A 53,982-nucleotide genomic window follows, 5' to 3' on the forward strand; every position below is an offset into this window, starting at 1 on the left:
CGATGAGGATCGTCACCAGTGCCACCGTGGTGTAGATGCCGAAGTACTGGCCGATGATGCTGTCGACCTCGGCGAGGGGGAGCGCGACGAACTGCACGTACAGGGTGCCGTCGTTGCCCGGTACGACCGCGACAGCACCGCGGAACTCCTGTCCGTCGGCGCTGCGCAGCGGAATCATCTCGCCGTCGAGGGCGTGCGCCTGCTCGAGCGCCAGTGACGAGTAGAACGCCGGCGCCGACTCGTCCGTCGCTCCGCCCGCCCTGGCGAGGAACGAGCCGTCGGCGGCGTAGACCGTGAAGGTGTAGTCGGCGGCGCGCGGCGCGTTCTCCGAGGGGACGAGCTTCTGCTCGCCGTCGACCGTCTCGACGTCGAACCAGCGGCTGACGAGGTCGCTGGCCGCCAGCGACGGCAGCTGAGCCTCGATGTTGGTGATGAGGGAGTTGCGCAGCAGCGGCACGGTGCCGATACCGGCGACGACGAGGCCGAGGGCGAGGACGGCCACGGTGACACCGGTGACCTTGGCACGCAGACTGATGCGTCGCCACCAGCCGGTGACCGCGTCAGGCTTGTGCGCCATGCGCGCTCCCTTCGCGGACTACTTGCCCACCTTGAGCATGTAGCCGAAGCCGCGCTTGGTCTGGATGACGGACTCCTCGGTGTGCGGATCGATCTTGCGACGCAGGTACGAGATGTAGCTCTCCACGATGCCGGCATCGCCGTTGAAGTCGTACTCCCAGACGTGGTCGAGGATCTGCGCCTTGGACAGCACCCTGTTCGGGTTGAGCATGAGGTATCGCAGCAGCTTGAACTCCGTGGGGCTGAGCTCGATCGGCTCCTTGCCGACGAAGACATCATGGGTGTCCTGGTCCATCGACAGCTCGCCGGCGCGGATGATCGACTCTTCGTCGGCCTGCATGGTCCGCCGCAGGATCGCCTGCACGCGCGCGACGATCTCATCGAGCGCGAACGGCTTGGTGACGTAGTCGTCGCCCCCGGCGTTGAGGCCTTCGATCTTGTCCTGGGTGTCGTCCTTCGCCGTGAGGAAGAGGATGGGGGCGGTGAACCCGGCGCCGCGCAGGCGCTTGGTGACGCTGAATCCGTTCATGTCGGGCAGCATGACGTCGAGGATGATGAGGTCTGGTTCCTCCTCGAGCACCGCCGAGATCGTGGCGGCGCCGTTGGCCACCGTCTTGACCTGATAGCCGGCGAAGCTCAGGCCGGTGGACAGCAGATCACGGATGTTCGGCTCGTCGTCGACGACCAGGATGCGCGCATCAGTCATGACCCCATTATGGTGACTTCAACCATGCGACGGCTGATTGTCTTGCGGAGCGCCCTGTTTGCCGCCCAGCGCCGCATCGACGGCCAGGCCGACGGACGCCACCAGCTCCGCGTCGCGGTCGACCGTCAGTCGGTGCAGGAGAAGCCCGTCGCAGGCGGCCATGAGAAACGTGGTGCGGGCCGCCGCCGCTTCGCCGCCGAGCGCGAACAGGATGCCGTTCGTCCACCGTTCGAATACCTCGCGCTGAATCGTCAAGGGGGCGACTGCGTCGGAGTCGGCCTCGAGGAACAGGGCGTACCGCGCCCGGGTGCGGGACGCGAATGGCCCGGACTGCGCCTCCATCATCCCGGTGAGGGCCGTGATGAGATCGTTCGCACTGCGGATCTCGGGGATCCGTGCGTCGGCGCGCTCGAGCTCCGCGATATGGGCGATGACTCCGGCCACAAGAGCCGCGCGTGTGCGGAAATGGTTGGACGTCGAGCCGCGGGGGAGGCCGGCCGCGGCATCCACTCGAGCGTGCGTCAGTGCGCGCACGCCGTCCGCGCCGACGACATCGACGGCTGCATCCAGGGCGCGCAGGCGGGTGCTCATCCAGCGATTCTAACGCGATCACTATGTTCCTAGTGACATGACACTATGAACGTAGTATTCTCGGTGCATGAACGGGAATCCACCACTGCCGGAGGCGCCCGGATTCGAGCACTCGGTCATCGAGACCCCCGGCCTGCGCACCCACATCGCGACCATCGGCCAAGGCGATCCGGTCGTGATGCTCCATGGCTTTCCGCAGCACTGGTGGGAGTGGCGGCACGTCGCTCCCACCGTCGCGGCGGCCGGCTATCGCGTCATCTGCCCTGACCTGCGCGGTTCGGGGTGGACCGAGGCCATCGACCCGCGCTTCGAACCCGAATCGCAGTTGAACGACGTCGTCGCGCTGCTCGATGCGCTCGGCATAGAGCGGGCGCACCTGCTGTGTCACGACATGGGCGCCATCTCCGGCATGCAGCTCGCGTACCGGCATCCCGAGCGGGTGCGCACCATCGTGCAGCTGTCGGTGCCGCCCGGGTTCATGGAGTTCACGCCGAGGGTGATGCCGGCGTTCGCGCACATGCCCAAGCTGCTCATGCACCGGGCCGGGGGCCCACTGGACTACCTGTTCGGGCCTCGCTACGCGGCGCGACCGCTGAGCGTCGAGACTCGGGACGGCTACTTGCGCGTGCAGGAGCGGCCCGGGGTCACCAGGGCCGTCGCCGCGATGTATCGCGGGATGGTCGTCCCCTTCTCGATGCGCCTCATGCGCGGGGTGTACAAGCGGATGCGGCTGCACCCCGCGACGCTCGTCGTGTTCGGCCGCGAGGACGGGCCGTTCGCCGAGCCGACGGCTCGGCGCATCTGCCGAGACCACGCCCGTCGCGCCGACCGTTTCGAGCTCGCCTTCGTCGATGACGCCGCGCACTTCATCGTCGACGACGCGCCGGATGCCGTGGCCGCGCTCGCTCTGGTCTGGTTCGCGCGAGAAGGCGATCAGGCCGCAGCGAGAGCGTCGGCGTCCAAGATCGTGTAGCTGTAGCCCTGCTCGGCCAGGAAGCGCTGGCGGTTCTGCGCGTAGTCCTGATCGACCGTGTCGCGCGCGATCAGCGTGTAGAAGCTGGCCGTGTGGCCCGACTCCTTGGGCCGCAGCAGGCGTCCGAGTCGCTGCGCCTCCTCCTGGCGCGAGCCGAACGAGCCCGACACCTGGATCGCCACCGACGCCTCGGGAAGGTCGATGGAGAAGTTGGCGACCTTCGACACGACGAGCAGCTCGATCTCGCCCTCGCGGAACTGGCGATACAGCTCTTCGCGCTCGTCGATCGGCGTCGCGCCGGTGATCTGCGGCGCATTCAGCGCCTCGGAGAGCGTTTCGAGCTGGTCGAGATACTGTCCGATCACCAGAATGCGCTCGCCGGGGTGCTTGGCGATCAGGTCGCGCACGGCGTCGACCTTCGCCGGAGCGGATGCCGCGAGGCGATACCGTTCGTCGTCGGTCGCCGCCGCGTACTCCAGTCGGTCGTCCGCCGGCAGGTCGACGCGCACCTCGTAGCAGGCGGCGGGGGAGATGAAGCCCTGCGCCTCGATCTGCTTCCACGGTGCATCGAAGCGTTTGGGGCCGATGAGGCTGAACACGTCGCCCTCCCGGCCGTCCTCTCGCACGAGGGTGGCGGTGAGGCCGATGCGACGACGTGCCTGCAGGTCGGCGGTGAGCTTGAACACGGGTGCGGGCAGCAGGTGCACCTCGTCGTAGACGATCAGACCCCAGTCCATCTCGTCCAGAAGGGACAGATGCGCGTACTGACCCTTCCGCTTGGCCGTGAGGATCTGGTACGTCGCGATCGTGACCGGCTTGACCTCCTTGGCCTGGCCGGAGTACTCGCCGATCTCCTCGGGCGTCAGCGACGTGCGCTTGAGCAGCTCGTCCCGCCACTGACGGGCGGAGACCGTGTTGGTCACGAGGATGAGTGTGGTCGTCTTGGTCGCAGCCATGGCGCCGGCCCCCACGATCGTCTTCCCCGCGCCACAGGGGAGGACGACGACTCCGGAGCCGTCCTTGGAGAACGCGTCGACGGCATCCTGCTGATACGGCCGGATCTTCCAGCCGTCCTCCGCGAGTTCGATCTCGTGCGGGGTCCCCGGTGTGTAGCCGGCGAGGTCCTCCGCAGGCCAGCCGATCTTCAGCAGTTCCTGCTTGATCTGTCCTCGGGCCCACGCGTCGATGACGAATGTCTCGGCGGAGGGATGCCCGATCAGCAGCGGCTGGATGCGCTTGTTGTTCGCCACCTGGGTGAGAACCGCCGGGTCGGTGGAACGCAGGATCAGCGTGCCTTCGTCGTCGCGCTCGATGACCAGGCGGCCGTAGCGGTTGACCGTCTCCCGCAGATCGACCGAGACCGACGGCGGAACGGGGAAGCGCGACCAGCGGTCGAGCACCTCGAGCATGTCCTCGGCGGTGTGCCCGGCTGCGCGGGCGTTCCACAGGCCGAGCCGCGTGATGCGGTAGGTGTGGATGTGCTCTGGCGCGCGTTCGAGCTCGGCGAAGATCGCCAATTCGTGGCGGGCTGCTTCAGCATCCGCGTGCGCGACTTCGAGGAGCACCGTGCGGTCGCTCTGGACGATCAGGGGGCCATCAGACATAGCTTTTCAGTCTACCGTCCGTCGGCGGCGTCTGTCCCTGAGCCCTTCGACGAGGAACCGCCTGTCGAAGGGTCGATGACGCGTGCTGAGCGGATGCTCCTGACCGGCAGGGTGCGCTCCACGTCGGCGGCACGATCGCGTCCGCGCAGTCGTCCGCCGCCGAGGCCGCTCGCCTCCAGCTGCAGTTCGCGCGTTGTGCCGTCCGGCATCACGATCTCCACCAGGAGGACGGCCCGAGCCCGAACGGCCGCGTCGAGTTCGCGATCGAGCCAGGCGGCGTCCGCGTCCGGGCCCTGCTGAGCGCGCAGGCGGGCGATCAGCGGCTGATGGTCAGGCGCTGACGTCGTCGGAGCCTCCGGGGCCGGGTTGCGTTCGACGACCATCGGCTCTCCGTCGGCGCCGACGATCATCGCGGGGTAGCGCGCGTCGGTCAGCGTCCAGTACACCGTGTCCCGGCCGACGCGAGAGGTCAGCCCCTCGGCATCCCGTGCCAGCGCGAGCGGTCGCAGCACCTGGTCGACGCCGATCGCGTCGAGCAGCGTGGAATCCACGCTCGACACGCGTGTCCGCCCCGACCAGTCGGTGAAGACGCGCACGAGCCCGTGGCGCTGCGCCGTCTGCATCACGAGGTACTCGAGCGGTTGGGGGATGCCGGTGAGCGAGATGACGGTCAGGAAGTCGAGGATCGACGCTGCGGTCTCACCAGAGGTGAGGGCGTGCGCGATCGAATCCGCCGTGAATCGATACGAGGATGCCTGCGCTGCGGACTCGCGTTCCGCGATGTGCCGCAGTCGCACGTCCAGCGCGGGCTCGAGGGGGCCGGGCGCGATCGCGGTCAGGTCGTTCTGCAGGAAGATGCGGTCGACTTCAGAGGGCAGCATCTGCTGCAACGCCGTCGGGTCCGCCCTTTCGCCGAGTCTCAGGGGGCGGGCCCATTCCGGTTCCGAGCCATCCGCCGTGGTCAACCCGAGCAGCTCGGCGCGAGCCGCGATCCCCGCAACGCGGTCGCTCCACGTCGCGTCCCACGGATACTGGCGGTCCCACGCGTCGGTGGGCAGCCAGCCTCCGTCCGTGGTCCGCAGGCCGCGGGGAAGGGCGGAGCGGAGCGATTCGGCCAGCTCGATCCATCGATCGGATGCCGGCAGCCGCAACCACGACTCGCCGGTGGCTGTGGCATGCAGTCGGCGATCCGCGGCGATGAGGATGCCGGCGTCGAGAGCGATGGCGACGAGGTCGTCGAGCGTTTCTGCGGGCGTGCCGTTCTCGGCTATACGGCGCTTCTCACCCGCGGCCAGGCCGCCTCCGGTGAGCAGGGCGAGCGGCGTCTCGGCTGCGAGCAGCACCAGATCGGCGACCGCTGCGACGGTCGTGAAGGCCCGTTCGGCCGCCCGTGCCGCGGCGACGGAATCCGCGGGCTCAGGGTCGGCGATGTCGATGTGAGGCGGCAGCTCTCGTGCTGCGACGGCTTCCGCGACCGGCGGATACGGTGTGCCATCGGGCCGCAGCAGCGCCAGTGCGATCAGGCCATCGACGTCAGCGCCTGGGGCGTCGCCATCGGTCGCGTGGCGGAGCGCCCTCGCCTCGTCGACGGTCAGACGCGGCAGCATCCGGTCGATCGACGATTGGTCGAGCAGCGCTTCGGCCGCGTCGAAGAAGTCGGCCCATGCGGCATCCGCGCGCACGCCGCGCGCCGCGAACAGCGCCGCCAGCTGCGCGTCGGGCGCAGCGGCCAGCCACACAGCGAGCGGGCGGGCATGCGTGCTCATCTCAGGAGCGCTTGGCGGCGCGTCCCTTCCGCACGAAGGTGATGATCAGAAGCGCGATGATCATCACGAACGCGAGGGGAAGACCCCACAGCGGAATCGCGCCGACGATCGGCCAGATGCCTTCGCCGAACGCATGCTGATCCATTCCGACCCAGCTGCCGATGATGATGGCGAAGAAGCAGATCACCGAGAGCGCCGCCAGCGTCAGGGCCGTGAACGCGAGGATGCGATCGAGTCGACTGACGGGGACCTCTGGCCCGGAATTCTGCGTGCTCATCCGTCTCAGCCTAGTCCCTGGAACACCGGTAGGCTGGGGGTGGCCGCGTACGCGCGTGCCTTCATATCGGCACCATCACACAGCGAGGTTTCCCCATGCCCACCGGCAAGGTCAGGTTCTACGACGACGAGAAGGGCTTCGGCTTCATCGCCACAGATGACGGCCAGGACGTCTTCCTGCACGCCTCTGCCCTGCCCGCCGGCGCCACGGTCAAGTCCGGCGCCCGCGTGGAGTTCGGCGTGGCCGACGGCAAGCGCGGACTCCAGGCGCTCTCCGTGCGCGTGCTGGAGGCCCCGGTCAGCCTGTCGAAGGCCAAGCGCAAGCCCGCTGACGACATGGCGATCATCATCGAGGACCTCGTGAAGCTCCTCGACGGCATCGGCGGCGACCTGCGTCGCGGTCGATACCCCTCCAGCAGTCACGGTCGCAAGATCGCGGCCATGCTCCGCAAGGTCGCCGATGACCTCGACGCCTGAGCCCTCTGCCGAGGCGGACGACCGCCTGATCGGCGCGCACGATCTCGCGCTCGCCGCTCTGCAGGAGATCACGCCGGCTTCGACGATCGGCCCGGCGGCCGGGTACATCGTCGAGGAGGACGGCTCCGTCTCGTTGCGGTTCGAGAACCGGCTTCCCGGTTACCCCGGGTGGTACTGGACGGTCACGGTCGCGCGCGTCGAGGATGCCGAGCCCACCGTGCTCGAGGTCGAACTGCTGCCCAACGAGGGCGCGCTGCTCGCGCCCGAGTGGGTGCCGTGGGCGGAGCGGCTCGCCGAGTACCGCGCACACCAGGCGGAGCTCGCGGAGCAGGCGGCCGCGGCGGCTGCCGAGTCCGGCGAGGACGAAGGGGACGACGCGTCGAGCAGTTCGGACGATGACGACGTGGACGACGACCTCGACGAGGACGACGAGCCCGACATCCTGCACGCCGGTGACCTGGACGGCGTCGACATCGACGAGCTCGATGACTCGACCGACGACGACGAGTCCGACGAGGACGACTCCGACGAGTCCGATGAGGACGACGAGTCCGACTCGGACGACTCCGACGAAGAGGAGTAGTTCGCGCGGCTGATCCCCGGTTCGCGCGGGCAGTCCTGCCCTCAGGCGCCGCTGTTCTCCAGCACGTAGTCGATCGAGCGGATGAGCTGACGAACGTCGTCGGGCTCGATCGAGACGAACGTCGCGATGCGCAGCTGGTTGCGGCCCAGCTTGCGGTACGGCTCGGTGTCCACGATGCCGTTCGCACGCAGCGTCTTGGCGATGCCCGCGGCGTCGATCGACTCGTCGAAGTCGATCGTGACGACGACGGGGGAGCGGTGCGCCGGATCCGTCACGAAGGGCGTCGCGACGGCGGATGCCTCGGCCCAGTCGTACAGCGCCTGTGACGCCTCCGCGGTGCGGGCGCCGGCCCAGGCCAGACCGCCGTTGTCGTTGATCCACTGCAGCTGCGAATCGAGCAGGTGCAGTGTGGTGAGCGCCGGCGTGTTCAGCGTCTGGTTCAGGCGGGAGTTGTCGACGGCGTTCTTGAGGCTGAGGAACTCCGGGATGTAGCGGTCGCCGGCCGCGATCCGCTCGATCCGCTCGATCGCAGCCGGCGACATGGCTGCGAACCACAGACCGCCGTCGGATCCCAGGTTCTTCTGCGGGGCGAAGTAGTACACGTCCGTCTGCGTGACATCGAAGTCGATGCCGCCTGCGGCGCTTGTCGCATCGATCACCGTCAGAGCGCCGTCCGCAGTGACGCGCTCGATCGTCGCGGCGACGCCGGTCGAGGTCTCATTGTGCGGCCACGCGTAGACGTCGACCCCGTCGACGACCTCCGCGGCTGCGCGCGATCCGGGCTCAGCGCTGCGCACGTCGGGAGCCTCGAGCCACGGGGCGGCAGCGGCCTTTGCGAACTTGCCGCCGAACTCGCCGAAGGTGAGGTTCTGGCTGCGACGCTCGATGAGGCCGAAGGCCGCGGCATCCCAGAACGCGGTCGAACCGCCGTTGCCGGTCACGATCTCGTAGCCGTCCGGCAGGCGGAACAGGCTCGCGAGCTGCTCGCGGACGCTGCCGACGAGGTTCTTCACCGGTGCCTGACGGTGCGAGGTGCCGAGGATGCTCGCTCCCGCAGTGACCAGCGCCTCGAGCTGCGCGGGGCGCACCTTCGAGGGGCCGCAGCCGAAACGGCCGTCGACGGGCAGGAGGTCACGGGGAATCTCGATCGCCATGCGTCGATTCTAGGCGCGCGTCCGGAGCGCCGATTGCACTGTGACTCCGCCTGACGTCTTCGCGGGAATGTAGGCTTGCCTAAGAAGACCCGGAGGGCCAGATGACGGACTTGATCGACACCACGGAGATGTATCTCCGCACCATCCTCGAACTCGAGGAGGAGAACATCGTTCCCCTGCGCGCGCGCATCTCCGAGCGGCTCGGCCACTCAGGGCCGACCGTTTCGCAGACCGTCGGTCGCATGGAGCGCGACGGACTCGTCGTCGTGTCGGAGGACCGCACGCTCGAGTTGACGGATGCCGGTCGCCGCAAGGCGGTCGACGTCATGCGCAAGCATCGTCTGGCTGAGCGTCTGCTCTCCGATGTCATCGGGTTGGACTGGGCGTTCGTCCACGACGAGGCCTGCCGGTGGGAGCACGTGATGAGCGAGCAGGTCGAGCGTCGCCTCGTCGAACTGCTCGGTCACCCGACGGAGTCGCCGTACGGCAACCCGATCCCCGGTCTCGACCAGCTCGGCGATGCTCCGGCTCGCACGTTCGACGAGGGCGTCATCGGTCTCGTGCAAAAGCTCAACGCGGCCGGCGAGCCCATCGAAGGCACGGTGCGACGCCTCGCGGAGCCCGCCCAGGTCGACCCCGAACTGCTCCAGCAGTTGCGTGAAGCAGGCGTCGTTCCCGGTGCGCGCGGCAACTACCGCTACAGCGAGGGATACGTCCTGATCGAGATGGACGGCAACGACGAGGGGCTCGAACTTCCGGTCGAACTCGCGTCGCACATCTTCCTCGTCGGCGAGGCCGCCTGACGCCTCTCGGAAGATTGCCAGCCCGACAGGGTGACATGATCGTTATCTTCCGGTAACCTCGGACAGGTCGTCGGCGAAGAAGCCCGCCGGGGACAACCCCGTGAAGATCGCCTCCCCGGCTCGTCGTCTCCACGGTCAGATCGCACGAAGTACCCCGAGCTTGTGCCCCGAGAAGCAGAGTGCCGACGAGCCAGCGCACCCGAGCGCTGAGGCGCAGGAGGATTTCCTTTTGGCCGCAGACATCGAACCGACCACGACATCTGAACAGACCCCGAAGCGCCGACGCCCTGTCGCGCCGCGTCAGGTCGCGCGAACCATGGTGAAGCCGATGCGTTCGATCGTGATCTTCGGTGCCGTCGGCGCCCTGGTCGCCGCTGTCGCTCTGCCTGCGTATGCCGCTTCGTCCGGCCCCGTCGATGCCGCAACCACGCTGCAGCAGGTCGCCGTGGATGACGCCCAGTCTTTGGTCGTGGCATCCGCTGCGACCGCCTCGCCGCTCGACCGTTCGACCTACGGTGCGACCACCCCCGAAGAGATCGCCACGAAGAAGGCGGAGGAAGCCGCGAAGGCCCGCGCCGCCGCAACCGCCGCCGCGGCCGCTGCATCCAGCGGTGCGTCGTCCAGAAGCTTCGACGTCGGCAACTATGCGCTCGTCTCGCCGGGATCCGGAGAGGTGCGCTACCCGCTTCCTCGCGGCTCGTACACCCAGGGCCGCACCATCGGCGGCGGCCACAACGGCGCCGACATGCTCGCACCTCAGGGCACGCCGATCTACGCCGCTGCCGCGGGTGTCGTCCGCGCATCGGCCGAGAGCATCGGCGGATACGGCGTCGCCGTCATGATCGATTCCGTGGTCGGCGGGCAGAGCGTCGCGACGACGTACGGACACATGACGTACGGCTCGCGGCAGGTGCAGGCGGGTCAGACCGTCAGTGCAGGCCAGCTGATCGGCTTCGTCGGAAGCACCGGTCGCTCGACGGCGAACCACCTGCACTTCGAGGTGTGGGTCAACGGCGGCCTGTACGAGCCGTACGGCTGGCTCGCCGCCAACGCCGGCTGAGTCCGTCCTCGTCGGCTCAGGCGACACGCGCCTGAGCGTTCACCCGTCGTTTCGTCATCCGTCAGGGTGATGGGCTAACCTGTTCCCGTCGTCGCACGGACGGGAGAAGCTGATGGAACGAACTCCGAGCATCCGCACCATGGATGCACTCGGTCGTTACGTCCTTCGGCATTGCCCGCAGGGATGCACTGAGCTTGTCGTGTGCGAAAGACGTCGTCCGTAGGGCGGCGTCTTTTTTCGTTTCTGCGTATCGTCTGCCGCCCGTGTGGCGTCGTGTGAGTCGAGAGTGCCGGGAAGCCGTCCCGGCGGATCGAGAGGATGACGATGCGCACACTAGTTCTGAACGCGGGATACGAGCCGCTGGCCGTGGTCTCCTTCAAACGAGCCCTGGTGCTCGTGATGAATCAGAAGGCGACCGTGATCGAACGGGTCGAGGACGATCCCGTCTGGGCCTCTGGGGGCCCGTACGACAGACCCGCCGTCATCATCCTGTCGAGATACGTACGCGTGCCGATGAGCCGCCGGGTGCCGGTCACCCGGCGCGGTGTGCTGCGTCGTGACAATCATCGATGCGGATACTGCGGCAAAGCGGCATCCACGATCGATCACGTCATGCCGCGGTCACGCGGGGGAGCGGACTCGTGGGAGAACCTCGTCGCGTGCTGTCTGCGGTGCAACAACGTCAAGAGCGACCGCACGCCTCAGGAGATGCGCTGGGAACTGCGGTTCGTGCCGCGTCAACCGAACGGCAACAGCTGGACCGTTCGCGGCACCGAGCGCAGCGACCCCTGCTGGGAGCCGTACCTCGCGCTCGCCGCTTGAGCGAGGAGCATCGATGAGAGCGGTAGTCGCGGCCGATGAGGCCGCCGGCCTGGCAGGCATGACGATCGTGCAACGGCCTGACCCGTCTCCGGCGATCAACGACGTCATCGTCGAGGTTCACGCTGCCGGATTCGTCCCGACCGAGCTGGAGTGGCCGTCCACGTGGACGGATCGAGCTGGGCGAGCGAGGACGCCGTCGATCCTCGGGCACGAGGTCGCAGGAATCGTGAAGCAGCTCGGATACGGGACGACCGGATTCTCGGTCGGGCAGCGGGTCTTCGGCCTTGCCGATTGGCACCGCGACGGCACGCTGGCGGAGTACGTCGCGATGGAATCGCGCAACCTCGCACCGCTGCCCGGAGACGTCGATTTCACCGTGGGCGCGAGTCTTCCCATCTCCGGGCTGACAGCATGGCAGGGGCTTTTCGTCCACGGACGACTGCAAGCAGGGCAGAGCGTGATCGCGCACGGCGCGGGCGGAGCCGTCGGCGCGATGGTGATCCAACTGGCGCACGAAGCGGGAGCATACGTCATCGGAACAGGGCGTGCTGCCGACCGGGAGAAGGCGCTCGACTACGGAGCGAACGAGTACGTCGACCTGGACCGAGATCGGCTGGAGGATGTCGGCGGCATCGATCTGGTGTTCGACGTCATCGGCGGCGACATCCAGTGCCGCTCCGCTGCTCTCGTGAAGCCCGGCGGAACGCTGGTCACAGTGGTCGCACCGCCCGAGTCGCGTCCCGTCGACGGGCTGGCCATCGATTTCGTCGTCGAGGCCGACCGCGCGCAGCTCGGCGAGATCGTTCAGCGAGTTCGAGACGGTCGGCTGCGGACGAACATCGGAACGATCGCCGATCTGGATGACGCGGTCGCGGCGCTCAACCCGACTGAGCGCCGCACGGGCAAGACGATCATCCGCGTGCGTGACTGACGATCGGCGTGCGTCGTGCATGCGCGATTCTCGTGCCGCCCGATCGACTGGATAGACTTGTCTGGCCAGCCTCTGTAGCTCAATGGAAGAGCAGTTGCGTCCTAAGCAAACGGTTGGGGGTTCGAGTCCCTCCAGGGGCACCACCTCTTTTTCGCTCTGACCAGGGGTTTCTTCTGAGGTCAGACCACAGACATCGCGTTTTTGGCCGCATTTTGGCCGCATTTGAATCTCCTATGAGGCCGAAAAGGGGTCGCAGACGAGGCCCGACAAGGGGCTTCATCGAGCGTCCTCACGCGTCGAAAACGGGCATCTCGGGCGTCGCGTGGGCCGTCGCAGAACTGAGCAATCTGCTCTCGGCACTCACGTCGGTCGGGCGTAGCGTTTCTGCAGCCCCGTCGGCAGCGCGATCAAGGGCATGGCGGCGTTGAGTCGGGATGCGACGGCATCCAGATCGTCGTCGAAGAGATCGGCGTACGTGTCCAGCGTCATCGCCGCCGACGCGTGCCCGAGCATCCGCTGCACGGCCTTCACATTGGCCCCCGAACTGATCGCCAGCGAGGCGGCGGTGTGCCGAAGATCGTGCGGGGTGACCCGCGGGATCGACGGGTCGATCTCCTGCGCCCGGCGCACCGCGTTCGCGAACCAGCCCTGCGCACCCGAGTTGCGCATGTGGTTGACCCCGTCGCCGAACAGGAGACCTTCGGGCCCCTTGCCGGCGCACGCCTGCTCGATCATCGCGGCCAGGCGCTCGGGGTACGGCACCGAGCGCTTCTCGTGCGTCTTGGGCGTGCCGACATGGATCTCGTACGCGATCATCACCGCGTTCTCCTCGATCACAAGACGCCGGCGCAGCCGGTTGACGCTGCGCACCCGCAACCCCGTCGCCTCTCCCCAGCGCAGACCGGTGTACGCCAGCGTGAGAACGAGCGTCGGATGCGCCGAGCACGCCGCCAGCGTCGCCACCTGGTCGTGCGTGAGATACACGCGACGCTTACCCGGCCCCTTCCGAGGAAGGCTGCGGATATGACGGGCCGGGTTGCTCGCGAGACGGCGATCGTCGATCGCAACATCCAGGATGCCGGCGAGGACGCCGAGCGCGCGCAGCACGACGGTGCGAGATCGCTGCGTGGCAAGGTCGGACACCCAGTCCTGGACTTCCGAGCGCCGGATCGACCAGATCTCCCGCTCAGCCCACACCGGCGCCACGTGGTTCTTCCACGCCCGCTCGAGCGTCGTGTAGTACGACGGCTTCGACATCGGCGGCCGCTTGGAGCGCAACCAGCTGTCCGCGAACAAGAGGACCGGAACGCGGGACGTGGACGGATCGACGTACTCGCCCTTCGACTTCGACACCGTGACCAGCGACAGGTACAGCTCCGCGTCCCGCATCGTCGTGAAGCCGCGCTTCTGCGCCTCGGAGCGATCCGGCTTGCGATAGCGAACGCGGTACCGACGACCGTTCACCGTTTCATACGACGTGATGGTGCCCATCTCGACCTCCGATCGATGCCGGCCCGATGGTCAGTATCCGCCTAGTCTCGGACACCCGCTCGGCACCGTCAACGACACCGACGACGAATGTGGGTAGATGCAGGAGGACGTCGCCAACTGGCGTTGAGTAGGACTGGGACGCCTCCCCTCCGACGCCGAGAGTGTAGCGATCGGGCACGGCTCCGTTCTCGCCGCTCACTCCTTGCAGACTCCGCGCTGACGCGCTCCGCTTAGCAGCCGTTCGACGACGAGCACTGCGCCGTGCCCGATCGCTGGGGCGGCTGATTGTCGGAGCGGGAAGCCGTGAGGTAGACCTTGTCCGCCCCGAACCGCAATGAGGTTGCTCTGGTGGCAGCCGATTCCGGACACCCGCGAGGCACTCGAAGCGACCTGGCTAACCCACGCCCGCAGCCGCATGCACGCCTCGACATTCACGGCGCACGATCTCCTGGATTCGTTCCCGACCTCGGGTGAGGGGGCGCTCGTAGGATCAGCGCCGTGGCGATGATGACGATGATCACTGTGATGTCGTAGCTGGCGATCGTGTAGGTCCACCAGGGGCTGTCGGTCGATTGCGTGTCGGTCACCAGATGCGCGAGCGCGAGGAGCGGGCCGGTGGCCAGGAGCGCGTATCCGAGACCAACGAGACGTCGGTGTGTTCGGGCCGGATCAGTAGGCGGTTGGGAGCTGGCGCGGTTCATCGGAATATCGCTCCGATCGCGAGGAAACTGGCGGCGGCGAGGAGGACGACGGCTATCGTGGCCACCGCGATGAAGAACGTGAGATTCTGCAGCGGGTTCTTGCGCTTATCCATGGTCACTGGGCGGGGCTGAGGACGTTCGTGCCGTCGGTGGATACTTCGACGATGCCGCGGTCGTCGACGAGGATGATGCGGTCGTCGACGACGGTGAGCGCTTGGACCGCGCCCTGCAATGATTCCAATTGCTGCCAGGCACCGCTCTCATCTTGTGACCACAGGACGCCGTCGGTACCGGCGCCGAGCAGTGTGCCGTCCGTGCGCACTTCCAGAGCGTAGAGAACGGGAGCCGCGTCGATGGGCGTGAATGAATCGCCGCCATCGGTGCTGACGAGGACGCCTTCTTCCGCTGCGGCGTAGACGCCGGACTCGGTGACGGCGAGGTCAGCGGCGCCGAGAGGTGCACGCTCTGTCCAGGTGTTTCCCCCGTCGGTGCTGGTGAGCAGGTCCACTTGACTGGAGGGGATGCCGTAGAGCACGTCGTCCGGCCCTGCGGTGAGGACGTGGAAGTCGGTGGTCCCGTTCAGGGCGATCGGGGACCAGGAGTTCCCGTAGTCGTCGCTGCGGATGATGCCAAGGTTCGGGGCTCCGAGTTCAGCCGGGGTGTTCTCCCCGGGATGTCCCGACGCGAACAGCGAATCGTCAGAGACGGTGAATCCCATGGCGTCGAAATCGTGTCCGCCGACCGGTCCGGAGATCGTCCCGTCGAGAGCGAGGGTGAAGATGCCGTTGTGCGTGGCGACGAACAGGTCATCGCCACGCGGGTCGGCGGCGATGCCATGGATGTGGTCGATGCGGGGTGCCGAATCCGGGTCTCCGAGCGGTGTGGCGGTGCATCCGGTGACGATGACGGCGAGGGTGGTCACAGTGGCAGTGGCGAGAAGGAGTGAGCGTTTCATGATGGCTTCCGATGGCGGCCGCGGGACGGCCTGGCTTCGCGGCGCGCGGCAGGAGCGCACCGACATGTACTGGATGTCGAGGGCGTGGCAAAGAGGTGGCAGGTGCGGGCGGGCCGAACGTTTTCTCGGCCCGCCCGAGTCGGGTCCTAGAGCTGTCCCAGGAGTTCCTCCATCGTGGCGATCTCCGCAGTCTGATCGTCGATGACCTGCTGCGCGAGGTCGAGGACGTCCGGGTTCTGCGCGTCGTCAAGGGCGGTCTGCGCCATGTCGACAGCGCCTTCGTGATGCACGATCATCTGCTCGAGGAACAGGCGACTGGCCTCGGCGGCGTCGGCGTCCTCGAGTAGGGTCATGTCCTCCTCGGACATCATGCCGTCGTCACCGCCCATTGACCCATGGTCCATACCGCCCATGGAATCAGGGTCGTAGTCCACGTCCCAGTCTTCGAGCCATCCGAGCATCCTGTCGATCTCGGGACCCTGCGCTGCTTTGATCTGTTCGGCGAGTTCGACCACGCGTGGGTCCGCCCCGTCCTTGGCGAGCAGGATGTCGGCCATCTCGATGGCCTGCTGGTGATGCGGGATCATCATCGTGACGAACATCTCATCCGCCTCAGTCGCCTGTGAAGCCGACGACGACTGCGACGGGGAGGTGGTCTCGCTGGACGGCGCGGTGCTGTTGTCCGCGCAGCCGCTGAGCGCCAGCGCGAGTGTCAGGATGCCGGTGCTGACAGCGAGGGGGAGCTTTTTGTTCATGATTGTTCCTTCGATAAGTCGTATGAGGGTTGCGCAAGTAACGGCGCCAGAAGGCGCCACGAAACCGACCGCTCGGGTCGGCGGCGCCTACTCAGGTGCGACTTATCGAAAGGAACGTGAGCGAGGGAGCCCGCGGAAGGGCACCTGCGGCATCCCATCTCACCAGGCTCATCCCGCGGTGAAGGGGCAGGCCGCGACCCTGGATCAGCGTCGGAGGAAGCAGCAACAGGAGGCCGGCGAGCAACGCGAGCACGCAGGCCGTCAGCATGTCGTCGTGGCCCTGGCCGGGCCCGGTGCCTACATGACACGGTCCATCACAGGCGGCGCCCACGCTGTCGGGGCTGCCCATCACGTCAGGGGCGTGCTCGGCGCCTGCTGCGGACGTTGAGTGGGTGAGCCCGGGTGATCCGTGCCCGGCTGGTTCGGCGGTGAAGGTGTGCATCGCCAGCAGCCCGACGATGACCATGAGCGTGGCAGCGCCCAGCATCAATACCGCGCGCAGCGACAGCTGCGGGCGTGCGCTGCGAAACGCGACAAGCATGCGTTGATCCTCCATCCTGCTCAGGATGCTAACACCGCGGCCTATGCACCTCATCGGGTGACGAACTGACCTCGTTCGCGGATACGGGAAATGGCCGCAAGGCGTTTACTCATCCTACCGGAATACCCCATAGGGGTATACGGTTTGGGGTGGAAGACACACCGTCCGTACCGATCGAGAGAAAGAGGAACGCCACATGTCCGACTCCACCATGGGATCCTGCTGCAGCCACAACCCTAGCGCCGTCGCTGCCGACGGACGCAAGGATCTTCTCGCCCGATCAGCGGATGAGTACGCCGAATGCCCCGTCATGGTGGGCAGCACCGTCGTCAAAGCGGACGCGGAAGCCGCGGGCTTGTTCCGCGACTACGACGGCAACCGGTACTACTTCTGCTGCGCCGGATGCGGTCCCGCATTCGACGCTGACCCGGCCAGATACGCCACCGCCGCTGTCTGAGACGGCGTCACTCGTGTGCGGCTGCAGCATTTGGCCTGCACGGTTCATCAACTCCGAGGAGGATAGGTCCATGAGCACCCCGCACAATGGCGGCGCGGAGCACGCACACGCCGATCACGATCATGTGGCGCACGGCCATACCCCGTCGAACCCTGCCGCGGTGACCGCGACAGCGCACGGTTCACAGACGGACCATCGTGCAGTGCCGCATGAGCATGGCGAGTCGATGTCGCACGAGGGCCACGGTGCAACGTCCGGCCACGGTGGGCACGACGGCCACGCAGGACACGGCGATCACGTGGGACAGTTCCGCCGGCTGTTCTGGATCATGCTCGTTCTTGCCGTCCCCACCGTCGCGCTCTCCGGGATGTTCGCGATGATCGTCGGCTACACCCTCCCCGACGTTCCGGGCCTTGTCTGGGTGTCGCCCGTGCTCGGCACAGTCATGTACGCCTGGGGTGGCAAGCCGTTCCTCATCGGCGCGATCAGCGAGCTTCGGTCTCGCCGGCCGGGGATGATGCTCCTGATCGGTCTGGCCATCACGGTCGCGTTCGTCGCCTCCTGGGGCGCCACCCTGGGCATCCTGCACCATGAGCTCGACTTCTGGTGGGAGCTCGCCCTGCTCATCGTCATCATGCTGTTGGGGCACTGGATCGAGATGCGCTCCCTCGCGCAGACCACGTCTGCCCTCGACTCGCTCGCCGCTCTCCTGCCGGATGAGGCGGAACGTGTCGAGGACGACCGGGTCGTGACGGTCTCACCTGCCGAACTCATCGTCGGCGACGTCGTGGTGGTGCGACCCGGTGGGAGTGTCCCCGCGGACGGACGCATCGTCGATGGACGCGCATCGATGGACGAGTCGATGGTCACCGGCGAATCCCGCACCGTGGAGCGCAGCGTCGGCGACCAGGTCACGGCCGGAACCGTAGCCACCGATTCGGGGCTTCGGGTGGAGATCACCGCGACCGGGGATGATACGACCCTGGCCGGCATCCAGCGTCTCGTGACGGAGGCGCAGAGTTCCTCGTCCCGCGCGCAGCGCCTCGCCGACAAGGCCGCCGCGTGGTTGTTCTGGTTCGCTCTCGGTGCTGCGGCGATCACCGCGATCGTGTGGACGCTCATCGGGTTCCCCGATGCGGCCGTCATCCGCACGATCACGGTGCTGGTCATCGCCTGCCCGCACGCATTGGGCCTGGCGATCCCGCTGGTCGTCTCCATCGCCACCGAACGCGCAGCGCGCGGAGGCGTGCTCGTCAAGGACCGGCTCGCCCTGGAGAGCATGCGCACAGTCGACACGGTCCTGTTCGACAAGACCGGCACCCTCACCAAGGGCGAACCCGTCGTCTCCGAGGTCACCGCCATCGACGGCACGGACCCCGACCGGATTCTCGCACTGGCCGCGGCCGCCGAAGCCGACAGCGAGCACCCCCTTGCGAAGGCCATCGTCCGCGCGGCTGCCGACAAGCAACTCACCGTCCCGCGCAGTGCGGACTTCACGTCGTCACCCGCAGTGGGCGTCACCGCGACGGTCGAGGGAACAACCGTACGCGTCGGCGGACCGCACCTGCTCTCCGAGGAAAGCGCGAACGAACTCCCGATCGCCGATCGGTGGCGTGCAGACGGTGCCATCATCCTCCACGTCACCCAGGACGGCCGCGTTCTCGGAGCCCTGAAGCTCGCCGACGAGGTGCGCTCGGAATCCCGCGAAGCCGTCGACGCCCTTCACGCGCTCGGCGTTCAGGTCGTGATGATCACTGGAGATGCGGAGGCTGTCGCACACACCGTCGCCCAGGAGCTCGGCATCGACCGTGTCTTCGCCGGGGTCCGCCCCGAGGACAAAGCCGCCAAGGTCCAGGAGCTCCAAAACGAGGACCGGAAAGTCGCAATGGTCGGCGACGGCGTCAACGACGCCCCTGCCCTCGCACAGGCGGACGTCGGGCTCGCGATCGGCGCCGGCACAGATGTCGCGATCGCCTCAGCCGGCGTCATCCTCGCCAGCGACGACCCTCGCTCAGTGCTCTCCGTGATCGAACTGTCACGGGCCTCGTACCGGAAGATGAAGCAGAACCTGTGGTGGGCCGCCGGCTACAACCTCATCTCCGTGCCCCTCGCCGCCGGCATCCTCGCCCCCATCGGCTTCGTGCTTCCGATGTCGGTCGGAGCGATCCTCATGTCGTTGTCCACGATCGTCGTCGCCCTCAACGCACAGCTGTTGCGCCGACTCGATCTGCGGCCCGACACCACGACCCGCGCCATCCTGAATCGATGACGCCCCCCCCCGGAGATCCAGATGACTGATACCGCCGACCCCGCAACCTCCGGCGACCACGGTGAGCATGGGTACATCACTGACAAAGCCCGCTATCTTGCCCGTCTCAAGCGCATCGAAGGACAATCACGCGGTATCCACCGCATGGTCGAGGACGAGAAGTACTGCATCGACATCCTCACTCAGATCTCCGCGCTGACCAGCGCCTTGCAAAGCGTTGCTGTCGGACTCCTCGAAGAGCACCTGCGCCACTGCGTGGCAGATGCAGCGCGGGCCGGCGGGGACATCGCCGAAGAGAAAGTGCGTAAAGCGTCTCAGGCGATCGCCCGCCTCGTGCGCTGAGCCGTTTCAGATCTGGCGATGCGCAGACCGCACGACAACACGATTCGTTCGGCTGTTCTAATTGGTGTGGCTAAGCCTGCAACGGCCTAATCTCGCGCGCGCCTGTACTCGAAGACACCGTCCCTGCCCTGAGCTTTGAATAGGTCATAGAGCACGCCGTCGTGATCGATGATGGGCTTAGGTTCCCCGTCAGGCTGGAGCGGGCAGAGGACAGATTCGCCACCTTCAGTCGCCGCCTCATCGTCGTGCAGAACCGCGATATACGTTTCAATCGACATACCGCCACGCTACCCGCGGCACGTCGTACTCGTCTGCGCTCTTGGTCGTGGCGCGCCTGCGTCTCAGTCGACCTCTTCGTCCAGTTCCCGACGATTCTGACGAGTCGGGTGGAAGGTATGGATGTCGACGAGCGCGGGAAGACCGGTGAGATCGGCGGGGCCGGCCATCGTCTGGAGAATCTCGGCGGTGACCTCGGCGTCGTTTGCTTCACCGACCCATACCGGTGACGCGCCGGCGCTTCTGCCGTCCGCATCGGGGATGATGACGACGACGTTGGAATGCTCGCAAGCATCGAGACACCTGCTGACGGTGACCGCTACCTTCGTACCGGCAACATTTCTGATCTCGCGCAGCTGTGCAGCGTGGTCGGTGCCGGGGTGCTTACGCCGGCTGCCGCAGTCGCCGCCCCGGCACACCACAACGATCATCTGATCCTTGGGCGTCGCCTGCGTTCGGCGCTTCTTCTTTGCCATCGAACACCTATGAGCTATTTGGGCCGAGCACGTCGGCACGACGTTCGGAGCGTTGCAGGTTCTTCGTCCTGGAGAAAACGAGCGCGGCGGCTGCGGCCACGATGGCGATCAGGGCCAGGGCGAGTGCCGCGCTGGAAAGGCTGGCAGCGCCGAGCCAGCCGGCGATCGGGTAGGTGATGAGGAAGCAGGCGTGGGAGAGGGCGAACTGAGCCGTGTAGACGAGGTTCCGATTCGCGGGCGTAGAGGCATCGGCGAGAAGCCGCGATGAGGGTGTGTTCACCAGGGATGTTCCCATGCCCAGCAGCACCCAGGTGCCCAGCAGTGCGATCCAGCCTGACCCGGTCTTCGCAGAGCCCGCTGTGACGATGACTGCCGCAAGGAGGCCGACGACGATGAGGATCGTTCCGATGATCATCGTGCGGATCACACCGATCCGCGCGACCACCCAGGGGATGTTCACCGCGACCACGAGCGAGCCGATGCCGTAACAGGCCAACGCAAGCGCGAGAGCGGCGTCGTCAAGATGGAAGACCCCGCGGGCGTACACCACCGAGTTCACGAGCACGATCGCGGTGCCGGCCGCGACGACAATGTTGGTCAACATCAGAAAGCGGAGCGTTGGCGTTCGGGCGAATACTTTCGCTCCCATCGGGAGTCGTTGCCAGAACGATGTCCCGGGCTCGTCATCGGTTCGGGCCGGCAGCCGGGAGAGCAGCACGAGGGTCGCCGAGCACGCGAATCCGATGGCAGTGCCGACGAACAGGTTGTTGTAACTGACCAGTGTCAGCAGCGCCGCAGCGATCGTCGGGCTCACCAGCGCCTCGAGGTCATACGCGAGGCGCGACAGCGATAGAGCACGCGTGTAGTCGTTCGGTTCGGGCAGAACAGCGGGAATCAGGGATTGAAACGCCGGGGTGAAAGTCGCCGACGCGGACTGCAGCACGAAGACCAGCACGTAGATCTGCCACGCTTCCGTGACAAACGGCAACATCAGGGCGATCACCAGCCGCACCACGTCGGCCGTCACGAGCACCGCCTTCTTCGGCAACCGGTCAACCACTGCTGCGATCAGGGGTGCGACGCCGACGTAGGCGACCATTTTGATCGTCAGCGCCGTGCCGAGCACCGACCCCGCGGCATCCCCCGCGATATCGAACGCGAGCAGCCCCAGGGCAACCGTGAGAAGTCCGGTGCCCAACAGGGCGATCACCTGCGCGGAGAACAGCTTCGCATAGGTGGTGTTGCGCAGAACGCGCAACATCAGCGCAGGTCCTCCGGTGAGGGGTGCTCGCCCCGGTGGTGCGGAGGGTCGTTGCTCAGCGAGTGCTGTGCTTGGAAGATCGCGTCCGCGACCAGCTGCCGGGCGTGCTCGTTCGCGAGTCGGTAAAACACCTTCGTGCCCTCCTGCCGCGCCAGCACAATCCGCGCCAGGCGGAGCTTCGCGAGATGCTGCGAGACGGCAGCCGGGGACTTGTCGACGATATCGGCGAGGTGGTTCACCGAAAGCTCCTCATCCCGCAGCGCGAGAATGATCCTCACCCGCGTCGCGTCCGCGAGCATCGAGAACACCTCGGCAGCCAGCTCGACGTAACTGCTCTCCACCGACAGTGAACATTTAGGATCTGCATGCATACGCAGATTATTGCATATTGACTTGAAGCGAGCTAGGGACATCTCGTTCCACGATGGATGGAGAAGTTCGCTTCTCGGGGGCTATCGAGGGTGCAACCTGCCGAAAACGATCGTTTGCGGCGTTGCGAGCGGACGACGTTGTGCAGAGCTGCCGTTAACGCGTCCCGAAACGACGTTTCGGTGGAGAGTTCCGGCGCTTTGCTAGCTGTTGCTGGCCATAACGTTGTGGTCACGTAGGAAGGTCGCGGCAGGAGGCTCCGCCTCTGCGCGCGTCATCTCGGATTGGCTACAGGTACCTGCAGACCTCGTCGGCGTTGCAGGTCTCGGGTTCGGGTTCTGCGGCTGCGTCGCGGAGGGCGGCAACGTTGTCGCGGAGGGAGACGAGATCCGAGATCTGGCGCTCAATGTCCTTCAGACGAACGTCTAGGAGGTCCCGGACGTGGCCGCAGGGAATCTCGCCTCCATCGCGGATGTCGAGGATCTGTTTGATCTGCGCGAGGGTAAGTCCGGCAGCCTGGCCGCGGTGGATGAAGTCGATCCGAGTCGCTGCTTCCGGATCGTAGTCGCGGTATCCCGACGCGGTGCGCTCGGCCGCGGGAAGCAGGCCCTGCTCCTCGTAGAACCGCAGGGTCTTGGCGGTGGTGCCGGCCGCCTCGGCGAGTTCGCCGATCCTCATCTGGGTCTCCGATGTGTCACAGGTCGCACTTGACCTTCCCCCGTACTGGAAGGTCCATTGTGGCTGCATCAAGAGCAATTCTCAAGACTCAGGGGAGGAATCGGGATGCAGTCCAGGTACGACCTTGCGATCATCGGATCGGGTGGCGCCGCGTTCGCCGCCGCCATCCGCGCGACCACGCTCGGCAAGTCGGTGGTGATGATCGAGCGCGGCACTTTCGGCGGCACGTGCGTGAACACCGGCTGCGTGCCGTCGAAGGCGCTCATCGCCGCCGCTGAGGCCCGCCAGACCGCTGCCGAGGCGGGCAACCGTTTCCCGGGGATCGCCACCACAGCGGACGACGTGGACATGCCCGCGCTGATCAGCAGCAAGCAGGACCTCGTCGAGGAACTTCGGGGTGAGAAGTACGTCGACGTCGCCGACGCCTACGGCTGGCAGATCCGCCACGGCGACGCTGCGTTCGCCGGCACGCCAGAAGCGCCCGTTCTTGAGGTCACCGCGACTGACGGTGCGGTCGAGACGATCGACGCTGATCACTACCTGGTCGCCACCGGCGCCAGCGCATGGGCCCCACCGATCGACGGTCTTGAGGAGGCCGGCTACCTGACCTCGACCACGGCGATGGAGTTGACCAAGGTTCCCGACTCGCTGCTGGTGCTCGGCGGCGGCTACGTCGCCTTGGAGCAGGCCCAACTGTTCGCCCGGCTCGGGTCGAAGGTCACCCTGCTGGTTCGTTCCCGGCTGGCGTCGAAGGAGGAGCCGGAGGTATCCAAGGCGCTGCAGGAGGTCTTCGCCGACGAGGGCATCCGCGTGGTCCGCCGTGCGGTCCCGACCCACGTTGCCCGTGACGACGTCAGGGGCCAGGTTGTTGTCACCGCTGACATCTCCGGCGGCGAGCAGGAATTCCACGCCGAACAGGTCCTCGTCGCCCTCGGCCGCCGACCGGTCACCGATGGGCTGAACCTCGATGCGGTGGAGGTGAAGACCGGCGACACGGGCGAGATCGTGGTCACCGACCAACTGCAGTCCTCCAACCCCCGGATCTGGGCAGCCGGCGACGTGACCGGGCACCCCGAGTTCGTCTACGTCGCCGCCCACCACGGCAACATGGTCGCTGAGAACACGTTCGCTGGCGCTGAGCGGTCGGTGGACCACAGCCGGCTGCCGCGGGTGACCTTCACCAGTCCGGCGATCGGCGCGGTCGGGATGACCGAGGCCCAGGTGCTCGCTGCCGGGATCCGCTGCGACTGCCGCGTCCTGCCGCTGGACTACGTGCCCCGGGCGCTGGTCAACCGCGACACCCGCGGCTTCATCAAGATCGTCGCCAACGCTGAGACCGGCGAGATCCTCGGCCTCACCGCCGTCGCCAAAGACGCCGGCGAGCTCGCCGCCGCCGGTGTCCACATCCTCGGCAAGACCGTCACCGAGGTCGCCGACGCATGGGCGCCCTACCTGACCATGACCGAAGGCATCCGGATCGCCGCCAAGGCCTTCACCACCGACATCTCCAAGCTGTCCTGCTGCGCGTGACCCGCAGCCGACAGCCTCCACCCGACTCATGAAGAAGGTACCGCCATGTCGGAGCTCACGACGCAACTGCCCGAACGACTCAACAACACCGAAGAGACCGGCCTTGACGCCGTCCTATTGATCCCGCTGCTGCGGCTGATCGTCGAGGGCGGCCCGGTCACCGTCGAGCAGTTCGCCGCGGCCGCCGGCCGTCCGGTCGACGACGTACGCACGGGTCTGGCCGCGGTGCCGGACACCGAGTACGACGACCAGGGCCGCATCATCGGCCAGGGCCTCACCCTGCGCCCCACCCCTCACCGGTTCACCGTGGCCGGTGAGGAGCTCTACACCTGGTGCGCCCTGGACACCCTGATCTTTCCGACCCTGCTCGAGCGCGCGGCGAGCGTGGAGTCGGTCTCCCCGACCAGCGGCGAGCCGATCCGGGTCACCATCGACCCCGTCGCCGGCGTCACCAGCGTCGAACCCGCCACCGCGGTGGTGTCGCTGGTCAACCCCGACCAGATCACCTCGATCCGGTCCTCCTTCTGCAACCAGGTCCACTACTTCACCTCCGATGAGGACGCCGCGGGCTGGCTGGCCGAGCACCCCCGCGCCGAGGTCGTGCCCGTGGCCGTTGCCTATCGGATCGGTACCGACCTCACGACCGGCTTCCTCAAACAGTTCCAGGCCAACGCGGCAGTGGCCGACGACGGCCACTGCCGCTGCTGACCAAGAACACCGAAGGGAACTCCACTCCGATGAAGTCCAACCACGACGACCAACCGGGAGGCAGCGGCCTGCTCCTCGGAGCCGGGGCCGCGCTGCTCATGGTCGCCTGCTGCGCCCTACTTCCCTTGCTCCTCGCCGGTGGTCTGCTGGCCAGTGTCGGCGGGTTCCTCGGCAACCCCTGGGTGATCGGCACCGGCATCGCCGTCCTGGTGCTCGCGGTCCTCGCGACCACGCGGCGCCGCAGCGGCGGCAACAACGCCAGGCATGGCTGTTGCCCGCCTGTGAACTCCACCCACCCCAGCGACACGAAGGACGACCAGAACCGATGACGCTTACCCGCACCCGCCGCGCGACCCTCTCGGTCGCCGGCCTCCTGCTTGCAGGCTCCCTGGCTCTGACCGCCTGCGGAAACACCGACGCCACACCAGCCGCAGATGCGGGCACGCCAGCGGCGGTTACTAGCATCGACGGCCAGATGGTCAGCCTGCCCGCCAGCGGGAAGCCGACCGCGGTGTTCTTCTTCTCCGTCGGCTGCGGCGAATGCGTTGAAGGCGTCCGCTCCCTCGGCGAGGCCGCCACCGCTGCCGAGAAGTCGGGTGCTGGGGCGAGCTTCCTCGCCGTCGACATGGACCCCGGCGAGTCCAAGGAGACCATCGAGGGATTCATGGAGTACGTCGACGCCGAACACGTCCCGGCCGCCATAGACGAGGGTGCCGCCTTGTCCCAGCGATTCGACGTTGCCGCCCTGTCCACCCTCATCGTCATCGACGGCGACGGCAAGGTGACCTTCCGTGCCACCGAGCCCGACGCGAAGACGATCACCGCCGAACTCGTCAAGGCCGGAGCCTGATCCATGGGCGGATTGCTCAGCCTCGCCTTCGCCGCCGGCATGGTGGCGCCGGTCAACCCATGCGGGTTCGCGCTGCTGCCGGCCTGGATCAGCCAGACCCTCGGCGACGCTGACGCCTCGCCCGTCCCGGTGCGGCTGCTGAGGGCCCTGCGGTCCGGAATCGCACTGGCGATCGGGTTCGCCGGCACCCTCGCAGCTGCGGGCCTGCTGGTGAGCGCCGGGGCTCGGGGCCTGATCCAGGCAGCGCCCAAACTCGGTCTCGCCGTAGGCGTCCTACTGGTGCTCCTCGGCCTGTGGATGCTGGCCGGCCGTTCGATCTCCGTGCGGTTGCCCCGGATCACCGGCCGAGCAACCGAAGGCCTCCCGCCAACCGCCCGGATGCTGGTCTTCGGGATCGGCTACGCCCTCGCCTCCCTGTCGTGCACCTTCGGAGTGATCCTTGCTGTCATCGCCCAGGCACAGGCCACCGCCAGCTACGCGGGGCTGCTGCTGGTCTTCGGTGTCTACGCCGCCGGCTTAGCCAGCATCCTGCTGCTGCTCGCACTCGCGACCACCGCCGCGGGTACCGGCCTAACCCGCCACGTCGCACGCCTCGGGAGTTATGGCCCCCGGATCACCGGCGCCGTCTTGCTGCTCACCGGCGTCTACCTCGCGTGGTACTGGTGGCCCGCCGCCACCGCCGACAACAACCTCGTCGCGACCGGCCGTGCCGGCGGTGTCGCCAGGCTCTCAACGACCCTGTCCGGCTGGGTTCAGGCTCACACGGCGCCGATCGCGGCGCTCGCGGTCATCTCCCTCCTCGTAGTACTCGCCCTTGGCGCCGCCCATAGGCGGCGTCGAGCCAGTTCCGAATCGCCGGAGGCCTGCTGCGACACCACGAACGTCGGGCTCGGCGTGTCAGGCGGCGACCACGAGGGTCAGTAGCCGACGGCTGAATGGGGGGCTTGGTCCGGGACTCAGCGACTCGACTGGAACATTCTTCGAAGGACGTGCATGACTCACCGCAACTCGCCACTGTCAGTCGAGGGACGTCGGCGGCTGGTCGAGCGTTGCAAGACCCGGCCGATCGCTCACGTGGCAGCTGAGATGGGAATCTCCCGCGCTACCGCGTCAAAGTGGGTCCATCGCCATCGTGAGTTCGGTGAGGTCGGTCTGCTCGACCGCTCATCGACGCCTAAGCAATCCCCGACAGCCACCCCCAACGTCGTTGTTCGCGAAGTCGAACGCATGCGGCGCGAGCACAAGTGGTCAGCGGCTCGGATCACGTTCGAGCTCGAACAGGTCGGCATTCAGATCAGTCGGCGCACGGTGAGTCGCATCCTCACCGACCTGCAGCTCAACCGGCGCCGCTTCATCGACCCGACCGGGGAAAGTAACCGCGAAGCGAGGAAGATTGTCGCTCGGTGCCCCGGCCACATGGTTCACCTGGACGTCAAGAAGGTCGGCCGAATCCCCGATGGCGGCGGATGGCGGGCTCATGGCAAGGACAGCCCGGAAGCTCGCGCCGTCGCGCGGACGAAAACCCGCGGCACGCGAGCCGGCTACGTCTACCTCCACTCAGCGATTGACGGCTACTCACGCCTCGCGTACACCGAGGCTTTGCCGAACGAGCAGGCCGCGACGGCCGTTGCGTTCCTCGCGCGAGCGCGGGCATGGTTCGCGGCTCATGGCATCACGCACATCGAACGGATCGTGACCGACAACGGATCCTGTTACCGCGCCTCAGCGTTCGCCGATGCACTGGCCGGGTCGCGGCACCAACGGATCACGCCCTACACGCCCCGCCACAACGGAAAGATCGAGCGGTACAACCGGATCCTTGCCGAAGAGTTCCTCTATGCACGGACATGGACCTCAGAAGACGAACGCGCCAACGCCCTCGAGCGCTGGAACCTGCACTACAACTACCACCGCCCGCACGGTGCCGCGGACGGTCAGCCGCCGGCCACGCTCGTGCCAATTCGCGTCAACAACGTCCTGGCCTCATACAGCTAGCTGGATCGACGTCGTTCGACGAGGATGGTGTCGCGCCACTGCCCCGTCCAGGGGCCGTAGGTCATGAGGGCGATGCGTTCCCGGTGGCCCACGCGCCGGAAACCGGCTCGTTCGTGGAGGGCAAGACTGGCGGGGTTATCCGGAAAGATGCTCGATTGCACCGTCCATACCCCGGCGCCGTCTGCAGCTCGGAGGAACGAGTCGAGGAGTGCGGCACCCACGCCGTGCCCCTGGGCCTGGTTCGCGACATATACCGAGTGCTCGACCACGCCCCGGTAGACCTTGCGAGACGATACGGGTGAGGCAGCCACCCATCCGATGACCGCCCCGGCAGCGTTTTCAGCTACTAACCGTCCGAGGGCGAGTTTCCTCGCGTCGAAGACCTGCCAGGTTGGCGGATCCGTCTCAAAGGTCGCGTTGCCGGTGTCGATGCCTTCGCGGTAGATGGACTCTACAGGCGTCCAGTCGGCGGCGGTCATCGATCGGATGAGAATGTCGCTCATGGGCGCAGCGTGCGGGAGGCCTGTTCGAGTGCGTCGGTCACGACGCGGTAGTAGGCCCAGCGACCGCGTTGCTCGCGAGTGGCAAGACCCGCGTCGACGAGCAGTTTCATGTGGTGGGAGACGGTCGGCTGGGACAGGCCGACGGGCGCGGTGAGATCGCAGATGCAGGCTTCTCCGTCGCCGGACGCGGCGATCAACGAGAGAAGTCGCACACGGGTGGGGTCGCTCAGAGCCTTGAAAGTGTGAGCGATTCGCTCAGCCTCGTCCGTAGTCAACACCCCGCCGGTGACCGGCGAGCAGCACACTGCAGCGTCCGTTGAGAGGAGGGGAAGTGTTGTGGGCATGCAACTATTCTGGCACGTCACATTGACATTCGTCGATACATCGACGATTCTCTATGCATCGAGGTTTGTCGATGCATAGAGGAGTGACTGTGATGGATAGTGCGTTGCCTGTCGTCGTGATCGGTGCCGGCCCGCAAGGGCTCGCAGCCGCAGCCCACTTGGTCGAACGGGAGATGCCGGTCATGGTGCTGGAGGCTGGAGCTGGCCCAGCCTCGGCAGTTGCCGAGTGGGGGCATGTGCGCCTGTTCTCGGAGTGGCCGGAGCTGATCGACGCGGCCGGGGCGCGGATTCTCGAGCCCACCGGATGGGCAGCGCCGACGACTGGGTATCCGACCGGTGCGCAGTGGATCAGTGGCTATCTCGCGCCGCTTGCTGCCGAACTCGGTGATCGTGTTCGATACGACGCTCGGGTTGTCGGGGTGTCCCGTCTGGGCCGTGACCGTCTCGTTGACGCCGGCCGGGGTGATCAGCCGTTCACCGTGCACGTGCAGCCGAGCGAGGGAGAGGAGTACCGGTTGCAGGCGCGCGCGGTGATCGACGCCTCCGGCACGTGGGCCTCACCCAACCCCGCGGGCGCAGATGGTCTACCCGCGCTGGGCGAGCGGGCCGCCGCCGGGGTGCTGTCGTATCGCATCCCCGACTTCCGGGACCGGGAGGGGTTCGAGGGGAAGCACACGGTCGTGATCGGGTCCGGGCATTCGGCCGTGACGGCGGTCCTCGCGCTGGCTCGCATGACGCGCCGTGACCCGAACACGTCGGTGACGTGGGCGCTGCGCCGCGCCACCGCGGGAAACACGTTCGGTGGCGGTGAAGCCGACGAACTGCCGGCACGGGGCGCGCTGGGGATCAAGGCGAAGGAGTTCGTCGACGCTGGCCTGGTGTCCCTCGTGACCGGGTTCCGTGTCGAGCGCGTCACAACGGACGGGGACCGGCCGGTCCTGGTCGCAGAAGACGGCCGCACGCTCACCGCCGATCGCGTCGTCGTGCTCACCGGGTTCCGTCCCGACCTGTCATTCCTGTCAGAGTTGCGATTGGAGCTGGACCCCACGTTGCAGGCCCCGGTGCGGATCGCCGCGGAGGTCGACCCGAACGTGCACTCCTGTGGTTCGGTTGCGGCGACCGGGGCTACCGACCTCGCGCAGCCGGAACCTGACTTCTACCTCGTTGGTGCGAAGTCCTACGGGCGGGCACCGACCTTCCTCGCCCTCACCGGGTACGAGCAGGTGCGCAGCGTCGTCGCGGAGCTCGCGGGTGACCATGAGTCCGCCCGCCGAGTAGAGCTGGTGCTGCCCGACACGGGCGTGTGCGGCGGCGCCGGCCTGTTCGACGCTTCCGGGGCATCGCTCGACGGTGCCTGCTGTGCCCCGCCGGCTCAGGCGCTCCAGATCGGACGCGCTGCGGCTACCGTCTGACCAGACATACGAGAAGGGGCGGGTCGCATCAGCGATCCGCCCCCCGTCTCGTTGCTCAGCGTGCCAGGAGCGTGGTCTGGATCTTGTCAGAGACGGCGTCGCGCAGCGGTCGCACGGCCTCGGCGTCCCAGGCCTCGGGGTTGGGGAAGGACCACTCCAGGACCTCGCCGCGGGGTGTGGAAGGCAGATCGAGGCCGGGCTTCATCAAAACCACGATGTCCGCCTGATCCAGGTCTTCCGCGGTGACCGCGCGGGGCACGCGGTCGGTGATGTTCATGCCCAGCTCAGCGACCGTTGCGGCCACGGCGGGGTTCACTTCGCCTGCGGGCGACAGTCCCGCCGACGTCGCGGTGAACCGGTCGCCGGCCAAGTGCTCCAGGAGTGCGGCGCCGAGCTGGGAGCGGCCGGCGTTGTGCTGGCAGATGAACAGGACGGTCGGAGTGGTGTCAGTCACGGGTTCTCTTTCTGGGTGGGTCAGGCGGCGGCGATCCGGGGCGCGAGTTCCGTGATCCGGCGCTCCAGCTCGTCGTAAGCAGTGTCGAAGGCGTCATCGGTGCCGACGCGCACCGGGTCGGGGATCGACCAGTGCAGCTGTCCGGTCACACCGAGTTCTTCGTGCGCGTTGTCGCACACGGTGACCACGAAATCTGAACCGGTCAACACCGTCTCCAACGCCCGAGGCGATTCGTCGGGAAGGTTGAGCGCGTGACGGTCCGCCGCGGCGATCGCGCCGGGGTCGATCCGCTCTGCGGGGTGGGTGCCGCCGGACGCGGCGAGGATGCTGCTGCGGGTCGACCACAGCGCCGCGGCCAATTGAGATCTGGCCGAGTTCGCCGTGCACACGAACACCACCCGGCTCGCCCGCTCGACGCGGCCGGGAGTGAGGCCCTGGAGTGCGGTGTCGGTCAGGTGGGCGTAGCTGCGTCGCTTGTCCGCTTCGGACCGGGACCGAGCCACCATGCCCGCCGCCTCCAGCACGTTCAGGTGGTGAGCAACGAGATTTCCTGGCATACCCAGCACCGTCCGAATCTCCGACGGCGACAGGTCACCCAGCGTCAGGAGGTCCACGATCCGCAGGCGCGACGGATCGCTCAACGCCGCGTGCCGGGCAGCGCGGGCTTCCACCGTGTCGATTCGTTCAGTGTTCATTGATTCAATGTTGACTGATCTACCTCGTTCGGGTCAAGATGAGCCGACATGGAAATCACCACTCACACTTCATCCCACCCGTCAGAGGCTCGGCCTCATGTGCTGCGCCGTGCCGCTGCGGAGTTCGTCGGCACGGGCCTGCTCGTCACCGTCGTCGTCGGGTCGGGGATCGCCGCGCAACGGCTCTCGCCGGATGATGTGGGGCTACAGCTCCTCGAGAACAGCCTGACCACGGCCCTCGGGCTGGCGGTGCTGATCCTCATGCTCGGCCCGGTATCGGGGGCACACTTCAACCCCTTGGTGTCACTCGCGGACTGGCTGCTCGGACGCCGCAAAGGCACTGGCCTGCCGTTGCGCGACCTCGCCCCGTACATCGCCGCGCAGATCCTCGGAGGCATCGCCGGCACCCTCCTGGCCGGGGTGATGTTCGACACCGCACCGGCGCTCTCCGGGACCGACCGCGCGACCGGCGGGCACCTGGTCGGAGAAGTGGTCGCCACCGCCGGGCTCGTGCTACTGATCTTCGCTCTCGCCCGCACAGGGAAAGCCTCGGTGACCGCGGCCGCGGTCGGCGCCTACATCGGGGCCGCGTACTGGTTCACCAGCTCCACATCGTTCGCCAACCCCGCCGTGACCATCGCCCGCATGTTCACCGACACGTTCGCCGGCATCGCCCCCGCCTCCGTGACCCCGTTCATCCTCGCCCAACTCATCGGCGCGGCCCTCGGGCTCGCGGTGCTGCTCGTCTTCTACCCGACCGCCGCGCGCACCGCGAGCGACGTCGTGGTGCCCACGCAACCCGAAACCACGTCCTGAAAGGCACCCCATGCACCTCGTAGCGATCGGCGGAAGCGACGCCGGAATCTCCACCGCCCTGCGCGCCCGCGAACTCGACCCCTCCGTCGACGTCACCGTCGTCGTGGCCGACGCCTACCCGAACTTCTCCATCTGCGGCATCCCCTACTACTTCTCCCGCGAAGTGCAGCCCTGGCAATCCCTCGCGCACCGCACGCACGCCGACCTCGAAGCCACCGGCATGAACCTGCGCCTGGACACTCTCGCCACCGGCATCGACGTCGACGGGCGCACGCTCACCGTCCGCGACGCCGCAGGCACCGAATCGACGATCGCCTACGACGAACTCATGGTCGGCACCGGAGCATCCCCGTCCACCGCCGGCATCGCCGGCCTCGACCAGCTCGGCCCCGACGACGGCGTGCACCTGCTGCACTCGATGGGCGACACCTTCGCCCTGGAGCGCTACCTCGACGAGCACCAGCCCGAAACCGCGATCATCGTCGGAGCCGGCTACGTCGGCCTCGAAATGGCCGAAGCCCTCACCGTCCGGGGCCTGCACGTCACCCAACTCCAACGCGGCCCCGAAGTGCTCTCCACCCTCGACCCCGAACTCGGCTCCCTCGTCCGCGACGAACTCACCCGCCACGGCGTCGACGTGCTCACCGGAACGCGAATCGAAGCTGTCACCCGCGACGCGGGCCGGCTCACCGTGACCGGCATCCGCGACGGTGACGCTTTCACCCGCAGCGCCGACCTCGTGCTCGTCGTCGTGGGCGTGCGCCCCAACACCAGCCTGCTCACCGCAGCCGGCGCGACCACGGGCGCGGGCGGCGCGGTCGTCGTCGACGAGCACATGCGCACCGGCCTGCCGAACGTCTGGGCAGCCGGCGACGGCGTGGTCACCCACCACCGCCTCCTCGGCGTCACCTACCTCCCCCTAGGCACCACTTCCCATAAACAAGGCCGTGTAGCCGGAGAGAATGCGATCGGCGGCAACGCTCGGTTCACCGGCAGCCTCGGCACCCAGGTCGTGAAGGTCTTCGACGTCGTAGCCGCACGCACCGGCCTCCGCGATCACGAAGCCGCCGCCGCAAACTACGCCCCCCACAGCCACATCGCCATTGCCGACGACCACAAGCGCTACTACCCCGGAGCCACCCCCATCAGCATCCGCATCACCGGAGACAGCCACGACGGCCGCCTGCTCGGCGCACAGCTCGTCGGCACACGAGGCGCGGAAATCGCCAAGCGCGTCGACACCTACGCGACAGCTCTGCATCACGGTATGACGGTGGCTGGGATGAGCGACCTCGATCTCTCGTACACGCCGCCGCTCGGCTCCCCGTGGGATGCCGTGCAGATGGCGACGCAGGCTTGGGAACGCGACACGCGCGCACTCATGTAGTCGGTGTGGCCACCTGCCGGAAACGATCGTTTCCGGCGCGGTATCACTTGGTTGCCGGGGCGGTCGCCGCTAACGGGAGCCGGAACCCCGTTCTGGCATGGGCCTTCGGTTGGTGCCGCGACCGGACTTGCTAGCGGTCGAGCTGCGGAGCGCGCGTTTGTGGCGGGCGTACTCTTGTCCGATGACTCGACCTCTCACGAAGTGGCATTCCGCGCACGCAGAGCTCGACCTACGTCGGGATGTGCCTTCCATAGCCGCGCCGGGAGAAAGAACGGGGCGATGATGTTGGCGACGCATCCGGGTGAACCCCACCGCGGCGATCTCGCTGGGCGGCTCAACTGGCTCAGAGCCGGAGTGCTCGGCGCGAACGACGGCATCGTGTCGGTCGCGTCGCTCGTCGTCGGTGTCGCGGGGGCGACGACCGATTCCGCGACGCTGCTCGCCGCGGGTGTCGCCGGTCTCGTCGGCGGTGCGATCTCGATGGCGCTCGGGGAGTACGTGTCGGTGAGCAGCCAGCGAGACAGCCAACGGGCTCTGATCGAGAAGGAACGAGGCGAGCTGGCCGATGATCCGGCTACCGAGCTCGAGGAGCTGGCGAGCATCTATCAGGCGAAAGGACTTAGCCCGGCGACCGCACGCCTCGTTGCGGAGGAGCTCACCGCGCACGACCCGCTGACCGCGCACCTCGAAGCGGAACTAGGCATCACGGAGAACCAGGTGGTCAGTCCGTGGGCGGCGGCGGGGGCCTCCGCACTTGCCTTCGCACTCGGAGCGCTGCTTCCGCTCTTGGCGATACTGCTCCCGCCTCCCGAGATCCGGGTGCCGGTCGCTTTCGCGGTGGTGCTGCTGGCGCTCGCGCTGACCGGATTCGTCAGCGCGAGGATCGGCGGGAACCCCGCGCTGAGGCCCACGATCAGGGTGGTGCTCGGTGGGGCGATCGCGCTGGTGGTCACGTTCGCGATCGGCACGCTGCTCGGGACGAGTGGCGTTGCCTGAGAGACAGCTATGAGTTGCCTATCGGGAGCCGTTCCTTAGACCTGTCTCAGAGTCGGCGCAGCACGATTCCCCTATGACCACTCTGACGACGAGACCGCGTGCTTCCGTCCCCGCCGCTTCCCCTGAGCCACGGCGGGCAGCCCATGGCCGCGCGCAGCTCTGGCGTGCAGCGGCGATCACGGTGATCTGGGCGACCAGCCTGTTCGTCGTGGCTCTGTGGGTCGCCAGTGGTGGAGTGACCGCAGTCCTGGGGGTCAACGCCGAGACCATCACGTCGCTCGGACGCCTCACCGGGCTGGTCGCGGCGAACCTGTTGCTCTATCAAGTGCTGCTGATGGCACGCGTCCCGCTGTTCGAGCGCGGATTCGGTCGCGACGGGATCACGCGGCTGCATCGCTTCGTCGGATTCTGGTCGTTCTGGTTGATGGGCGCGCACATCGCGCTGCTCGCGGTGGGCTACGCGATGGCGGCCGGCATCAACCCGCTCGTCCAGCTGTGGAGCTTCATCTGGGACTACCCGGGCATGCTCCTAGCCACGGCCGGCACGCTGCTGATCCTGCTCGTGGTCGTCACCTCCATCCGGCGCGCTCGTCGTCGCCTGCGGTACGAGTCCTGGCATCTCCTGCACCTCTACGCCTACCTGGGCGTCGGGCTCGCGCTGCCGCACCAGCTGTGGACGGGCGCCGACTTCCTGTCCTCGCCGATCGCGACCGCCTACTGGTGGTCGATCTGGGCCCTCGCCGCGGGATCGGTGCTGGTGTTCCGCATCGGGATGCCGCTGCTGCGGTCCACACGTCGTGCGCTGCGTGTGGCAGGGGTCGAGGCGGACGGTGCTCGGGGCGTCACCATCCGAGTCACGGGTCGCGACCTTCCGACGCTCGGTGCCCGGGCCGGTCAGTTCTTCGTCTGGCGATTCCTCGACGGGCCCGGCTGGACCCGCGGACACCCGTTCTCGCTCTCCGCTGCGCCGGGAAGCGAGCTGACGTTGACCGCCCGTGTGGTGGGGGACGGCACACGCCGGCTTACCGCGCTGCGCTCCGGCACCCGGGTCATCGTGGAAGGACCATACGGGGAGATGACCGGCGAGCGGCGGACCGGGACGAAGCTGCTCATGATCGGCGCCGGCGCCGGGGTCGCACCGCTCGTCTCGCTGCTCGAGACGGAAGGCTACGGACCAGGAGACGCGATGCTCATCACCCGGGAGTCCGCCGCAGAGGACGCTCTTCGACAGGAGGCCATCGCTCACCTCATCAGCACCCGGGGCCTGAGGTACCTGCCGTTCGTCGGCCCGCGTTCGTCGGGCGCGTCGAGCTGGATCCCTGCCACTCACGAGGCGTGGTCGGGCGCAGATCTCCTCCACCATCTCGTGCCGGAGCCGAAGGACCACGACGTCTTCATCTGTGGCGCTGAGGCCTGGATGAAAGACCTCCGGCGCGACCTGGTTGACGCCGGGTTCCCCGCCCATCGCATCCATTCCGAATCGTTCACGATCTGAGCAGGGAGACGGCCATGAAGAAGATCCTCTACACGCTGCTCGCGACCGTCAGCGGCCTCGTGCTGCTGTTCAGCTACCGAACGTCTCTGGAGGCGGTCACCCCGACCGACGCCAGTGCGGCGACAGCGGGCAGTTCGTCGACGACCGCCGACACCGGCGCGAGCGGCTCGGGAACCACGTCGAGCTCGGGAACCACGTCTGGCACCGGCCTTGCCGACGGAACCTACACCGGCGCATCGTCGCAGACCCGCTTCGGGCCGGTGCAGGTGCAGATCACCGTCTCCGGCGGGGAGATCACGGATGCGCAGGCGGTCGACTACCCGAACAGCAACGGTCGAGACCGGCAGATCAACGGGACCGCTATTCCGAGGCTGGTCTCGGAGACGATCCAGGCGCAGAGCTCCAAAATCCAGATGGTGTCCGGCGCCACCTACACGAGCGATGGCTATCTCTCGTCGCTGCAGAGCGCGATCGACGAGGCGCAGAGCTGATGCGTACCGCGAATGAGGGGACGCGGGTCTGGGTCGAGGAGATCATGGGCATCCCGATGAGCATCCATCTGATCGCTCCGACAACGGGACCCGATGTGGGCGCCGACCGGGCAGTGCGTGCGTGCTTCGACGAACTGCGGGACATCGACCGGGTCTTCTCGACGTACCGCACGGACTCCGACATCAGCCGCATCCACCGCGGCGAGCTCTCCGTCGCCGACGCTGACTGCAGGGTCGCGCTGGTCGCGGATGCCTGCGAACGCGCCGAACAGGAGACTGGCGGCCTGTTCTCTGCTCGGTGGCGGGGGTGGTTCGACCCGACGGGATACGTCAAGGGCTGGGCTGTGGAAGCGGCTGCCCGTCGACACCTCGAGCCGCTGCTGGCTGCGGCGACCGCGGTCGGGATCAACGCCGGAGGAGACCTGCAGCTGTTCACTGCCGAGGGAGCCGACTGGCGATGGCCGGTGGGAATCGCCGACCCGCACGACCGCGGTCAGTTGATCGCGGTGGTCGACGTGTCGAACGGTGCGGTGGCGACCTCAGGGACGGCGGAACGCGGGCTTCACATCCTCGATCCCCGCACCGGCCGGCCCGCGACAGGCACCGCGTCGGCCACGATCGTGACCGACGGTCTCACACAGGCGGACGTCTGGGCGACCGCTGCCGTGGTGGCCGGCCCGGCGAACCGCTCGTGGATCGCGGCTGCGGGGTCGCGCACCGGCATCATCGTCGATGATGAGCACCACGTCACGCGCTGGCTGGGCGCGACGATGGTGGACGTGCAGACGACGACGGCCGGTTCGCCGCCGATCGGAGGATACGCACCCGTTCACGCATGAGCCGGCAATGTGAGCAGGAAAGTCGTGCCGGATGCCGTCGACCGTTCGACCTCGATGGAACCCCCGGCGCGACGGGCGACATCCCGCACGAGTGAGAGCCCGAGACCGAAGCTACGGGGGCGTCCACTCTCGCGCGGACGCGCGAACCGCTCGAAGACCTGGTCCGGGGAGATGCCCTCGATCCCGGAGCCCTCGTCGATCACGCGCACCGTCACGTTCTGTCGGTCTCTCCCGATGTGGATCGAGACGGTGCCGCGGGCGGGGGAGTGCTGCACTGCGTTGTCGAGCAGCGCGACCAGGATGCGGACGAGCGTGACTTCCGGCAACTGGGCTTCCGCGTCCTGTTCCACCGTGATCGCGAGGGAGACCTCGGACTCCTTCGCGCTCGTCGTCATCGTCGCGACGGCTGCGGCTGCCGCTGTCGCGACGTCCGCGTTCCCGTCGGCAAGCGATTCCCCCTCCGCAGCAATGAGCAGATCATTGAGCACGTCTGCCATCATGTCCGCATCGTGCCGCAGGTCGGTGAGACCCGCTCCGAGCTCCTCGCCCCGGTCATGACGGCGTTGCAGAACCTGGATACGGCTTGTCAGTGTCGTCAGTGGGGTGCGGAGCTCGTGACTCGCGTCGGCCACGAAGTTCCGCTGCCGACGCAGCGCCTCCCCGAGCGGGCGGACCGACCGTCGCGCGGCGACCGCGGCGACCACCCCGAGCAGCACCACGCCGATCAACCCGAGGATGATCACGGTCGGCACGACCACGTCGATGTCGACGATGAAGTCGTCTCTGACACCGTCACCACCGCCGAACCAGCCGCCGCCGTGCTCCTCGCCTTCGCGGCGCGACGTAGAGAGCACCACCGCGATCAGCACCCCGATGCCGATCGCGACGATCACACCAGACGAGATCCCGACCCAGAGCCCGATGGACAGCGCTGCGCGTCGCACGCGCCTGGTATCAGCGTCGCTCATGACGGTGTTCCCGCGCGGTAGCCGCGCGCGCGGACGGTCTCGATCATGTCGGGAGTCGTCTTGCGCCGCACATAGTGCACATACGTATCCACCGAACTCGTCGTATCTCCTTCATGGAACACGGCGCGGAGGATCTCCTCCCGACTGAACACGTGCTCGGGGCTGGTGCTCAACAGCTCCAGGAGCGCGCTCTCCGTCGCCGTCAGCGCCACTCGGATTCCAGATGGATCGTACGCGGCCTGGGCGTCCGGCGTGAACACCCACTCGCCGAGGCGTCGACGTACCCCATCAGCCCTGAACGCGCGTCGCAGCGCCCGAAGGCGCGCCAGCAGCTCGTCGTAATCGAACGGCTTCACCAGGTAGTCGTTCGCTCCGCCGTCGAGACCGGTGACACGATCGTCCACGGTGCCGAGCGCGGTCAGCATCAGGACCGGCGTCGTGATGTGCGCGGTACGCACGGCACGGATGAAATCCACACCGTCCATGCCGGGCAGACGTCGATCGACGACCATCGCGTCGTACCGCCTGCTCAGCGCGAACCGGAGCGCGGTCTCGCCGTCCGAGGCATGCTCGACGTCGTACACCTCTTCCAGCACTTCGACCGTCAGCGCAGCGATCTCCGTGTCATCCTCCACATAGAGCAGCGAACCGCGTGGCCCCTGTGCCGAGTCGCCCATGGTCGTCGTCCTGTCTTCCGCGATCGAGACCATCAGCGTACGCCCGGCGCAAACCGGGTCGGGTAACCCGGATGATCTTCCGCATGCCGTCGTCCGTCACACCAGAAACGATCGTTTTGGCGTCACTGGCCCGGTGGCTCCTTATGAGGCGCCACAAACGATCTTCGGAAACCCCTCTCGGCAGGGATTTTCGGCGCACCACGTCAAGAGGCGTTGTGTCCGTGATCGCTTAGACAGAACTAGCTGACAGCTGGAGGTGTGGGTGGCGTTCAGCTCTCGTCTGCGCTGCTGGGCTGATGTTCCACCGCTGGCGCGCGTCCTTCTTGGTACACGGAGGGTTCGGGTTCGGGGTGTCGTCGCCCCTGGACGACGAATAGCGCGATGCCGAGGGCGACGACGACGACGGATGCCCAGACGTTCGCGGGGATGCCGAACAGGGCGTCGCTGGTGGGGTCGATCCTGATGGCCTCGAGCCAGCTGCGTCCGAGGCCGTACCAGATCATATAGAGGGCGAAGGTTCGTCCCCACCGGAACCGGTATCTGCGCTCGAGGAGGAGGATGATCGCCACGCCGATCAGGTTCCAGATGATCTCGTACAGGAACAGCGGGTGGAACAGCGTTCCGGCCGGGAGGCCGTCCGGGAACATGGTGTCCGTCGGCAGGATCTCGAGCCCCCACGGCAGCGTGGTGGGCAGCCCGAAGAGTTCGTGGTTGAAGTAGTTGCCGATCCGACCCATGGACTGCGCGATGAGCATCGCGGGCGCGAGAGCGTCGGCGAAGGACCACAGCCGGATACCGGTTCGTCGGCAGCCGATGTACGCACCGACAGCGCCGCCCAGGAGGGACCCGTAGAGGGCGTTGCCGCCGTCCCAGATGGCGAAGATGTTCCCGAGGTTCGCGCCCGGATAGAAGTAGTCCCCGACGTGGGTGAACACGTGATAGAACCGGGCTCCGATGATGCCGATCGGGACAGCCCAGATGACGATGTCGACAACCACGCCGTCCTCCGCGCCTCGTGCCGACAGGCGTCGTTGGGTGATGATCACGGCGGCGATGATCCCGGCGATGATGCACAGCGCGTAGGTGTGGATTGTGAGCGGCCCGAGGGTGAACTGTGCCCACGACGGTGGGGGGCTGGGAAGACTCGTCAAAAGCACGAAGCACCGCTCCTCATCTGGCATCACTGTGAATGCTTCAACACATCATTGTTCAGCGCCGGTCCCATGCGAACAGCGCCCTGGGAAGACTAACGGTGTTCGACACGGGAATCGTCGAACTCCTCCCAGGTCACCAGGCGAGGGCCCCGAGGAGCGGGCCTGACCGGTTCAGGCCAGGGAGAGGAAGAGCTTCTCCAACTCGGCGGGGGAGGTGACGTCGTCGGCGTCCGGATCGGTGAGGCATTCCCGCAGCGCGGTCGAGATCACGAGGAATCCGGCCCGGTCGAGGGCCTTCGAGACGGCGGAGAGCTGCTGCACGACGTCGCGGCAGTGCGCGTCGTCCTCGACGGCCGTAATGACCGCCGCCAGCTGGCCCTGAGCTCGCTTGAGGCGGTTGACGACTTTGCGCTTGGCTTCGGGGTCGTGGACGAGCGGGTCGCCGGTGACGAGGGTGTCGGTCATGGGTGGTCCTTCCGTCGAGTTGACAACCACTATACCCCCTGGGGTATCGTATTCACATGAACTGATACTCCCCGGGGTATCGCCGAGCAAGGAGATCAGCGTATGTGCAGAGCAACGAAGTGCCACACCTGTGGAAAGACGACCTGGACCGGGTGCGGTCAGCACGTCGCATCCGTGCGGAAATCCGTGCCCGCATCCGACTGGTGCAATGGCAGCCATACCCGTGCCGAAGTCCAGGCCGCCCAGTCTCAGCGGGGTGGCTTCTTCGCCCGCCTGTTCGGACGGTGATCGGCGATGGCAACTGTTGAACTGACCACCGGGAACTTCGAACAGCTCACCCACGCCGAGGGCATCGCGCTGATCGACTTCTGGGCTGAGTGGTGTGGACCCTGCCGGGCCTTCGCCCCGGTATTCGATGCAGCATCCGACAGGCACCCCGACATCCTCTTCGGGAAGGTCGACACCGAGGCCGAGACCGCTCTGGCCTCCGCCCACCGCATCACCTCGATTCCGACCCTGATGGTCGTCCGCGACGGCGTCCTGGTCTACTGGCAGCCGGGAGCTCTTGCCGAACCGCAGCTCGAGCTGCTCATCGAGAAGGCCCGCGAACTGGACATGGACGACGTCCGCCGCCAGCTCGCCAACACCGCTACCCCCTGAAAGGACCTGGCACCATGTGCGCACGAATCACCTGCTCCTCCTGCGGCAAGCCCACCTGGGACGGCTGCGGCCAGCACATCGAACAAGCCCTCGCGGGCGTCCCCGTATCCCAGCGCTGCACTTGCACGCACTGACCCAGAAGAAAGCGACGGAGACCCTTATGCTCCTCGAACGCCTCTACGACGACGACCTCGCCCACGCCAGCTACATCATCGGCTGCCAGCGCACCGGTGAAGCGATCGTCGTCGACCCGCGCCGCGACATCCAGGTCTACCTCGACCTCGCCGCGAAGAACAGCATGACCATCACCGCGGTCACCGAGACCCACATCCACGCCGACTACCTCTCCGGCACCCGCGAGCTCGCAGCCCGTACCGGGGCGACGATGTATGTCTCCGGCGAGGGCGGCCCGGACTGGCAGTACGGTGTCGGGTTCCAAGACGCCACCCGGATAATGCACGGTCACCGCATCACGGTCGGCAACATCACGGTCGAGGCGGTCCACACTCCCGGGCACACCCCCGAGCACCTGTCCTTCCTCGTCATCGACGGCGCCACGACCTCCGAGCCGGGCTATGTCCTCACCGGTGACTTCGTGTTCGTCGGGGACGTCGGACGCCCGGACCTGCTGGACGAGGCCGCAGGCGGCATCGACACCCGCTTCGACGGCGCACGGGATCTATTCGCGAGCCTCCGCGACCACTTCCTCACCCTGCCCGACTACGTGCAGGTGCTCCCCGCGCACGGGTCGGGGTCCGCCTGCGGCAAGGCGCTCGGCGCCGTCCCAAGCTCGACAGTCGGATACGAGCGGCGTTTCGCCTGGTGGGCTCCCTACCTCGAGGCCGGCGATGAGCAGGGATTCATCGACACGCTGTTGAACGATCAGCCCGACGCACACGCCTACTTCGCACGAATGAAGCGGCAGAACCGCGTCGGACCGGCCGTGCTGGGCGAACTTCCTCCGCTCCTCGAGCGCAGCGTCTTCGATCTTGACGCCGACATCGACGCCGACCGGGTCATCATGGTCGACACCCGCCACCACTCCCTCGTGCACGAGGGCACTGTTCAGGGCGCGCTGAACGTGCCCGGAGTCGCGAAAGCAGCCAGCTACGGCGCCTGGGTCTACGACCCCGACACCGAGACGCGGCCGCTCGTCCTCATCATCGACTCGGGGGACGCCGCGGCCCGGTTCCGGGATCATCTGCTGCGGGTCGGCATCGATCAGGTCGACGGGTTCATCACCACACTCGATGGCCTCCCCACGGTGCAGCCCAAGACGATCGCCCCCACCGACCTGGACCAGGTCGACGCGGCGCTCCTCCTCGACGTGCGAAACCGTACCGAGTACAACGCCGGGCACATCCCCGGCGCCGCGCAGCTCTCCGGTGGTCGGGCCCTCTGGCACACCGACGAACTGCCCGCCGGCAAGATCCTCACCTACTGCCAGAGCGGCGTCCGCAACAGCGTCGCCGCCAGCGCCCTGCGCCGGGCCGGCCTCGACGTCATCGAGATCGAAGGCAGCTACAACGCCTGGCTCGCCGCGACGCCGTCTCGGCCGACGGCCGCCTGAGCGGCCGAGGAGCTCGAGTGGACACCTCCATCATCCTCGCGATGACTCTCGCGGCCCTTGTCGGTGTCGCACTCGGGCTCCTCGGCGGCGGGGGCTCCATCCTCACTTTCCCCATCTTCTCCCTCGTCCTGGGCATCGGAACGAGGGAGACGATCGTCTCCTCTCTCTTCGTCGTCGCTATCACCAGCGCCGTCTCCGCCGCCTTCCGTGTGCGCCGACGCGAGGTGCGCTGGAAAGTCGCCGGCGTCTTCGCGGCGACCGGCTTGATCGGGGGAATCGGTGGCGGGATGGTTGGTCAGCTGCTACCAGAAACCGTGCTCACCGTTCTGTTCGCGGCGATCATGATCGTCACAGCGATCGCCATGATGCGGCCGCGACGAGAACGCGCGGCGCGCCCTCCGACGCGGCCGGTCGTCCGTGGAATCCGAACGACAGCTACGGGACTCGGCGTGGGAGTCCTCACAGGGGCACTGGGAGCAGGCGGCGGGTTCCTCATCGTCCCCGCCCTCACCTTCCTCGGCCAGCCCATCGCCGCTGCAGTGGGGACATCGCTGCTAGTCGTCGCCGTGAACTCGTCCGCCGGCTTCCTCACCCAGATCACGACCGTGGCCATCCACTGGCCCATCGTCCTCACCTTCACCGCGCTCGCCGTCGCTGGATCCTTCATCGGTCTGGCACTGTCGCATCGCCTCCCGGCTGCCGGCATCCGGACCGGGTTCGGGGTTCTGGTGCTGGCCGTGGGGCTGACCATGCTCGCCACCCTCATCATTCAGACGCTCTCCGCCTGACCACCACCAGAAAGAAGCCCATGCCTCACGCGACCGACACCGCGCCCCGCACCGGGGAACACGTCGACGGATACGAGGTGCCCGTCCTCGACGAGCACGCCGTCCGCATCGCCGCCGGCATCCTCCTCGCCATAGGCATCACCGCCCTTACCATCACGCTCGCCTCCGACAGCATCAGGCCGCTGCAGATGTTCGGCATGTTCTTCCTCCTCGACATGACGACGCGCGTACTCATCAGCGACCGGCTGTCCCTCACTCTCGCCCTCGGCCGTGCTCTGACACGCCGCCGCCGTCGGCACTGGGTGGGCGCGCCGCAGAAGGTCTTCGCCTGGTGGCTCGCCCTCGGTCTCGCTGCTATCTCGTGCGTGACGATGAGCGCTGGAATGGTCCCGCTACCCGTGACTCTCGGGCTCTGCGGAGTCTGCTTCACAGTCCTGCTCCTAGAAGCCACCCTCGGGTGGTGCGCGGGATGTGCCCTGCACCAACGCTTCAGTAGGCAGCCCACCCGCCACTGCGCCAACGGCGCCTGCGACCGCTGACACTCTCGCTCCCTCACAACGAAAGGACGCACATGGGCCGCCTAACCCTCACCACCCTCGCCGTCATCACCGCACTCACGCTCACCTCCTGCGCCAGCACACCCACACCACAGGCTGACCTCGGCCCCGACGCGGTCATCATCGACGTGCGCACCCCCGCCGAGCGCGCCACCGGCCACCTCGACGGCGCCCTCCTGCTCGACGTCACGGGCGGCGACCTCCAAGCTGCGCTGCCGGACCTTGACCCCGAAGCCACCTACCTCGTCTACTGCCGTTCAGGTAACCGGGCAGGAGTCGCCATCGACCTGATGAAGCAGGCCGGCTTCACCGACCTCCTCAACCTCGGCTCCCTGGAAGACGCCGCCGCCACGACAGGCCTCCCCGTCGTGCAGCCCTGAGACGTACGTGCTCGCCCCCACGAGCACGTACCTGCGTGCACAGCACGCCACCGCATCGCTCGAGCACTGCCTCGCGATGCACAGTCGGGGCGGGGTCGCCAGATGCCCGCCCCGACTGTTCAAACCTGCTCGCCTTAGCCCACCGAAAACGATCGTTTCCGGCGACCTCGTCTCTTGCGACAGCGACCTGCGCGACACGCCGAGGAACGATCCGCCGAAACCCCTTGCCGAAACCGATTCACGCCGAAACGCATGTGGTGCGTATTCGGCTGCCCCCCGAGAGTGGGCGTTCGCGACCACACAGAAGCGATGCAATGCACGCAGGCACCCTCGGTGAGCGGCACCCTATAGAAGCACACCCCTACACCTTGCTACACATCGTGAAAATACCTGGATAACCCGTAAAACGCGACTTATCCTGGCGGCATGCGAGGAGGTCTCGAGCGCTGGAAACGAGGTGTCGATTCCCGGGGGGTTCGACAGGCGATCTCCTACGCACTCGAGGGCACGTGCGACGCACATCTTCATCACACGACCGGTGTCAACGCGCTCGAGACATATAGCGCAGCATCCGATTCAACCGTTTCCCGGTTCATCGTCAACAACGGCGTCATCACTTCCGACGAGCTCACTGCCGGCGGGCTTCGCGTCTGGCTCACCGGCCACGACCCGGTCACCGGAGAAGAGCGCGGCCATCAGCGGCTGAGCCCCGACGCCGACCTGCTGCTCGACGGAACGCTCAACCACCCGAAGTCGTACAGCATCGCCGCGCTGCTGCATCCCGAACTCGCCACCGAATTCGAAGCTCTCCAAGACCGACTGTGTGAACGCATCCTGCTCACCTGGCAGACCGAGCTCAACGCACGACGCGGACACGGCGGGCTCATCCGTGAGGAGATCACCCGCGTCGAGGTCCTCGAGCTGCAGCACCGTCGCTCGCGTGCGCTCGACCCGCACATCCACCGTCACCTCTGGCTGAACATCAAGGTGCTCGGCGCCGACGGCAAGTGGTCGAACCTCGACTCGCGTGTCGCGATGAAACTGCACACCGTCGTCAACGCCGAGGGCGAGCTCGCCGCCCGCACCGATCCCGCCTGGGTCGCCGCGCTCGCCCGGCACGGATACATGCTGGACGAGACAGGCGAGATCGCCGAACTCGCCAGCGCCGTCCGACCCGTCTCGCGCCGGGCGGCGCAGATCGAATCCAACCGCGCGCACCTGATCGCGGAGTGGTCGGCGGCGCACAGAGGCTCGGCTCCGAGCGTGGAGGTGCTGCAGCAGATCGATCGGCGCGCCTGGGCGGTGTCACGCCCGAACAAACCGGCCGACCTCGACGAGGCAGCTTGGGAGGCTCACGTCCGCGACGAGATCGCTGCAATCGATCCGAGACTGATCACGCCTCACGCGCCCGCTCCAGTCGATGCGGCAGACCTGGATGCCATCGATCTAGATCTGCTCGCGGCACAGGCAGTAGTCGACGCCGACGAGCGGTCCACCTCATGCGGCGGAAGGTTCAGCATCTTCGACATCCGCGCGGGCGCCATGCGCGCGCTCTCGCGCACAGGCATCGTCGCCGAGCGCGACCGACTCGACGGCGTGATCACCGAGATCACCGAGCGGGCCGCACATTCCGTCCATCGGCTCGTTGCGGAGTACCCGCCCGCGCACGTCAAGGCGTTCATGGCGACCGAAACCGTACACACCAAGGTGCGGCTCGCCGGACGCTTGGACGTGCTCGCCCGACCAGGACGCTCGCTCCTGACCGGCGAGCTGCACAGGCTGGCACCGAACGCGGATCTTTCGACGCTGGATGCCTCGCAGAGCGCGGCGGCGTGCGCCATCGCCGGCACGCACGGGCTCGTGACGGTGACCGGGCCCGCCGGCGCAGGTAAGACGAGGATGCTGTGCGCCGCGTTCGCGGCGCTGACGTCGCAGCGGCGACGGATACTCGTCGTTGCTCCCACCCGAAAGGCGGCATCAGTGGCGTCTCGCGAGGTCGGCGCCGCGGCATCCAGCATTCACGCCCTGCTCTCCGACCACGGTTACCGATGGGCCATAGACGCGGCCGGGGCGAAAGTCTGGACCAGGGTCCAAGTGGGAGAACTCGATCCCGGCACGGGCGCAGCATACGGCGGACCGAGCCAGTACGTGTTGCGTCCGCGCGACCGGATCGTCGTCGACGAGGCCGGCATGGTCGACCTGCAGGCGGCGAACGCCCTCGTCGAACTCGCGATCGAGCACGGTGTCGGGCTGGCGTTCGTCGGTGACACGCATCAGGCGCTGCCAGTCGGCCACGCGGGAGCGATGGGGTCTGCGATCCGGCATGCGAACGCCGCGGTCGAGCTCGACACAGTGCACCGGTTTCGCGATCCCGACTACGCGGCGCTCACACTGCGGCTCCGGGATGCGGGTGATCACGAGCGTGCACTGTCGGTTGCGGGCGAGCTCGCCGAACACGGCCACGTCGACCGGGTTGACCATCACGACGCGGCACGTGAGCGGATGATCGAGGCGTACTTCGAATGGCACGCGCGCGGCAAGCGGGTGACGCTGGTGTCCGGCACGAACGCCGAGGCGGATGCGATCAACGATGCCATCCAGCAACGGCGAGTGGAGCAGGGCGAGATCGATGCCGGTGTCGTCGCGTGGGGAATGGGCGAGCAGCGGATCCTCGTCGGCGACATCGTCCAGACCCGTCGCAACGACCGTCGCACGGGCGTCGAGAATCGTGCGCAGTGGATCGTGCGCGGCATCCGCGATGAGCGCGTGTCTCTTGTCTCCGTGAGCGACAGCGGCGAGCGGGCGCGAGTCTCGGCCGACTACGCGCGCGATCACTTGCAGCTCGCGTACGCGTCCACCGTGCACGGTGTGCAGGGCGACACGGCCGACGCGTCGGTGGTCGGGCCGGACGTGGATGCAGCGGGGCTCTACGTCGGCCTCACGCGCGGGCGGGTGCACAACGTCGCGATCGTCGTGGCGCGAACGGATGCTGCGGCTCGCGAGTGCCTGGCCGAGTCGATGCAGCGCGGGACGCCGGAGTTGACGATGCAGGATGCCGTGCGGGCGGCGGCCGAGGAGGTGCGGCGGGCGGCGCGGGACAAGGAAGCGACCGGGCCGGTCGTCGAGGCGCCAGGTTCGGGGCGTGGGATCGGAATCTAACGCCGAGCTCGTAGCCTTCGCGATTCGGGTTCTTGCTGCAGTTGCTCGCTTGTCGGTCATACTTTGGGGTGTGACTGCGACCATCAAAGTCAGCGTCGAGCTCCGCGACCGACTCAAGGAGCAAGCCGCGCGTGACGGGCTCACGCTCGGTGCGCACCTCGCGCATCTCGCAGACGCTGAGGACAGGCGATGGCGTCTCCACCTGTTGAGGTCTGCGATCGGCGCGTCGGGCGATGATGTCGCATCCCACGCTGCGGAGGCCGAGGATTGGGAGCGCACCGAACTGACTGACGCTGCGTGAGCCCCGCAGCATCCGTTGGCGAGGAAGTCGGTTACTAACACTTATCGCTGTATCTGTTGGTAAACTACGGCGATGGTCACACCTACGGGCAGTCTCGTCCCCATCGATGCGGTGACGTACGAGACCTACGATTGGGCGCCGCGCGCGCCCGAGATTCACTCGCGGGCCGAGGTGGAGCGACAGACCGGACCATACGACGCCGCGGTCACTCCAGCCATCGCGGCGTGGTCGCCTGTCATCTCGAGCGAGGATTCGGCGGATGTCGAGGACGCAACTCGCCAGTTGGTCGAGTTCGACCATCACGCGCAACGGAAGCTCGGTACCGGCAACCCCGCGTTGGGGCCGATGACGGCGATCCTTCTGCGCACCGAATCAGCTTCGAGCTCGCAGATCGAGCAGCTGACGACGTCGGCCAAGCAGCTCGCCCTCGCTGAGATCGACGAGGGCGACAAAGCGAACGCGCTCACAGTCGTGGGCAACGTCCGCGCGATGGAGGCCGCTCTGCAATTGGCCGATGACATCAGCGAGGACTCCATTCTGGCGATGCACAAGGCGCTCATGCTCCACCACTCGGGCTTCCCTCCCGAGGATGCCGGCCGATTCCGTGCCGAACAGGTCTGGATCGGACGGGGCGAAGCCGGCCCTCGTTTCGCCGACTTCGTTCCACCACATCACGACCGCGTTCCCGGATCGATCGGGGATCTCGTCCGCTTCGCGAAGCGCCAGGACATGCCTGTGCTCGTGCAGGTCGCTGTCGCGCACGCACAGTTCGAGACGATCCACCCGTTCCCGGATGGCAATGGTCGAACCGGCCGCGCACTCGCGCAGTCGATCCTGCGGAACAAGGGGCTCGTCGGATCGACGGCTGTGCCGATCTCGGCCGGCCTCCTTGTCGACGTGCCCCGTTATTTCGATGCCCTCAGCTCTTTCCGTGAGGGGGATGCCGGCCCTATCATCCGCGACTTCGCAGGCGCGAGCAGGATCGCTGCGACGACGGGCATGCAGCTCGTCGACGCTCTCGTCGAGCAGTTCGAGGAGTCCCGCGTGAAGATGGTGGGCATCCGTGCGGATGCCGCGGCGTGGAAGATCCTGCCCACACTGGTGGGCCAGCCCGCAGTGAACGTCAAGTACCTCAAGAGCGCGCTGGGTCTCGGTGAGATGACCGCGCTTCGCGCGCTCGATTCGCTTACCGGGCGGGGGGTGCTCATCGAGACCACGGGGAAGAGCCGCGGCCGCGTGTGGCAGCACCGCGGCATCTTCGATGCTCTCGACGCATACGCGTCGGTGATTCGTCGGATGTCGGGGCGGTGATGCCAGGGAACGTTACCCGGACCAATCGACCACCCGCAATGGCGTGGCTGATGTGCTCCGCTCCTGCGGTGGTGGACGTTCCGGCTCTGTGGCGCCGTGCGCTTTCTCGATGAAATTCACGATGCTCATCAGATCGGCGCGCCCGCAATCGACGACGATTGCATCATTGTTGACACGTAGTGATTCATATTTGACACACGCTGTGACATCTGTGACACTTGTGACATGCGCATCCGCCGACGACGGTGACCGTTCCCGTCAGCCGTACCCACTAGCCCCAGGGCGCCCGGGCCGCGAAAGCGCGGCACACACGCACAATCCACCTGACGATTGAGGCAATTCCCCATGCCCAAGCTCGACGCATCCAGCGTGCCGACAACCGAGATTGACATCCTCGAGGAGACCCGAGACAAGTTGCCCGAAGGCATCCTGCGCTCCGCCCTCGAGACACTTTCGCATGCGCTGCGCGGGGGCGAGGACATGTTTGTCATCAAGCCCCGCGAAACGCTAACACCGTCCGAGGCGGCAGGTCTGCTCGGCATCAGCCGCACGCACCTCTACAAGATCCTCGACTCCGGCGCGATACCGCATCACGTCGTAGGTTCCCGCGACCGTCGCATTGCGGCCACAGACTTGCTTGCCTATCGCGCGCGCATGTTCGAAGCGCAAAAGCGACTTGCGGAGAACAGGGCGCACGCGGACGAGGCCGATCACCTCGCGCTCGACGAGTTCGATTGACGCACTCTGTCGGGTCTCGTTCGTATGCTGGATGAATGGGACGATCCAGGCGAGTGACACTCCGATGCGCGGCGGAGGACTTTACGCAGGATTGGACGACCCCTACGGATCTCATCGCAGTCCAGCGACTGCGGGAGCTCATCGAAAAGCGAATGCGCGGCGACGTCACCGACGCGGCGATCTCTCGTCACCTTACGCAGATGCCGGCGCTGTGCAGGCTTGGCCACCCGCTGATTCACTCATTCGATGATCAGTTCAGCGATGGCGACGATCGTGACCGCCTGCGGCAGACCATCAAGTCCGTCAAGGACCGCCAGTGGCTGAAGCAGACTTTCGGCACCCGGTGGCGCGGAGCCGCCGTCATCCTCCCTGACGACAACGGAGAGGAGACGGTGTGGCTCGGAGCTGCCGGGTATCACCGCGCCGGCTCGCCCGAAGACTTCTACGCCCAATTCTCCGCGGACTGCGCCTCCGGATCAGATCGCTTCCTCCCGGATGAGGAAGACCGCGTCCTCCGAGTCATCGAAGATAAGGTCGCTCGCCTCGGCGCGTGGAAGCTTCAGCTCCATCTCACCGCGCTCGTCCTACTGCATACCGCGTTGCAGGACGAGGAGTCCGCGTACACGGCAGAAGTCAACGGCCCAGACGGCAGTCCGCTTCTGCAGTTGGAGATGACAGTGGTGTCGTCAACTATTCGCGGGGCCACCGTGAAGGAGCTTCTAGTCGTGCTGAATCCCCACGGATGGGAGAAGGCGAACCTACGCGACATCGCGAGCCGTGTCGTGTGCACCGCCATCGACCCGAGCATGGAAGCCTGGGAAGACGCTCCGCTCGACGGGCCCGCGATGTCCCACTGGACGAGCCTCACGGAGGTCTCCATTTCTCAGGCACAGGCTGCTGCGGAATCCGGCGAGGTCCACGCAAGCGTCCGTCCCGGCGAAGTACGCCTCGGAACAATCGCCCACTACGCGCCGCGCGATAACCTCACTCGATCGACAGTCGAAGGCGAAGCGGTCCGCGCGATGTGCGGACACTGGTTCGTGCCGACTGCCGACCACGAGCACCTTCCGCGGTGCGCCACCTGCCACGAGAACTACGAGAAGCTCCCCGTCTAGGTCGCATCGCGGGGAGGTATAGCCCGCTTCTGGTCGCGCAACGCTCCAGTGATGCCCCTTTGCGTGATGGAGAGCCATCGTCCCGCACACGATCGCCCCGACCGGCTGAGCGCGGGGCCATGACGTGCTGGATCTTCGCCGACGAGCACTGTGCTGGAGTAGTGCCCCTTAAAGTGGTGTAGCCCACGGTGGCCGGCTCGTCGCTCCCGACGTAAGCGCGGTCACCGTGTGATCCTTCGAGAAGTCTCTTACCTCCACTCGAAAGGCATCATCACGATGACCGCACTTCATATTGTCGACCCTGCGAGCGTGCTTAGCGAAGCACTGGCCGACGCGTCGCCGGATCTGATGCGCAGCCTGCTGCAAACCACGATCAACACGCTCCTGTCCGCCGACGCGGACGCCGTCGCCGGCGCGGAATGGGGCAAGCCCTCACCCGACCGGCTCACGCAGCGCAACGGCTACCGGCACCGCGACCTCGATACCCGCGTGGGGACCATCGACGTCGCGATCCCGAAGCTGCGCCAGGGCACCTATTTCCCGGAGTGGCTGCTCGAACGGCGCAAACGTGCCGAGACGGCACTGATCACCGTCGTCGCCGACTGCTACCTCGCCGGTGTCTCGACCCGTCGGATGGACAAGCTGGTGAAGACCCTCGGGATCCACTCCCTCTCGAAATCGCAGGTCTCGCGGATGGCAGCGGAGCTCGACGAGCACGTCGACCAGTTCCGCCACCGACCGCTCGGCGATGCGGGCCCGTTCACGTTCGTCGCCGCCGACGCTCTCACCATGAAGGTCCGCGAAGGCGGCCGAGTCATCAACGCGGTGGTGCTGGTCGCGACCGGCGTCAACGCCGACGGACGCCGCGAAGTCCTCGGACTTCGTGTCGCGACGAGTGAGACCGGGGCGGTCTGGAACAGCTTCTTCGCCGACCTCGTCGCCCGCGGCCTCAGTGGCGTCCGCCTGGTCACCTCCGACGCGCACCAGGGCTTGGTGGAGGCGATCGCGGCGAACCTGCCCGGCGCGGTCTGGCAGCGTTGCCGCACCCACTACGCCGCGAACCTGATGTCCGTGACACCGAAAAGCATGTGGCCGGCGGTCAAAGCGATGCTGCACTCGGTCTATGACCAGCCCGACGCTGATGCCGTGAACGCCCAGTTCGACCGACTCCTCGACTACGTCGACGACAAGCTCCCGGACGCTCACGAGCACCTCGACACCGCCCGGGCAGACATCCTCGCCTTCACCGGGTTCCCCGAAGGGCTCTGGCAGCAGATCTGGTCCAACAACCCCAACGAGCGCCTCAACCGCGAGATCCGACGCCGCACCGACTCCGTCGGCATCTTCCCCAACCGCGACGCGATCATCCGCCTCGTCGGCGCCGTCCTCGCCGAGCAGACCGACGAATGGGCCGAAGGCCGCCGCTACCTCGGACTCGACATCCTCGCCAAGAGCCGACTCACGCTCGTCACAGACACCGGATCGGAGGTGAACACCGACACCGTCCTCGAACTCAGCGCCTAACAACCAGAAGGATCACTGACCACTACACCACGTCCCGGGACTTGACCTGTGCTGGGCAGGGCAGCGTTCCCCGAGCGCATGGCCCGACCGACGGCCATGTTGATGGATCACTCCGCGTCTCGGTGAGACTCTACGCTTTGGTTATGGAAGAATCCGACCGCGACCCTTGGCCAGGCGCCGAGGACGAGGACGTCATTTTCGCCCGTCTAGCACGACGAATCAGAGCTGCCCGCGGCAATCCTTCGCGAAAGCACCTTCAGAGCGAACACTTCGTAACCCAACAGGAAGAGTATTGGGGTCGTCACCTGGGGGACCTCGTCAACGAGGCACTGCTTCTTGGAATCGCTCGAGCGGATGGACTGTCGTCGTTCGGTACGTCTATTGGCGAGGCATTCTCAACGACCAGATTCCTATTAGCGGGCTACGTGCAGTTGGCAGGGTATGTGAACGACCTTGCGTTGAGAAAGTGGATCCCCGCGAGCGCCCGCACCGCGCCAAAGGTCCACGCTTTGACTCATCTCCATGCCCGGTCACTCGTGCTGATTGAAGAGATCTTCGTCCTCACGACGATGGGCTACCCATCCGGCTCTCTATCGTTGGCGCGAACACTGCACGAGGTACGCGTTATCGCAAAGTTCCTTCACCGTTTCGAGGCGATTCTTTCGGAGCGCTACCTCGATAGCCACATAGTTGACATGTGGAACTCCAGGGCAGACTTCGCGCCTGCCGGCGCTGCTCGCAGGAGCAAGAAATGGCTCGTCGCGGAGCGTGAACTTGAGGGTCGCTTCAGAGAGGTCATTGCAAAGCACAGCGAGTCCATGCTGATCGAGAACGGGTGGGCGATGCCACGATTCGTAAAGAAGTCAAAGTCGTCGTCCGTGCCGCGCCGTATTCCGTTCTCCCGGCTTGAGCAGGAAGTGCGGCAGCCCTGGGACCGTGCTCGATACAGAGCAGCGAGTCGCCAAGTACACGCGACGCACCTAGGAACTATTCGTGCCCTCAAGAGCGGCGATGCCGCGGTCGGCCTGCTCGGGCCCAGACCATACGACTTGGAGACGGCTGCCGTCCAGGCGATGTGGGATGTGCAGGACGTAACTGAATCGCTCTTGCGAACGTGTGGCAGGTTTAGCGACGATCAAGACATCTACTACTGGCTTGAAGCGCTCGACCAGCTTTCGTTCGTGGTACGCGGCTCCGTCGCCGATGG

At 66.8% G+C, this 53,982-nt stretch carries 58 protein-coding genes and 1 tRNA gene (2 of these 59 only partly in view); 36 read left to right on the forward strand and 23 right to left on the reverse strand.

Features of this window, described 5'->3' with window-relative positions:
* The 3 genes in view from KHB019_RS11740 to KHB019_RS11750 are tightly spaced (at most 18 nt apart) and all read right to left on the reverse strand, a layout consistent with a single transcriptional unit that may run on beyond the window.
* A protein-coding gene (locus KHB019_RS11740; protein ID WP_325471905.1) for a sensor histidine kinase crosses the window boundary here: on the reverse strand, positions 1 to 577 show its beginning. 1,130 nt of this gene lie to the left of the window's left edge; 577 of the gene's 1,707 nt are visible here — the first part of the coding sequence; its start codon is at positions 575 to 577; its stop codon lies beyond the left edge, outside the window.
* A gap of 18 nt (positions 578 to 595) precedes the next feature.
* Positions 596 to 1,282 carry a response regulator transcription factor gene (locus tag KHB019_RS11745; RefSeq protein WP_230103565.1) on the reverse strand — a complete coding sequence of 229 codons (687 nt, stop codon included), beginning with the start codon at positions 1,280 to 1,282 and terminating at the stop codon, positions 596 to 598.
* 18 nt (positions 1,283 to 1,300) lie between these two features.
* Positions 1,301 to 1,873 carry a TetR/AcrR family transcriptional regulator gene (locus tag KHB019_RS11750; RefSeq protein ID WP_230103564.1) on the reverse strand — a complete coding sequence of 191 codons (573 nt, stop codon included), beginning with the start codon at positions 1,871 to 1,873 and terminating at the stop codon, positions 1,301 to 1,303.
* A gap of 67 nt (positions 1,874 to 1,940) precedes the next feature.
* On the opposite strand from KHB019_RS11750, the gene KHB019_RS11755 reads away from it, so the two are divergent.
* Positions 1,941 to 2,846, forward strand: a complete 906-nt coding sequence (locus tag KHB019_RS11755; protein ID WP_337459034.1) for an alpha/beta fold hydrolase — start codon at positions 1,941 to 1,943, stop codon at positions 2,844 to 2,846.
* On the opposite strand, the gene KHB019_RS11760 is transcribed toward KHB019_RS11755, so the two are convergent.
* The 3 genes from KHB019_RS11760 to KHB019_RS11770 are packed head-to-tail and all read right to left on the reverse strand — an operon-like array spanning position 2,807 to position 6,493.
* Positions 2,807 to 4,450 (reverse strand): DNA repair helicase XPB, encoded by a 1,644-nt coding sequence (locus KHB019_RS11760; RefSeq protein ID WP_325471903.1) that lies wholly within the window; start codon positions 4,448 to 4,450, stop codon positions 2,807 to 2,809. The genes KHB019_RS11755 and KHB019_RS11760 overlap by 40 nt on opposite strands.
* Before the next feature lie 11 nt (positions 4,451 to 4,461).
* Positions 4,462 to 6,216 carry a helicase-associated domain-containing protein gene (locus tag KHB019_RS11765; protein WP_325471902.1) on the reverse strand — a complete coding sequence of 585 codons (1,755 nt, stop codon included), beginning with the start codon at positions 6,214 to 6,216 and terminating at the stop codon, positions 4,462 to 4,464.
* A gap of 1 nt (position 6,217) precedes the next feature.
* On the reverse strand, positions 6,218 to 6,493 hold the full coding sequence (locus KHB019_RS11770) for a multidrug ABC transporter ATPase (RefSeq protein ID WP_230103560.1): 276 nt from the start codon (positions 6,491 to 6,493) through the stop codon (positions 6,218 to 6,220).
* A gap of 95 nt (positions 6,494 to 6,588) precedes the next feature.
* Between KHB019_RS11770 and KHB019_RS11775 the strand changes: the two genes are divergently transcribed.
* The gene (locus KHB019_RS11775; RefSeq protein WP_337459035.1) at positions 6,589 to 6,969 is read left to right on the forward strand and encodes a cold-shock protein; all 381 of its coding nucleotides are present in this window, start codon (positions 6,589 to 6,591) and stop codon (positions 6,967 to 6,969) included.
* Entirely contained in the window at positions 6,953 to 7,552 is a 600-nt protein-coding gene (locus tag KHB019_RS11780) for a DUF3027 domain-containing protein (protein WP_337459036.1), read from the forward strand. Before KHB019_RS11775 ends, KHB019_RS11780 begins: the two co-directional genes overlap by 17 nt.
* A 41-nt stretch (positions 7,553 to 7,593) precedes the next feature.
* Here KHB019_RS11780 and serC read toward each other — a convergent pair whose 3' ends face one another.
* On the reverse strand, positions 7,594 to 8,706 hold the full coding sequence (gene serC, locus KHB019_RS11785; protein ID WP_337459037.1) for a phosphoserine transaminase: 1,113 nt from the start codon (positions 8,704 to 8,706) through the stop codon (positions 7,594 to 7,596).
* Positions 8,707 to 8,807: 101 nt separating this feature from the next.
* Here serC and KHB019_RS11790 point away from each other — a divergent pair, with 101 nt between their 5' ends.
* From KHB019_RS11790 to KHB019_RS11810, 5 genes are all read left to right on the forward strand, one after another.
* Positions 8,808 to 9,509: a metal-dependent transcriptional regulator gene (locus KHB019_RS11790; RefSeq protein ID WP_325471948.1), complete on the forward strand. Its 702-nt coding sequence runs from the start codon at positions 8,808 to 8,810 to the stop codon at positions 9,507 to 9,509.
* 229 nt (positions 9,510 to 9,738) lie between these two features.
* Complete coding sequence (locus tag KHB019_RS11795) at positions 9,739 to 10,569, forward strand: M23 family metallopeptidase (RefSeq protein ID WP_337459038.1); 831 nt, start codon at positions 9,739 to 9,741, stop codon at positions 10,567 to 10,569.
* A gap of 324 nt (positions 10,570 to 10,893) precedes the next feature.
* Positions 10,894 to 11,391, forward strand: a complete 498-nt coding sequence (locus tag KHB019_RS11800) for an HNH endonuclease (RefSeq protein WP_230103554.1) — start codon at positions 10,894 to 10,896, stop codon at positions 11,389 to 11,391.
* Positions 11,392 to 11,404: 13 nt separating this feature from the next.
* Positions 11,405 to 12,322 carry an NADP-dependent oxidoreductase gene (locus KHB019_RS11805; RefSeq protein WP_337459039.1) on the forward strand — a complete coding sequence of 306 codons (918 nt, stop codon included), beginning with the start codon at positions 11,405 to 11,407 and terminating at the stop codon, positions 12,320 to 12,322.
* Positions 12,323 to 12,390: 68 nt separating this feature from the next.
* Positions 12,391 to 12,465, forward strand: a tRNA-Arg gene (locus tag KHB019_RS11810).
* Between the two features lie 217 nt (positions 12,466 to 12,682).
* Here the strand turns inward: KHB019_RS11810 and KHB019_RS11815 are convergent.
* The 4 genes from KHB019_RS11815 to KHB019_RS11830 form a co-directional block, all read right to left on the reverse strand.
* On the reverse strand, positions 12,683 to 13,813 hold the full coding sequence (locus KHB019_RS11815; protein ID WP_337459040.1) for a tyrosine-type recombinase/integrase: 1,131 nt from the start codon (positions 13,811 to 13,813) through the stop codon (positions 12,683 to 12,685).
* A gap of 816 nt (positions 13,814 to 14,629) precedes the next feature.
* Complete coding sequence (locus KHB019_RS11820) at positions 14,630 to 15,469, reverse strand: F510_1955 family glycosylhydrolase (RefSeq protein WP_337459041.1); 840 nt, start codon at positions 15,467 to 15,469, stop codon at positions 14,630 to 14,632.
* 146 nt (positions 15,470 to 15,615) lie between these two features.
* A complete protein-coding gene (locus KHB019_RS11825; RefSeq protein ID WP_337459042.1) occupies positions 15,616 to 16,224 on the reverse strand; it encodes a DUF305 domain-containing protein in 609 nt (202 codons plus the stop codon).
* Between the two features lie 91 nt (positions 16,225 to 16,315).
* Positions 16,316 to 16,765 (reverse strand): DUF6153 family protein, encoded by a 450-nt coding sequence (locus KHB019_RS11830; RefSeq protein ID WP_337459043.1) that lies wholly within the window; start codon positions 16,763 to 16,765, stop codon positions 16,316 to 16,318.
* A gap of 196 nt (positions 16,766 to 16,961) precedes the next feature.
* Here KHB019_RS11830 and KHB019_RS11835 point away from each other — a divergent pair, with 196 nt between their 5' ends.
* The 3 genes from KHB019_RS11835 to KHB019_RS11845 all read left to right on the forward strand — a co-directional run bounded on the left by KHB019_RS11835 (position 16,962) and on the right by KHB019_RS11845 (position 19,833).
* On the forward strand, positions 16,962 to 17,222 hold the full coding sequence (locus KHB019_RS11835; RefSeq protein WP_337459044.1) for a YHS domain-containing protein: 261 nt from the start codon (positions 16,962 to 16,964) through the stop codon (positions 17,220 to 17,222).
* Positions 17,223 to 17,292: 70 nt separating this feature from the next.
* On the forward strand, positions 17,293 to 19,491 hold the full coding sequence (locus KHB019_RS11840; RefSeq protein WP_443193211.1) for a heavy metal translocating P-type ATPase: 2,199 nt from the start codon (positions 17,293 to 17,295) through the stop codon (positions 19,489 to 19,491).
* A gap of 21 nt (positions 19,492 to 19,512) precedes the next feature.
* A complete protein-coding gene (locus KHB019_RS11845) occupies positions 19,513 to 19,833 on the forward strand; it encodes a metal-sensitive transcriptional regulator (RefSeq protein WP_337459045.1) in 321 nt (106 codons plus the stop codon).
* Positions 19,834 to 20,174: 341 nt separating this feature from the next.
* On the opposite strand, the gene KHB019_RS11850 is transcribed toward KHB019_RS11845, so the two are convergent.
* The 4 genes from KHB019_RS11850 to KHB019_RS11865 form a co-directional block, all read right to left on the reverse strand.
* Positions 20,175 to 20,585: a (2Fe-2S) ferredoxin domain-containing protein gene (locus tag KHB019_RS11850; protein WP_337459046.1), complete on the reverse strand. Its 411-nt coding sequence runs from the start codon at positions 20,583 to 20,585 to the stop codon at positions 20,175 to 20,177.
* 7 nt (positions 20,586 to 20,592) lie between these two features.
* A complete protein-coding gene (locus KHB019_RS11855) occupies positions 20,593 to 21,846 on the reverse strand; it encodes an MFS transporter (RefSeq protein WP_337459047.1) in 1,254 nt (417 codons plus the stop codon).
* Positions 21,846 to 22,217, reverse strand: coding sequence for an ArsR/SmtB family transcription factor (locus KHB019_RS11860; RefSeq protein ID WP_337459048.1), 372 nt, complete (start codon positions 22,215 to 22,217; stop codon positions 21,846 to 21,848). The genes KHB019_RS11855 and KHB019_RS11860 overlap by 1 nt, the downstream gene beginning before the upstream one ends.
* A gap of 286 nt (positions 22,218 to 22,503) precedes the next feature.
* A complete protein-coding gene (locus tag KHB019_RS11865) occupies positions 22,504 to 22,893 on the reverse strand; it encodes a heavy metal-responsive transcriptional regulator (RefSeq protein WP_040347802.1) in 390 nt (129 codons plus the stop codon).
* Between the two features lie 105 nt (positions 22,894 to 22,998).
* Between KHB019_RS11865 and merA the strand changes: the two genes are divergently transcribed.
* The 6 genes from merA to KHB019_RS11895 all read left to right on the forward strand — a co-directional run bounded on the left by merA (position 22,999) and on the right by KHB019_RS11895 (position 27,976).
* Positions 22,999 to 24,423, forward strand: coding sequence for a mercury(II) reductase (merA, locus tag KHB019_RS11870; RefSeq protein ID WP_005882720.1), 1,425 nt, complete (start codon positions 22,999 to 23,001; stop codon positions 24,421 to 24,423).
* A gap of 45 nt (positions 24,424 to 24,468) precedes the next feature.
* Entirely contained in the window at positions 24,469 to 25,131 is a 663-nt protein-coding gene (merB, locus tag KHB019_RS11875) for an organomercurial lyase MerB (protein WP_337459049.1), read from the forward strand.
* 29 nt (positions 25,132 to 25,160) lie between these two features.
* Positions 25,161 to 25,460: a hypothetical protein gene (locus KHB019_RS11880; protein ID WP_005882715.1), complete on the forward strand. Its 300-nt coding sequence runs from the start codon at positions 25,161 to 25,163 to the stop codon at positions 25,458 to 25,460.
* Positions 25,457 to 25,981 carry a TlpA family protein disulfide reductase gene (locus tag KHB019_RS11885; RefSeq protein ID WP_005882713.1) on the forward strand — a complete coding sequence of 175 codons (525 nt, stop codon included), beginning with the start codon at positions 25,457 to 25,459 and terminating at the stop codon, positions 25,979 to 25,981. Before KHB019_RS11880 ends, KHB019_RS11885 begins: the two co-directional genes overlap by 4 nt.
* Before the next feature lie 3 nt (positions 25,982 to 25,984).
* Positions 25,985 to 26,905 (forward strand): cytochrome c biogenesis CcdA family protein, encoded by a 921-nt coding sequence (locus KHB019_RS11890; RefSeq protein WP_337459050.1) that lies wholly within the window; start codon positions 25,985 to 25,987, stop codon positions 26,903 to 26,905.
* 69 nt (positions 26,906 to 26,974) lie between these two features.
* The gene (locus KHB019_RS11895; protein ID WP_175338888.1) at positions 26,975 to 27,976 is read left to right on the forward strand and encodes an IS481 family transposase; all 1,002 of its coding nucleotides are present in this window, start codon (positions 26,975 to 26,977) and stop codon (positions 27,974 to 27,976) included.
* Here KHB019_RS11895 and KHB019_RS11900 read toward each other — a convergent pair.
* Both KHB019_RS11900 and KHB019_RS11905 read right to left on the reverse strand, forming a co-directional pair.
* Positions 27,973 to 28,479, reverse strand: coding sequence for a GNAT family N-acetyltransferase (locus tag KHB019_RS11900; protein ID WP_337459051.1), 507 nt, complete (start codon positions 28,477 to 28,479; stop codon positions 27,973 to 27,975). The genes KHB019_RS11895 and KHB019_RS11900 overlap by 4 nt on opposite strands.
* The gene (locus KHB019_RS11905; protein ID WP_337459052.1) at positions 28,476 to 28,823 is read right to left on the reverse strand and encodes an ArsR/SmtB family transcription factor; all 348 of its coding nucleotides are present in this window, start codon (positions 28,821 to 28,823) and stop codon (positions 28,476 to 28,478) included. The genes KHB019_RS11900 and KHB019_RS11905 overlap by 4 nt, the downstream gene beginning before the upstream one ends.
* 92 nt (positions 28,824 to 28,915) lie before the next feature.
* On the opposite strand from KHB019_RS11905, the gene KHB019_RS11910 reads away from it, so the two are divergent.
* Entirely contained in the window at positions 28,916 to 30,235 is a 1,320-nt protein-coding gene (locus tag KHB019_RS11910; protein WP_337459053.1) for an FAD-dependent oxidoreductase, read from the forward strand.
* Positions 30,236 to 30,290: 55 nt separating this feature from the next.
* On the opposite strand, the gene KHB019_RS11915 is transcribed toward KHB019_RS11910, so the two are convergent.
* Positions 30,291 to 30,689: an arsenate-mycothiol transferase ArsC gene (locus KHB019_RS11915; protein ID WP_337459054.1), complete on the reverse strand. Its 399-nt coding sequence runs from the start codon at positions 30,687 to 30,689 to the stop codon at positions 30,291 to 30,293.
* A gap of 20 nt (positions 30,690 to 30,709) precedes the next feature.
* Positions 30,710 to 31,384 (reverse strand): arsenate reductase/protein-tyrosine-phosphatase family protein, encoded by a 675-nt coding sequence (locus tag KHB019_RS11920; RefSeq protein ID WP_337459055.1) that lies wholly within the window; start codon positions 31,382 to 31,384, stop codon positions 30,710 to 30,712.
* Between the two features lie 54 nt (positions 31,385 to 31,438).
* Here KHB019_RS11920 and KHB019_RS11925 point away from each other — a divergent pair, with 54 nt between their 5' ends.
* The 6 genes from KHB019_RS11925 (at position 31,439) to KHB019_RS11950 (ending at position 37,408) form a co-directional block, all read left to right on the forward strand.
* The gene (locus KHB019_RS11925) at positions 31,439 to 32,200 is read left to right on the forward strand and encodes an MIP/aquaporin family protein (RefSeq protein ID WP_443193212.1); all 762 of its coding nucleotides are present in this window, start codon (positions 31,439 to 31,441) and stop codon (positions 32,198 to 32,200) included.
* A gap of 10 nt (positions 32,201 to 32,210) precedes the next feature.
* The gene (locus tag KHB019_RS11930) at positions 32,211 to 33,587 is read left to right on the forward strand and encodes an FAD-dependent oxidoreductase (protein ID WP_337459057.1); all 1,377 of its coding nucleotides are present in this window, start codon (positions 32,211 to 32,213) and stop codon (positions 33,585 to 33,587) included.
* A gap of 279 nt (positions 33,588 to 33,866) precedes the next feature.
* The gene (locus tag KHB019_RS11935) at positions 33,867 to 34,583 is read left to right on the forward strand and encodes a VIT1/CCC1 transporter family protein (protein WP_157523996.1); all 717 of its coding nucleotides are present in this window, start codon (positions 33,867 to 33,869) and stop codon (positions 34,581 to 34,583) included.
* A 73-nt stretch (positions 34,584 to 34,656) separates the two neighbouring features.
* Positions 34,657 to 36,078, forward strand: coding sequence for a ferredoxin reductase family protein (locus KHB019_RS11940; protein WP_337459058.1), 1,422 nt, complete (start codon positions 34,657 to 34,659; stop codon positions 36,076 to 36,078).
* A gap of 14 nt (positions 36,079 to 36,092) precedes the next feature.
* Positions 36,093 to 36,569 (forward strand): FMN-binding protein, encoded by a 477-nt coding sequence (locus KHB019_RS11945; RefSeq protein WP_337459059.1) that lies wholly within the window; start codon positions 36,093 to 36,095, stop codon positions 36,567 to 36,569.
* The gene (locus KHB019_RS11950) at positions 36,569 to 37,408 is read left to right on the forward strand and encodes an FAD:protein FMN transferase (protein WP_337459060.1); all 840 of its coding nucleotides are present in this window, start codon (positions 36,569 to 36,571) and stop codon (positions 37,406 to 37,408) included. Before KHB019_RS11945 ends, KHB019_RS11950 begins: the two co-directional genes overlap by 1 nt.
* On the opposite strand, the gene KHB019_RS11955 is transcribed toward KHB019_RS11950, so the two are convergent.
* From KHB019_RS11955 to KHB019_RS11970, 4 genes are all read right to left on the reverse strand, one after another.
* Positions 37,399 to 38,376 carry a sensor histidine kinase gene (locus tag KHB019_RS11955; protein ID WP_062635612.1) on the reverse strand — a complete coding sequence of 326 codons (978 nt, stop codon included), beginning with the start codon at positions 38,374 to 38,376 and terminating at the stop codon, positions 37,399 to 37,401. The two genes, KHB019_RS11950 and KHB019_RS11955, sit on opposite strands and share 10 nt — an antisense overlap.
* Positions 38,373 to 39,053 carry a response regulator transcription factor gene (locus KHB019_RS11960; protein WP_337459061.1) on the reverse strand — a complete coding sequence of 227 codons (681 nt, stop codon included), beginning with the start codon at positions 39,051 to 39,053 and terminating at the stop codon, positions 38,373 to 38,375. Before KHB019_RS11960 ends, KHB019_RS11955 begins: the two co-directional genes overlap by 4 nt.
* Before the next feature lie 269 nt (positions 39,054 to 39,322).
* Positions 39,323 to 40,234, reverse strand: a complete 912-nt coding sequence (gene lgt / locus KHB019_RS11965) for a prolipoprotein diacylglyceryl transferase (RefSeq protein ID WP_042538259.1) — start codon at positions 40,232 to 40,234, stop codon at positions 39,323 to 39,325.
* 144 nt (positions 40,235 to 40,378) lie between these two features.
* Positions 40,379 to 40,672: a metal-sensitive transcriptional regulator gene (locus KHB019_RS11970; protein ID WP_042538258.1), complete on the reverse strand. Its 294-nt coding sequence runs from the start codon at positions 40,670 to 40,672 to the stop codon at positions 40,379 to 40,381.
* Positions 40,673 to 40,966: 294 nt separating this feature from the next.
* On the opposite strand from KHB019_RS11970, the gene KHB019_RS11980 reads away from it, so the two are divergent.
* The 12 genes from KHB019_RS11980 to KHB019_RS12035 form a co-directional block, all read left to right on the forward strand.
* Complete coding sequence (locus KHB019_RS11980; protein ID WP_337459062.1) at positions 40,967 to 41,332, forward strand: thioredoxin family protein; 366 nt, start codon at positions 40,967 to 40,969, stop codon at positions 41,330 to 41,332.
* Positions 41,333 to 41,492: 160 nt separating this feature from the next.
* Positions 41,493 to 42,902 carry an MBL fold metallo-hydrolase gene (locus KHB019_RS11985; protein WP_042538252.1) on the forward strand — a complete coding sequence of 470 codons (1,410 nt, stop codon included), beginning with the start codon at positions 41,493 to 41,495 and terminating at the stop codon, positions 42,900 to 42,902.
* 17 nt (positions 42,903 to 42,919) lie between these two features.
* Positions 42,920 to 43,690, forward strand: coding sequence for a sulfite exporter TauE/SafE family protein (locus tag KHB019_RS11990; protein ID WP_147039237.1), 771 nt, complete (start codon positions 42,920 to 42,922; stop codon positions 43,688 to 43,690).
* 20 nt (positions 43,691 to 43,710) lie between these two features.
* On the forward strand, positions 43,711 to 44,229 hold the full coding sequence (locus tag KHB019_RS11995; RefSeq protein WP_042538248.1) for a DUF4395 domain-containing protein: 519 nt from the start codon (positions 43,711 to 43,713) through the stop codon (positions 44,227 to 44,229).
* Between the two features lie 32 nt (positions 44,230 to 44,261).
* Positions 44,262 to 44,627 carry a rhodanese-like domain-containing protein gene (locus KHB019_RS12000; RefSeq protein WP_042538246.1) on the forward strand — a complete coding sequence of 122 codons (366 nt, stop codon included), beginning with the start codon at positions 44,262 to 44,264 and terminating at the stop codon, positions 44,625 to 44,627.
* Between the two features lie 426 nt (positions 44,628 to 45,053).
* Positions 45,054 to 47,786 (forward strand): AAA family ATPase, encoded by a 2,733-nt coding sequence (locus KHB019_RS12005; protein WP_337459063.1) that lies wholly within the window; start codon positions 45,054 to 45,056, stop codon positions 47,784 to 47,786.
* Between the two features lie 70 nt (positions 47,787 to 47,856).
* Complete coding sequence (locus KHB019_RS12010; RefSeq protein WP_337459064.1) at positions 47,857 to 48,087, forward strand: hypothetical protein; 231 nt, start codon at positions 47,857 to 47,859, stop codon at positions 48,085 to 48,087.
* A gap of 72 nt (positions 48,088 to 48,159) precedes the next feature.
* A complete protein-coding gene (locus tag KHB019_RS12015; RefSeq protein ID WP_337459065.1) occupies positions 48,160 to 49,398 on the forward strand; it encodes a Fic family protein in 1,239 nt (412 codons plus the stop codon).
* A 345-nt stretch (positions 49,399 to 49,743) separates the two neighbouring features.
* On the forward strand, positions 49,744 to 50,136 hold the full coding sequence (locus KHB019_RS12020) for a helix-turn-helix domain-containing protein (protein WP_337459066.1): 393 nt from the start codon (positions 49,744 to 49,746) through the stop codon (positions 50,134 to 50,136).
* A 152-nt stretch (positions 50,137 to 50,288) separates the two neighbouring features.
* Complete coding sequence (locus KHB019_RS12025) at positions 50,289 to 51,251, forward strand: DUF3039 domain-containing protein (protein WP_337459067.1); 963 nt, start codon at positions 50,289 to 50,291, stop codon at positions 51,249 to 51,251.
* A gap of 276 nt (positions 51,252 to 51,527) precedes the next feature.
* Positions 51,528 to 52,775: an IS256 family transposase gene (locus KHB019_RS12030; RefSeq protein WP_337459068.1), complete on the forward strand. Its 1,248-nt coding sequence runs from the start codon at positions 51,528 to 51,530 to the stop codon at positions 52,773 to 52,775.
* 143 nt (positions 52,776 to 52,918) lie between these two features.
* A protein-coding gene (locus KHB019_RS12035) for a DUF5677 domain-containing protein (RefSeq protein ID WP_337459069.1) crosses the window boundary here: on the forward strand, positions 52,919 to 53,982 show its 5' portion. 58 nt of this gene lie beyond the right edge of the window; the window shows 1,064 of its 1,122 coding nt (coding positions 1-1,064); the start codon lies at positions 52,919 to 52,921; the stop codon falls past the right edge of the window.

This window comes from Microbacterium sp. KHB019 (assembly GCF_037285405.1).
Lineage (GTDB): Bacteria > Actinomycetota > Actinomycetes > Actinomycetales > Microbacteriaceae > Microbacterium.

Coding starts and splice junctions, on each gene's coding strand:
- KHB019_RS11745 (WP_230103565.1), bottom strand. CDS start 1,282: ATGACTGATGCGCGCATCCTGGTCGTCGACGACGAGCCGAACATCCGT.
- KHB019_RS11750 (WP_230103564.1), bottom strand. CDS start 1,873: ATGAGCACCCGCCTGCGCGCCCTGGATGCAGCCGTCGATGTCGTCGGC.
- KHB019_RS11755 (WP_337459034.1), top strand. CDS start 1,941: ATGAACGGGAATCCACCACTGCCGGAGGCGCCCGGATTCGAGCACTCG.
- KHB019_RS11760 (WP_325471903.1), bottom strand. CDS start 4,450: ATGTCTGATGGCCCCCTGATCGTCCAGAGCGACCGCACGGTGCTCCTC.
- KHB019_RS11765 (WP_325471902.1), bottom strand. CDS start 6,216: ATGAGCACGCATGCCCGCCCGCTCGCTGTGTGGCTGGCCGCTGCGCCC.
- KHB019_RS11770 (WP_230103560.1), bottom strand. CDS start 6,493: ATGAGCACGCAGAATTCCGGGCCAGAGGTCCCCGTCAGTCGACTCGAT.
- KHB019_RS11775 (WP_337459035.1), top strand. CDS start 6,589: ATGCCCACCGGCAAGGTCAGGTTCTACGACGACGAGAAGGGCTTCGGC.
- KHB019_RS11780 (WP_337459036.1), top strand. CDS start 6,953: ATGACCTCGACGCCTGAGCCCTCTGCCGAGGCGGACGACCGCCTGATC.
- serC (WP_337459037.1), bottom strand. CDS start 8,706: ATGGCGATCGAGATTCCCCGTGACCTCCTGCCCGTCGACGGCCGTTTC.
- KHB019_RS11790 (WP_325471948.1), top strand. CDS start 8,808: ATGACGGACTTGATCGACACCACGGAGATGTATCTCCGCACCATCCTC.
- KHB019_RS11800 (WP_230103554.1), top strand. CDS start 10,894: ATGCGCACACTAGTTCTGAACGCGGGATACGAGCCGCTGGCCGTGGTC.
- KHB019_RS11805 (WP_337459039.1), top strand. CDS start 11,405: ATGAGAGCGGTAGTCGCGGCCGATGAGGCCGCCGGCCTGGCAGGCATG.
- KHB019_RS11815 (WP_337459040.1), bottom strand. CDS start 13,813: ATGGGCACCATCACGTCGTATGAAACGGTGAACGGTCGTCGGTACCGC.
- KHB019_RS11820 (WP_337459041.1), bottom strand. CDS start 15,469: ATGAAACGCTCACTCCTTCTCGCCACTGCCACTGTGACCACCCTCGCC.
- KHB019_RS11825 (WP_337459042.1), bottom strand. CDS start 16,224: ATGAACAAAAAGCTCCCCCTCGCTGTCAGCACCGGCATCCTGACACTC.
- KHB019_RS11830 (WP_337459043.1), bottom strand. CDS start 16,765: ATGCTTGTCGCGTTTCGCAGCGCACGCCCGCAGCTGTCGCTGCGCGCG.
- KHB019_RS11835 (WP_337459044.1), top strand. CDS start 16,962: ATGTCCGACTCCACCATGGGATCCTGCTGCAGCCACAACCCTAGCGCC.
- KHB019_RS11840 (WP_443193211.1), top strand. CDS start 17,293: ATGAGCACCCCGCACAATGGCGGCGCGGAGCACGCACACGCCGATCAC.
- KHB019_RS11845 (WP_337459045.1), top strand. CDS start 19,513: ATGACTGATACCGCCGACCCCGCAACCTCCGGCGACCACGGTGAGCAT.
- KHB019_RS11850 (WP_337459046.1), bottom strand. CDS start 20,585: ATGGCAAAGAAGAAGCGCCGAACGCAGGCGACGCCCAAGGATCAGATG.
- KHB019_RS11855 (WP_337459047.1), bottom strand. CDS start 21,846: ATGTTGCGCGTTCTGCGCAACACCACCTATGCGAAGCTGTTCTCCGCG.
- KHB019_RS11860 (WP_337459048.1), bottom strand. CDS start 22,217: ATGCATGCAGATCCTAAATGTTCACTGTCGGTGGAGAGCAGTTACGTC.
- KHB019_RS11865 (WP_040347802.1), bottom strand. CDS start 22,893: ATGAGGATCGGCGAACTCGCCGAGGCGGCCGGCACCACCGCCAAGACC.
- merA (WP_005882720.1), top strand. CDS start 22,999: ATGCAGTCCAGGTACGACCTTGCGATCATCGGATCGGGTGGCGCCGCG.
- merB (WP_337459049.1), top strand. CDS start 24,469: ATGTCGGAGCTCACGACGCAACTGCCCGAACGACTCAACAACACCGAA.
- KHB019_RS11880 (WP_005882715.1), top strand. CDS start 25,161: ATGAAGTCCAACCACGACGACCAACCGGGAGGCAGCGGCCTGCTCCTC.
- KHB019_RS11885 (WP_005882713.1), top strand. CDS start 25,457: ATGACGCTTACCCGCACCCGCCGCGCGACCCTCTCGGTCGCCGGCCTC.
- KHB019_RS11890 (WP_337459050.1), top strand. CDS start 25,985: ATGGGCGGATTGCTCAGCCTCGCCTTCGCCGCCGGCATGGTGGCGCCG.
- KHB019_RS11895 (WP_175338888.1), top strand. CDS start 26,975: ATGACTCACCGCAACTCGCCACTGTCAGTCGAGGGACGTCGGCGGCTG.
- KHB019_RS11900 (WP_337459051.1), bottom strand. CDS start 28,479: ATGAGCGACATTCTCATCCGATCGATGACCGCCGCCGACTGGACGCCT.
- KHB019_RS11905 (WP_337459052.1), bottom strand. CDS start 28,823: ATGCCCACAACACTTCCCCTCCTCTCAACGGACGCTGCAGTGTGCTGC.
- KHB019_RS11910 (WP_337459053.1), top strand. CDS start 28,916: ATGGATAGTGCGTTGCCTGTCGTCGTGATCGGTGCCGGCCCGCAAGGG.
- KHB019_RS11920 (WP_337459055.1), bottom strand. CDS start 31,384: ATGAACACTGAACGAATCGACACGGTGGAAGCCCGCGCTGCCCGGCAC.
- KHB019_RS11930 (WP_337459057.1), top strand. CDS start 32,211: ATGCACCTCGTAGCGATCGGCGGAAGCGACGCCGGAATCTCCACCGCC.
- KHB019_RS11935 (WP_157523996.1), top strand. CDS start 33,867: ATGATGTTGGCGACGCATCCGGGTGAACCCCACCGCGGCGATCTCGCT.
- KHB019_RS11940 (WP_337459058.1), top strand. CDS start 34,657: ATGACCACTCTGACGACGAGACCGCGTGCTTCCGTCCCCGCCGCTTCC.
- KHB019_RS11945 (WP_337459059.1), top strand. CDS start 36,093: ATGAAGAAGATCCTCTACACGCTGCTCGCGACCGTCAGCGGCCTCGTG.
- KHB019_RS11950 (WP_337459060.1), top strand. CDS start 36,569: ATGCGTACCGCGAATGAGGGGACGCGGGTCTGGGTCGAGGAGATCATG.
- KHB019_RS11955 (WP_062635612.1), bottom strand. CDS start 38,376: ATGAGCGACGCTGATACCAGGCGCGTGCGACGCGCAGCGCTGTCCATC.
- KHB019_RS11960 (WP_337459061.1), bottom strand. CDS start 39,053: ATGGGCGACTCGGCACAGGGGCCACGCGGTTCGCTGCTCTATGTGGAG.
- lgt (WP_042538259.1), bottom strand. CDS start 40,234: ATGCCAGATGAGGAGCGGTGCTTCGTGCTTTTGACGAGTCTTCCCAGC.
- KHB019_RS11970 (WP_042538258.1), bottom strand. CDS start 40,672: ATGACCGACACCCTCGTCACCGGCGACCCGCTCGTCCACGACCCCGAA.
- KHB019_RS11980 (WP_337459062.1), top strand. CDS start 40,967: ATGGCAACTGTTGAACTGACCACCGGGAACTTCGAACAGCTCACCCAC.
- KHB019_RS11985 (WP_042538252.1), top strand. CDS start 41,493: ATGCTCCTCGAACGCCTCTACGACGACGACCTCGCCCACGCCAGCTAC.
- KHB019_RS11995 (WP_042538248.1), top strand. CDS start 43,711: ATGCCTCACGCGACCGACACCGCGCCCCGCACCGGGGAACACGTCGAC.
- KHB019_RS12000 (WP_042538246.1), top strand. CDS start 44,262: ATGGGCCGCCTAACCCTCACCACCCTCGCCGTCATCACCGCACTCACG.
- KHB019_RS12005 (WP_337459063.1), top strand. CDS start 45,054: ATGCGAGGAGGTCTCGAGCGCTGGAAACGAGGTGTCGATTCCCGGGGG.
- KHB019_RS12015 (WP_337459065.1), top strand. CDS start 48,160: ATGGTCACACCTACGGGCAGTCTCGTCCCCATCGATGCGGTGACGTAC.
- KHB019_RS12020 (WP_337459066.1), top strand. CDS start 49,744: ATGCCCAAGCTCGACGCATCCAGCGTGCCGACAACCGAGATTGACATC.
- KHB019_RS12025 (WP_337459067.1), top strand. CDS start 50,289: ATGCGCGGCGACGTCACCGACGCGGCGATCTCTCGTCACCTTACGCAG.
- KHB019_RS12030 (WP_337459068.1), top strand. CDS start 51,528: ATGACCGCACTTCATATTGTCGACCCTGCGAGCGTGCTTAGCGAAGCA.